The sequence below is a fragment of the Bradyrhizobium sp. CCBAU 65884 genome (assembly GCF_028128835.1).
GTDB classification, from domain to species: Bacteria; Pseudomonadota; Alphaproteobacteria; order Rhizobiales; family Xanthobacteraceae; genus Bradyrhizobium; species Bradyrhizobium ottawaense.
On sequence record NZ_LBJU01000124.1, the window covers coordinates 171,842 to 221,931 of the forward strand.

45 protein-coding genes and 1 pseudogene (1 of these 46 cut by a window edge) are annotated in these 50,090 nt (G+C 64.7%); 24 read left to right on the forward strand and 22 right to left on the reverse strand.

Annotation, left to right across the window (positions count from 1 at the left end; all coding sequences use genetic code 11):
- Window positions 1–87, forward strand: the final stretch of a protein-coding gene (infA, locus tag XI03_RS25720; protein ID WP_008131890.1) for a translation initiation factor IF-1. Its footprint begins 201 nt before the window's first position; only the last 87 of its 288 coding nucleotides appear in the window; the start codon falls outside the window, past its left edge; the stop codon is at window positions 85–87.
- A 258-nt stretch (window positions 88–345) separates the two neighbouring features.
- Window positions 346–558 (forward strand): cold-shock protein, encoded by a 213-nt coding sequence (locus tag XI03_RS25725; RefSeq protein WP_028142093.1) that lies wholly within the window; start codon window positions 346–348, stop codon window positions 556–558.
- A gap of 102 nt (window positions 559–660) precedes the next feature.
- Here XI03_RS25725 and XI03_RS25730 read toward each other — a convergent pair whose 3' ends face one another.
- The 4 genes from XI03_RS25730 to XI03_RS25745 all read right to left on the reverse strand — a co-directional run bounded on the left by XI03_RS25730 (window position 661) and on the right by XI03_RS25745 (window position 3,597).
- A complete protein-coding gene (locus tag XI03_RS25730; RefSeq protein ID WP_271593672.1) occupies window positions 661–1,287 on the reverse strand; it encodes a TadE/TadG family type IV pilus assembly protein in 627 nt (208 codons plus the stop codon).
- Between the two features lie 23 nt (window positions 1,288–1,310).
- Window positions 1,311–1,892 carry a TadE/TadG family type IV pilus assembly protein gene (locus XI03_RS25735; RefSeq protein ID WP_271593651.1) on the reverse strand — a complete coding sequence of 194 codons (582 nt, stop codon included), beginning with the start codon at window positions 1,890–1,892 and terminating at the stop codon, window positions 1,311–1,313.
- Between the two features lie 229 nt (window positions 1,893–2,121).
- On the reverse strand, window positions 2,122–2,619 hold the full coding sequence (locus XI03_RS25740; RefSeq protein WP_038950036.1) for a pilus assembly protein N-terminal domain-containing protein: 498 nt from the start codon (window positions 2,617–2,619) through the stop codon (window positions 2,122–2,124).
- 150 nt (window positions 2,620–2,769) lie between these two features.
- Window positions 2,770–3,597, reverse strand: coding sequence for a sterol desaturase family protein (locus XI03_RS25745; protein WP_028142097.1), 828 nt, complete (start codon window positions 3,595–3,597; stop codon window positions 2,770–2,772).
- Window positions 3,598–3,866: 269 nt separating this feature from the next.
- Between XI03_RS25745 and XI03_RS25750 the strand changes: the two genes are divergently transcribed.
- The 10 genes from XI03_RS25750 to XI03_RS25795 all read left to right on the forward strand — a co-directional run bounded on the left by XI03_RS25750 (window position 3,867) and on the right by XI03_RS25795 (window position 12,793).
- On the forward strand, window positions 3,867–4,031 hold the full coding sequence (locus XI03_RS25750; RefSeq protein ID WP_007599783.1) for a Flp family type IVb pilin: 165 nt from the start codon (window positions 3,867–3,869) through the stop codon (window positions 4,029–4,031).
- Between the two features lie 76 nt (window positions 4,032–4,107).
- Window positions 4,108–4,248, forward strand: coding sequence for a hypothetical protein (locus tag XI03_RS25755; RefSeq protein WP_162130992.1), 141 nt, complete (start codon window positions 4,108–4,110; stop codon window positions 4,246–4,248).
- Window positions 4,249–4,372: 124 nt separating this feature from the next.
- Window positions 4,373–4,897 (forward strand): A24 family peptidase, encoded by a 525-nt coding sequence (locus XI03_RS25760; RefSeq protein ID WP_271593652.1) that lies wholly within the window; start codon window positions 4,373–4,375, stop codon window positions 4,895–4,897.
- A gap of 128 nt (window positions 4,898–5,025) precedes the next feature.
- A complete protein-coding gene (gene cpaB, locus XI03_RS25765; RefSeq protein WP_028142099.1) occupies window positions 5,026–5,823 on the forward strand; it encodes a Flp pilus assembly protein CpaB in 798 nt (265 codons plus the stop codon).
- Window positions 5,824–5,834: 11 nt separating this feature from the next.
- Window positions 5,835–7,310 carry a type II and III secretion system protein family protein gene (locus tag XI03_RS25770; RefSeq protein WP_038950033.1) on the forward strand — a complete coding sequence of 492 codons (1,476 nt, stop codon included), beginning with the start codon at window positions 5,835–5,837 and terminating at the stop codon, window positions 7,308–7,310.
- A gap of 20 nt (window positions 7,311–7,330) precedes the next feature.
- Entirely contained in the window at window positions 7,331–8,065 is a 735-nt protein-coding gene (locus XI03_RS25775) for a CpaD family pilus assembly protein (RefSeq protein ID WP_038971338.1), read from the forward strand.
- Window positions 8,062–9,330, forward strand: coding sequence for an AAA family ATPase (locus tag XI03_RS25780; protein WP_028142102.1), 1,269 nt, complete (start codon window positions 8,062–8,064; stop codon window positions 9,328–9,330). The genes XI03_RS25775 and XI03_RS25780 overlap by 4 nt, the downstream gene beginning before the upstream one ends.
- Before the next feature lie 21 nt (window positions 9,331–9,351).
- Complete coding sequence (locus tag XI03_RS25785) at window positions 9,352–10,821, forward strand: CpaF family protein (protein WP_028142103.1); 1,470 nt, start codon at window positions 9,352–9,354, stop codon at window positions 10,819–10,821.
- A 10-nt stretch (window positions 10,822–10,831) separates the two neighbouring features.
- A complete protein-coding gene (locus tag XI03_RS25790) occupies window positions 10,832–11,809 on the forward strand; it encodes a type II secretion system F family protein (protein ID WP_028142104.1) in 978 nt (325 codons plus the stop codon).
- A 9-nt stretch (window positions 11,810–11,818) separates the two neighbouring features.
- Entirely contained in the window at window positions 11,819–12,793 is a 975-nt protein-coding gene (locus XI03_RS25795; protein ID WP_028142105.1) for a type II secretion system F family protein, read from the forward strand.
- A 75-nt stretch (window positions 12,794–12,868) separates the two neighbouring features.
- On the opposite strand, the gene XI03_RS25800 is transcribed toward XI03_RS25795, so the two are convergent.
- Both XI03_RS25800 and XI03_RS40340 read right to left on the reverse strand, forming a co-directional pair.
- Window positions 12,869–13,684: a tetratricopeptide repeat protein gene (locus XI03_RS25800; RefSeq protein ID WP_038950029.1), complete on the reverse strand. Its 816-nt coding sequence runs from the start codon at window positions 13,682–13,684 to the stop codon at window positions 12,869–12,871.
- 234 nt (window positions 13,685–13,918) lie between these two features.
- Window positions 13,919–14,121 (reverse strand): annotated as a pseudogene (locus XI03_RS40340) (hypothetical protein).
- Window positions 14,122–14,321: 200 nt separating this feature from the next.
- Between XI03_RS40340 and XI03_RS25810 the strand changes: the two are divergent.
- The 4 genes from XI03_RS25810 to XI03_RS25825 all read left to right on the forward strand — a co-directional run bounded on the left by XI03_RS25810 (window position 14,322) and on the right by XI03_RS25825 (window position 17,275).
- Entirely contained in the window at window positions 14,322–15,695 is a 1,374-nt protein-coding gene (locus XI03_RS25810; RefSeq protein WP_271593654.1) for a leucyl aminopeptidase family protein, read from the forward strand.
- The gene (locus tag XI03_RS25815; RefSeq protein ID WP_028142108.1) at window positions 15,688–16,530 is read left to right on the forward strand and encodes a C40 family peptidase; all 843 of its coding nucleotides are present in this window, start codon (window positions 15,688–15,690) and stop codon (window positions 16,528–16,530) included. Before XI03_RS25810 ends, XI03_RS25815 begins: the two co-directional genes overlap by 8 nt.
- 199 nt (window positions 16,531–16,729) lie before the next feature.
- The gene (locus tag XI03_RS25820) at window positions 16,730–17,011 is read left to right on the forward strand and encodes a hypothetical protein (protein WP_028142109.1); all 282 of its coding nucleotides are present in this window, start codon (window positions 16,730–16,732) and stop codon (window positions 17,009–17,011) included.
- Window positions 17,012–17,047: 36 nt separating this feature from the next.
- Window positions 17,048–17,275: a hypothetical protein gene (locus tag XI03_RS25825; RefSeq protein ID WP_271593655.1), complete on the forward strand. Its 228-nt coding sequence runs from the start codon at window positions 17,048–17,050 to the stop codon at window positions 17,273–17,275.
- Window positions 17,276–17,354: 79 nt separating this feature from the next.
- Here the strand turns inward: XI03_RS25825 and XI03_RS25830 are convergent, their stop codons facing one another.
- The 6 genes from XI03_RS25830 to XI03_RS25855 form a co-directional block, all read right to left on the reverse strand.
- Window positions 17,355–18,992: an ABC transporter ATP-binding protein gene (locus XI03_RS25830; RefSeq protein WP_271593656.1), complete on the reverse strand. Its 1,638-nt coding sequence runs from the start codon at window positions 18,990–18,992 to the stop codon at window positions 17,355–17,357.
- Between the two features lie 4 nt (window positions 18,993–18,996).
- Window positions 18,997–20,175, reverse strand: a complete 1,179-nt coding sequence (locus XI03_RS25835) for an ABC transporter permease (protein ID WP_028142112.1) — start codon at window positions 20,173–20,175, stop codon at window positions 18,997–18,999.
- Entirely contained in the window at window positions 20,175–21,284 is a 1,110-nt protein-coding gene (locus tag XI03_RS25840) for a microcin C ABC transporter permease YejB (protein ID WP_028142113.1), read from the reverse strand. Before XI03_RS25840 ends, XI03_RS25835 begins: the two co-directional genes overlap by 1 nt.
- Window positions 21,285–21,286: 2 nt before the next feature.
- Complete coding sequence (locus tag XI03_RS25845) at window positions 21,287–23,173, reverse strand: extracellular solute-binding protein (RefSeq protein WP_271593657.1); 1,887 nt, start codon at window positions 23,171–23,173, stop codon at window positions 21,287–21,289.
- A gap of 14 nt (window positions 23,174–23,187) precedes the next feature.
- Entirely contained in the window at window positions 23,188–25,089 is a 1,902-nt protein-coding gene (locus XI03_RS25850) for an extracellular solute-binding protein (protein ID WP_271593658.1), read from the reverse strand.
- 212 nt (window positions 25,090–25,301) lie between these two features.
- Window positions 25,302–25,856: a c-type cytochrome gene (locus XI03_RS25855; protein WP_271593659.1), complete on the reverse strand. Its 555-nt coding sequence runs from the start codon at window positions 25,854–25,856 to the stop codon at window positions 25,302–25,304.
- Window positions 25,857–26,090: 234 nt separating this feature from the next.
- On the opposite strand from XI03_RS25855, the gene XI03_RS25860 reads away from it, so the two are divergent.
- Both XI03_RS25860 and XI03_RS25865 read left to right on the forward strand, forming a co-directional pair.
- The gene (locus XI03_RS25860) at window positions 26,091–26,831 is read left to right on the forward strand and encodes a 3-deoxy-manno-octulosonate cytidylyltransferase (protein WP_028142117.1); all 741 of its coding nucleotides are present in this window, start codon (window positions 26,091–26,093) and stop codon (window positions 26,829–26,831) included.
- A gap of 39 nt (window positions 26,832–26,870) precedes the next feature.
- Window positions 26,871–27,731: a prephenate dehydratase gene (locus XI03_RS25865; RefSeq protein WP_028142118.1), complete on the forward strand. Its 861-nt coding sequence runs from the start codon at window positions 26,871–26,873 to the stop codon at window positions 27,729–27,731.
- Between the two features lie 128 nt (window positions 27,732–27,859).
- Here XI03_RS25865 and XI03_RS25870 read toward each other — a convergent pair whose 3' ends face one another.
- Window positions 27,860–28,873 carry an LLM class flavin-dependent oxidoreductase gene (locus XI03_RS25870; RefSeq protein WP_212477254.1) on the reverse strand — a complete coding sequence of 338 codons (1,014 nt, stop codon included), beginning with the start codon at window positions 28,871–28,873 and terminating at the stop codon, window positions 27,860–27,862.
- Window positions 28,874–29,271: 398 nt separating this feature from the next.
- On the opposite strand from XI03_RS25870, the gene metF reads away from it, so the two are divergent.
- On the forward strand, window positions 29,272–30,192 hold the full coding sequence (gene metF / locus XI03_RS25875) for a methylenetetrahydrofolate reductase [NAD(P)H] (protein WP_028142120.1): 921 nt from the start codon (window positions 29,272–29,274) through the stop codon (window positions 30,190–30,192).
- Window positions 30,193–30,198: 6 nt separating this feature from the next.
- Window positions 30,199–34,050, forward strand: a complete 3,852-nt coding sequence (gene metH, locus XI03_RS25880; RefSeq protein WP_271593660.1) for a methionine synthase — start codon at window positions 30,199–30,201, stop codon at window positions 34,048–34,050.
- Between the two features lie 809 nt (window positions 34,051–34,859).
- On the opposite strand, the gene XI03_RS25885 is transcribed toward metH, so the two are convergent.
- From XI03_RS25885 to XI03_RS25925, 9 genes are all read right to left on the reverse strand, one after another.
- Window positions 34,860–35,489, reverse strand: a complete 630-nt coding sequence (locus XI03_RS25885; RefSeq protein WP_271593661.1) for a glutathione S-transferase family protein — start codon at window positions 35,487–35,489, stop codon at window positions 34,860–34,862.
- A gap of 307 nt (window positions 35,490–35,796) precedes the next feature.
- A complete protein-coding gene (locus XI03_RS25890; RefSeq protein ID WP_271593662.1) occupies window positions 35,797–36,390 on the reverse strand; it encodes a GNAT family N-acetyltransferase in 594 nt (197 codons plus the stop codon).
- A 182-nt stretch (window positions 36,391–36,572) separates the two neighbouring features.
- A complete protein-coding gene (gene glpK / locus XI03_RS25895) occupies window positions 36,573–38,078 on the reverse strand; it encodes a glycerol kinase GlpK (protein WP_038971327.1) in 1,506 nt (501 codons plus the stop codon).
- 286 nt (window positions 38,079–38,364) lie between these two features.
- A complete protein-coding gene (locus tag XI03_RS25900) occupies window positions 38,365–39,138 on the reverse strand; it encodes an SDR family NAD(P)-dependent oxidoreductase (RefSeq protein ID WP_271593663.1) in 774 nt (257 codons plus the stop codon).
- Window positions 39,139–39,265: 127 nt separating this feature from the next.
- Window positions 39,266–40,408, reverse strand: a complete 1,143-nt coding sequence (gene pimD, locus XI03_RS25905) for a pimeloyl-CoA dehydrogenase small subunit (RefSeq protein ID WP_271593664.1) — start codon at window positions 40,406–40,408, stop codon at window positions 39,266–39,268.
- A gap of 130 nt (window positions 40,409–40,538) precedes the next feature.
- Window positions 40,539–41,729, reverse strand: a complete 1,191-nt coding sequence (gene pimC / locus XI03_RS25910; protein ID WP_271593665.1) for a pimeloyl-CoA dehydrogenase large subunit — start codon at window positions 41,727–41,729, stop codon at window positions 40,539–40,541.
- Window positions 41,730–41,879: 150 nt separating this feature from the next.
- Window positions 41,880–43,067 carry an acetyl-CoA C-acyltransferase gene (locus XI03_RS25915; protein WP_271593666.1) on the reverse strand — a complete coding sequence of 396 codons (1,188 nt, stop codon included), beginning with the start codon at window positions 43,065–43,067 and terminating at the stop codon, window positions 41,880–41,882.
- Window positions 43,064–44,746: a dicarboxylate--CoA ligase PimA gene (gene pimA, locus XI03_RS25920; protein WP_271593667.1), complete on the reverse strand. Its 1,683-nt coding sequence runs from the start codon at window positions 44,744–44,746 to the stop codon at window positions 43,064–43,066. Before pimA ends, XI03_RS25915 begins: the two co-directional genes overlap by 4 nt.
- Before the next feature lie 221 nt (window positions 44,747–44,967).
- Window positions 44,968–47,064, reverse strand: coding sequence for a 3-hydroxyacyl-CoA dehydrogenase NAD-binding domain-containing protein (locus XI03_RS25925; protein ID WP_091955910.1), 2,097 nt, complete (start codon window positions 47,062–47,064; stop codon window positions 44,968–44,970).
- Window positions 47,065–47,195: 131 nt separating this feature from the next.
- On the opposite strand from XI03_RS25925, the gene XI03_RS25930 reads away from it, so the two are divergent.
- From XI03_RS25930 to XI03_RS25945, 4 genes are all read left to right on the forward strand, one after another.
- Complete coding sequence (locus XI03_RS25930; protein WP_028142130.1) at window positions 47,196–48,062, forward strand: IclR family transcriptional regulator; 867 nt, start codon at window positions 47,196–47,198, stop codon at window positions 48,060–48,062.
- Window positions 48,063–48,128: 66 nt separating this feature from the next.
- A complete protein-coding gene (locus tag XI03_RS25935) occupies window positions 48,129–48,926 on the forward strand; it encodes an ABC transporter ATP-binding protein (protein ID WP_028142131.1) in 798 nt (265 codons plus the stop codon).
- A complete protein-coding gene (locus tag XI03_RS25940; protein ID WP_018318824.1) occupies window positions 48,923–49,636 on the forward strand; it encodes an ABC transporter ATP-binding protein in 714 nt (237 codons plus the stop codon). The genes XI03_RS25935 and XI03_RS25940 overlap by 4 nt, the downstream gene beginning before the upstream one ends.
- Window positions 49,637–49,649: 13 nt before the next feature.
- A partial coding sequence (locus XI03_RS25945) for a branched-chain amino acid ABC transporter permease (protein WP_271593668.1) occupies window positions 49,650–50,090 on the forward strand: 441 nt, incomplete at its 3' end.

A 50,090-nucleotide genomic window follows, 5' to 3' on the forward strand; every position in this document is an offset into this window, starting at 1 on the left:
ATTTTCCGCCACAAGGACGAGCGTCCCAGCGGGGTGGGTGGACCGCCTCGCCCGGGCCAGCGCGGCGGCCAGTTCCGCCGTCGCTAGGCGCTTGAGCGCGGAAGTAAGATTCCGACCTTTATGTGGATCCGCCGCGGACATCGCGGCGGATCAAAAAATCGTGCATGTCCGGATTGTTTTGAGGCCTCAATTCCGATAAAATGAATTTATCGATTTTCGGCCGGACGACATTAGCATCCACCGGTACAGCCGGTTCAGACACGCTGACGACCCTTCCAAAATTCGATCTAACCGGCCTGCGCAAGCAGGCTCTAACATTGTGTTATCTGAGAAGGGACTATCCCCGTGAGCATGGGAACCGTGAAGTGGTTTAACGCGACCAAGGGCTTCGGCTTCATTCAGCCCGACGACGGCGGCCAGGACGTGTTCGTCCACATCAGCGCTGTGGAGCGTGCGGGCCTCGGCACGCTGCGTGAAGGCCAGAAGCTTTCCTACGAGATCGTGGCCGACCGCCGTTCCGGCAAGTCGGCAGCGGACAACCTCCGCTCCGAAGGCTGAGCCCGCCGGGCGCTTGGCCCGACCGGCTCGCGCAAGCCAAAGAAAGCAAGAAGGCCGTGCGCAACGCACGGCCTTTTTCATTTTAGCGCCTGCTCGCCGATGTCAGCACGTCGTTTGGTTGTTGTTATCTGGGTAGGGATAGGGGACGCAGGCGACCTGACGCGGCCGGGTGTAGGACACATCGCTCAAGGGTATGCTCGACTTCAACACATAGCCTACGGAAGGCGTGTAAGTGTAGCTTGCCTCGCTGAGTATGAGGTAGGTCGACGGAATCAACAGCGACGCAGGAATCATGCTGGTGACCTTGTCGCCCGGCTTGCGGGCCGAGGTCGCCAGCGTCGCTTGCGTCGCACCGCTCGCAATGGTGCCGGCCCTGCTCCACTGGATCGTGGCGATGCTGTTGGCATCGATCTGGATCTGGGAGACCGTGCCCTTCACCAGGGTAGCGTCGTAGGGCATGATGACCGAGATGCTCGCCGTGAACGTATCCTTCATGTCGGCATCGGTGAGCTTGACCGACTGCGATGCCAAATCGGACAGAGCCCGCGCGATCAATGTGACCTTGCGATCTATCGCCACGGCCGACGAAAATTCGACGGTGCCGAAGAACATCACCAGCATCAGCGGAACGATGACCGCAAATTCGGTCGCCGCGAGCGCGCGCTTGTCGGCGACGAAGTCGCGCACGGAACAACATCCATTCCGCCAGATATTCGCAATCGCCTGCATCGGTCCGCTCGGATCCATCTGTCTCAGAAGGGTTCGTTCTTGAAGGCCGTGGTCGCCACCATCAGCCGTTTGTTGCTGCACCCGATATTGTAACCGAGGCCGGTGACGATGAGCGGCCACTGATAGAACAGCCGCACCACGACCACCTGGCCGGAGGTCCCGGCACTGTACTGCATGCCGGTCGGGTTGAAATTGCAGGAATCGCCGTAGTTCGTCAGGCTTAGTGCCCCGAAGGAGCTGGTGCTCACGACGTCGACGAAGAGTTTGCTGCAATCAAACAGTGCCGGGATCTGCGTGCACACATAGGCCTTGAACGTCGTCTGGTCGCACGCCATGACCACGTTGGGCGTGGTCTGACAGGCCGCCACCGAACCGCCCTGCGCTTGCGCCTGGCCGGTCAGAATCGCGCGCGCGGAATTTTGCGAGATGGTCTCGAGCACCTGGCTCGCGAAGAACATGAGCGCCGTTTCGATGATGGCGAACAGCAGCCCGAAGAACATCGGCGCGACCAGGGCGAACTCGACGGCCGCGGAACCGCGGCGGTTGCCGCAAAACCGGCCCAGCGCTTTCCGGAGTGTGAACCTCGTAGGTGCAGGCGATGGCATCGCGTCAAATTCCCCAGCAACGGGCGATCAACTGTCCCGTTCAATAGCGGAAACTGATTGTTTAAGTGTTTCAGGCGATCCGCAGCCGGCGGACCGCGCCGTTAAGAATGCGTTAACCAGCAGCGCCCCGAGCCCACGGAAAGCGCGGCGGGCGCGCAGAGCCCTCTGGCTCGCATCTGCAAAGCGGTCTGCCAGGATACTGTCCGGGCAAACCCGCCGATCGGTGCCGCTAGTTGGACTTGGGCGGACCGCCACCACCACCGCTGGCGCTGGCGCTCAGCGAGCCGGCCTGGCTCATCGTGTTGTTAAAGTAGGTGTCGCTGTCGCCGAGCGTCACGCGACGCTGGCAAAGCGGCACGCAGCTGTAGGACTCGCGCTCGATCCCGCGATAGACGGTGACGAGCCGGTCGCTCGGACCTTCGACCTGGATCTGGCGATCGACCAGAATCTCGCCGGCCCGGTCGAGCGCGATGAAATTGGTGGCACCATAGCCCTTGCCGGTCACGACGATCATGCCGCCGGGCTGGAGCGTGACGTCGGCGATCAGGGGATTGCCGACCACGATGGTCGCCACCTTGCCGGGCAGCCGCACCAGCTTGGCCTGGTCGACATTGACAGCGATGGTGTCGGCGGTGGGGTCGGCAAGGCCGGCAGCCGGCGATGCCAGCACCGCGGCCGCAACCAGAAGACAAACGCGCGCCCGACGGCGCAGCAATTCTTTACGCATACTCTTACCCCCGGGACGTCACAAACCGGCAGAAGCGACTCGATACAACAGAGCCAGTGCCCGACCCGGCTAACCTGCCCTTAATTCGTGAACGTTCCGCAAACTCGCCGACTATTGTTTGAACAGACTGGCGTTTTACCGCCTTCGAGGCTAGCGGCGGAATGGATAGGCGAACTGGCCCGCGATCTCCTTCGGCATGGTCGCTTCGTCCTTGCCGTAATCCTGCGGCAGTTTACCTTCGGGCATACGGAAGGTGCCGAACAGAACATCCCAGATCGGGAACGTGCCGGCAAAATTGGTGTCGCCGCCCTCCTCGAGCGAGGTGTGGTGCCAGCGGTGGAACACCGGCGTCGCCAGCAAATATCTGAACGGCCCGAAGCTCCAGTTCAGGTTGGCGTGCACGAAGGCCGAATGGAAGGTCGTGAACGGAGCGAGCCAGACCATCGCGTTGGGGGAAATGCCGGCCATCAGCAGCACGACGTCGACGCCGATGGTGCCGAGCACGAGATTGACGGGATGGAAGCGGGCCGCCGAAATCCAGCTTATCTCCTCCGAGGAGTGATGGATCGCGTGGTACTTCCAGAACCCGCCGCCGTGGAACAGCCGGTGCAGCCAGTACAGCATGAAGTCGGACAGGACCAGGAACAATACGGCCTGGACCCAGAGCGGCATCAACGACAGCGGGCCGTGGCCATTGTCGTAGAAGGCGATGAGTTCGTCTGCGTCGTGGATGTTGAAGACGAGGCTCGCGCCGACGATCAGAAGTCCGATCCGCATGGTGCGGGCGAACACCGGAACGAAGAACCAGTAGCAGATGTCGGTGACGATCTCGCGCTTGCGCCACCACGGCGCGCCGGCATTGCAGGCCCAGAAATGCTCGAGCACGGTGAAGACCGCCGCGAGTGCGAAGGTGACGGGGATCACCTTGACGATGGTCTCGCCGAGCATCAGGGCGACTTGCATGGGCAGGCTCGACATCGTCGCCTCTCTTGCGAATTCCAGCTCTGTTACGCCTACGCCGCTAAATTTAAGGGAGCGTGAAGCCGGTGCTGCGCCGACGGTACATCTGGAACCGGAACGAATTACAGGCGCCGCCTTAAGACGAAATTCACTCTGGGCCAAAGCATCGCGCAGCAAGCGGGTTTGCCCGATCGAATTAACTCTACCGAAAGAGCTCGGCTCTCATGGTCATCGGGTCAAAGACGGCGCCGAACGAGGCGATCCCCACCCCAGATGGAGTTATGTTCATGAAGAACTTGATTGCACGTTTCGCGAAGGATGAATCCGGCGCCACCGCCATCGAATACGGTCTGATCGCCGCCGGCATCGCGCTGGCCATCATCACCGTCGTCAACAACCTCGGCACCACGCTGAACGCCAAGTTCACCTCGATCAGCAGCTCGCTGAAGTAAGCGACCGACGAACGACGGCAAAAGCCCCGGATCTCCGGGGCCTTTGTTTTTCCGAAGACGGCGAGTTCCAGTGGCGTTGCGTAAGTACAGAACCGATGCCGCGATCGCGGCAAACGAGACGGCGGCGGCTCAGGCCGGCTCGCCGGTCTATTGGGTCTGCCTTGCGCTGCTGCTTGCGACGGCCGCGCTCGCCGTGCGCATTGCCAGCCTCTGGTAATGACGCGTTCCGCGGTTTCAGCCGCGTGGGTCGCTTGCTGCCGTTGTCGGTTTGTTTAGCACTGCCGGCTAGCATCGCCCGACGCCCAGTTCCCGCGGCAAACCCCAGGCATCAAGACGCAGCCATGATCCTCGACCTTGCGCGCCTTCTGCTCTTCCCGGCCCTGATGGCGTTTGCTGCCGCGAGCGATCTCTTCACGATGACGATCTCGAACCGCGTGTCGCTGGCGCTGGTCGCCGGCTTCTTCGCACTTTCCCTCGCCGGTGGCATGGCACCTTACGAGATGCTCAGTCATGTCGGCGCCGGCGCGCTTCTTTTGGTCATCGCCTTCACCTGTTTTGCGATGGGCTGGGTCGGCGGCGGCGACGCCAAGGTCGCGGCCTCCGTCGCACTCTGGTTCGGCTTCGCACAACTGATGAACTTCCTGCTCTACGCCTCGCTGTTCGGCGGGGCGCTGACGCTGCTCCTGCTCCAGTTCCGGCAATGGCCGCTGCCCTACGGGCTGGCGGGCCAGGCCTGGCTCGCCCGGCTGCATGCCAAGGAGAGCGGCATCCCCTACGGCATCGCGCTCGCACTGAGTGCGCTGATGGTCTACCCGGAGACCGAATGGGTGAAGGCGATTGATCTCGCTCACCTCGCGCTGCGCTGAACGCACCGGGTAAACCCGGCGTTAAGGCGATTTAGATACGCCTCATTAACCATGCTTTGACGAATAGCTGGTCAACTGCCGATTACGGCGGCGTCAGCGTCGCGGCGTTTTGTTGGAAAGTGAAGCGTATGAATAGGGCACGCATTGTCGTCCTGGCGGTCGCCATCTGCGCCGGCGGTGTCGCCGCGTACCTGGCGAGCGGCTCGGACAATTCTGCGCCGCCTCCGGCGCCGGTCGCGCAGCTTCCGACCGTCGACGTCCTCGTGGCCAAGAACGACATCGGCCTCGGCCAGACCGTGAAGCCGGAAGATCTGCAATGGCAGACCTGGCCGGCCGCGACCGCCAGCGCCACCTTCATCCGCCGCAACGAGCGTCCCGAGGGCGTGACCCAGGTGACCGGTTCGATCGCGCGCGCCCCCTTCATTCAGGGTGAGCCGATCCGCGACCAGAAGCTGGTCAAGGCCGAGGGCTCCGGATTCATGGCGGCCATCCTGCCCAGCGGCATGCGGGCCATCTCGACCGAAATCTCGCCGGAGACCGGCGCAGGCGGCTTCATCCTGCCCAATGACCGCGTCGACGTCCTGCTCACGCGCCGCCTCAAGAACCCGGACCAGGCCTCCGGGGGCCAGGACGTCGTCACGTCCGAGATCATCCTGGTCAATGTGCGCGTCCTCGCCATCGACCAGGCCCCGAAGGAGAAGGACGGCCAGAACGCCGTGGTCGGCAAGACCGTGACCCTGGAACTCACTTCCGCACAGACCCAGGCGCTTTCTTCGGCCCGTCAGGCCGGAACGCTCTCGCTGGCGCTGCGCAGCATTGCCGACGTCAAGATGAGCGAGATCACGCTCGACGAATCCGCCCAGAAGCGCGACGGCGTCTCGATCATTCGCTACGGCATTCCGAGCTCGACGGCGAAAGCACGATGAGGACAGGCGACATGAAATGCAGGGCAGATATAGCGACGATGCGAACCTCCATGGTCCGCGCCCTGTCGTTTTCGGCCGCCTTCGCGCTGGCATTCAACCCGGTGCTGAGCCCCGTGGTCGCCGCCGACTATCGCCCCGGCGCGCCGGTCGCTGCCGACGGTCAGATGAACGCCCGCTTCCTCTCGCTCGGCATCGGCAAGTCCGTGGTGATCGACCTTCCGCGCGACATCAAGGACGTGCTGGTCGCTGACCCCAAGATCGCCAATGCGGTGGTCCGCTCGGCGCAGCGCGCCTACATCATCGGCGCCGCGCTCGGCCAGACCAACATCGTGTTCTTCGATTCTGCAGGCCAGCAGATCGCGGCCTATGACATCGCCGTCAAGCGCGACCTCAACGGTGTGCGGGCGGCGCTGAAGCAGGTCCTGCCGCATTCAGACATCCAGATCGACGGACTCGGCGACGGCATCGTCCTGACCGGCACGGCGGCGAACCCGATGGAAGCGCAGCAGGCCAACGACCTCGCCGCGCGCCTGGCCGGCGGCGCCGACAAGGTGGTGAACTCGATCGTGGTCCGCGGCCGCGACCAGGTCATGCTCAAGGTGACGGTGGCCGAAGTCCAGCGCAACATCGTCAAGCAGCTCGGCATCGACCTGACCGCGAACCTCAACTACGGCACGTCGGTGGTGAGCTTCTCCAACTCGAATCCGTTCACCGCTCTCGGCCACAACCTCGTGGACGGCAACAATCTGACCACGAAGTTCGGCGCGGCGCCGTCGGTGCAGGCCACCCTGCGCGCGATGGAAACCGCTGGCGTGATCCGCACGCTGGCCGAGCCGAACCTGACCGCGATCTCCGGTGAATCGGCAACGTTCATCGCCGGCGGCGAATTCCCGGTGCCGGCGGGCTATGCTTGCGATCCCACCACGCATGTCTGTACCACCCAGATCAGCTTCAAGAAGTTCGGCATCTCGCTCAACTTCACCCCCGTGGTGCTGAGCGAAGGCAAGATCAGCCTGCGGGTGATGACCGAGGTCTCGGAGCTGTCGAACGAGAATGCGATCACGCTGTCGCAGGCCGTGACCTCGACGTCGGTGAACTCGGTGACGGTGCCCTCGATCAGGACCCGCCGTGCCGAGACCTCGCTGGAAATTCCCTCCGGCGGCGCGATGGCGATGGCCGGCCTGATCCAGCAGCAGACCAAGCAGGCAGTCAGCGGATTGCCGGGACTGATGCAGCTCCCGGTCCTCGGCACGCTGTTCCGCAGCCGCGACTTCGTCAACAACGCGACCGAGCTGGTCGTGATCGTGACGCCCTACGTCGTTCGCGCGGTGGCGCCAAAGGACCTGTCGCGGCCGGATGACGGCTTCGCCCCGCCTGCGGATCCACAGGCCCAGCTGCTCGGCAATATCAACCGCATCTACGGCGTGCCCGGCCGGACCGAGCCGGCCAAGAACTACCGCGGCACCTACGGCTTCATCACCGACTGAGGCGGAACGGGGACTTCACGATGATCACAAGACCACCCCAGCTTCGCAAACGCGCCATCCGTCTCGGTGGCGCGCTCATCGGCATGGCGCTCGCGCTCGGCGGGTGCCAGCATGACGAAGCCGTCACGGCCTCCATTCCCGACGACTACAAGCAGCGCCATCCGATCGCGATCGAGGAGCAAAATCGTTCGATCGTCGTCTTCGTCGGCCATGCCCGCGGCGGATTGACCGCCGCCCAGCGCGCGGACGTGATGGGTGTCGCATCGGCATGGTTGCACGAAGGCACGGGCGCCATCCGTATCGACGTGCCGTCCGGCACGCCCAATGCGCGTCCGGTCGCGGACACGATGCGTGAAATCCAGGCGATGCTGGCGGGCGCAGGCGTTCCGCCGCGCGGCGTCAACGTTCGGCCCTACCAGCCGGAAGACAAGCGCTTCCTGCCGCCGATCCGGCTCACTTATTCCAAGATCGCCGCGGTCGCGGGTCCCTGCGGCCTGTGGCCGGAAGACGTCGGCCCTTCGATAAAGAACAAGAGGTGGTTCGAGAACAAGGACTACTACAATTACGGCTGCGCCTATCAGCGCAACCTCGCGGCGATGGTCGACAATCCGTCGGACCTCGAGCAGCCGCGGCCTGAAACTCCGTCCTACACGCCGCGGCGCATCACCGCTCTCGAGAAGTATCGCAAGGGTGTCACGACGACGACCACCTATCCCGAGGCCGACAAGGCCAAACTCAGCGACACCGGCAAATGATCAGCTACGCTCGCCAGATACACGAAGAGCAGCCGGACGCAGCTCCTCCGCCAGTCGAGGAGCATATTGCGCCCGCGCCGCGCGTCTCGGTCCAGGCCTTCTGCGAGACCGTGGAGACTGCTGCTGCGGTCCAGTCGGCCGGCGAAGACCGCCGTCTCGGCAAGGCCCATCTGAAGATCCAGATGGGGGGCATGGCCGCTGCAACCGAGGCCTACCGCTCGGCCCCGACGCCGAACGTCATCGTGCTCGAAAGCGACGGACGCAACGACCTGCTGGGCGGGCTCGACCAGCTCGCCACCGTCTGCGACGCCGGCACCCGCGTGGTCGTGATCGGCCGCATCAACGACGTCACACTCTACCGTGAGCTGGTGCGACGCGGTGTCAGCGACTACGTGCTCGCGCCGGTCGGCGCGATCGATGTCGTGCGCTCGATCTGCAACCTGTTTTCCGCACCAGAAGCCAAGGCGGTCGGCCGCATCATCGCCGTGGTCGGCGCCAAGGGCGGCGTCGGGGCTTCGACCATCTCCCATAATGTCGCCTGGGCGATCGCGCGCGACCTCGCCATGGACGCCGTCGTCGCCGATCTCGACCTCGCCTTCGGCACCGCCGGGCTCGACTACAACCAGGACCCGCCGCAGGGCATTGCCGACGCCGTGTTCTCGCCCGATCGCGTCGACACCGCCTTCATCGACCGCCTGCTGTCGAAATGCACCGACCATCTCAGCCTGCTGGCGGCGCCGGCGACGCTCGACCGGGTCTATGATTTCGGCACCGACGCCTTCGACGCCGTGTTCGACACCCTGCGCTCCACCATGCCCTGCATCGTGCTCGACATACCGCATCAATGGTCGGGCTGGACCAAGCGCGCCCTGATCGGAGCGGACGACATCCTGATCGTGGCCGCGCCCGACCTCGCCAATTTGCGCAATACCAAGAACCTGTTCGATCTGTTGAAGGCCGCGCGCCCCAACGACCGGCCACCGCTCTACTGCCTGAACCAGGTCGGCGTGCCGAAACGCCCCGAAATCGCCGCCGCGGAGTTCGCCAAGGCGATCGAGAGCCAGCCGATCGTCTCGATCCCGTTCGAGCCGCAGATCTTCGGCTCGGCCGCCAACAACGGCCAGATGATCGCGGAGATCTCCGCCAACCACAAGTCGATCGAGATGTTCCTTCAGATCGCCCAGCGCCTGACCGGCCGCAGCGAGACCAAGAAACAAAAGTCGTCCCTGCTTTCACCCCTGATTGACAAGTTGCGGGGAAAATAAGCCGCCGCATGGAGTTGTTAAGTGTTCGGTAAGCGTAGCGGAACAGACACCGACCTTCGGGCGCCCAAGCCCGGCGCCGTGTCGCCCGAGCCTGCCCAGGCTCCGGCGCCGACGGTGTCGCGCGCCCCGCCTCCGCCGGCCGTCGCCTCGCCGCCGCTTGCGCCTGCCAAGGCGCCGCCGCCTCCGGCCATGGAGAGCCGGCGGTCGGACAATTATTACGAGGTCAAGGCGACCATCTTCGGCGCGCTGATCGAGGCGATCGACCTCGCCCAGCTCGCCAAGCTCGATTCGGAGTCCGCGCGCGAGGAAATCCGCGACATCGTCAACGAGATCATCGCGATCAAGAACATCGTGATGTCGATCGCCGAGCAGGAGGAACTGCTCGACGACATCTGCAACGACGTTCTCGGCTACGGCCCGCTCGAGCCGCTGCTGTCGCGCGACGACATCGCCGACATCATGGTCAACGGCGCCAACACCGTCTACATCGAAGTCGCCGGCAAGATCCAGCGCACGGGAATCCGCTTCCGCGACAACCAGCAGCTCCTCAACATCTGCCAGCGCATCGTCAGCCAGGTCGGCCGGCGCGTCGACGAATCCTCGCCGATCTGCGACGCGCGCCTCGCCGACGGCTCCCGCGTCAACGCCATCGTGCCGCCGCTGTCGATCGACGGCCCCACGCTCACCATCCGCAAATTTAAGAAGGACAAGCTGACGCTCGATCAGCTGGTCAAGTTCGGCGCGATCTCGCCGGAAGGCGCCGAAATCCTCCAGATCATCGGTCGCGTCCGCTGCAACGTGCTGATCTCCGGCGGCACCGGCTCCGGCAAGACCACGCTGCTCAACTGCCTGACCAACTATATCGAGCATGACGAGCGCGTCATCACCTGCGAGGACGCCGCCGAGCTCCAGCTCCAGCAGCCTCACGTGGTGCGGCTGGAAACCCGACCGCCCAACATCGAAGGCGAAGGCCAGATCACCATGCGCGAGCTGGTGCGCAACTGCCTGCGTATGCGCCCCGAGCGCATCATCGTCGGCGAGGTCCGCGGACCCGAGGCGTTCGACCTGCTCCAGGCCATGAACACCGGCCATGACGGATCGATGGGCACGCTGCACGCCAACAACCCGCGCGAAGCCCTGTCGCGCTGCGAATCCATGATCACGATGGGAGGCTTCTCGCTTCCCTCACGCACCATCCGCGAGATGATCTGCGCCTCCATCGACGTCATCGTCCAGGCTGCGCGCCTGCGCGACGGCTCGCGCCGCATCACCCACATCACCGAGGTGATGGGCATGGAAGGCGACACCATCATCACCCAGGACATCTTCCTCTACGACATGATCGGCGAGGACGCCAACGGCAAGATCATCGGCCGGCACCGCTCGACCGGCATCGGCCGTCCGAAATTCTGGGAACGCGCCCGCTATTACGGCGACGAGAAGCGCCTTGCCGCTGCGCTGGACGCGGCGGAAGTCGCGCCGAAGACGTGAGCAGTTCAGCATGAACATGCAGGTCCTCGCCCTCGCATTCCTTGCCACCGCAGCGGTCGGCGGCATCGCCTGGGTCTTCCTCTATCCGCTGCTGTCCGGGGAACGAAAGGCCGAAAGCCGCCGCGCTTCTATCTCCCGCGCCGAGGCGCCCACGGCCCGCCAGGCCGAGAAGACCCAGCGCTCGCGCCGCGAGCAGGTCGAGACCACGCTGAAGGATCTCGAGGCGCGACGCCTGCAGGAGAAGAGCGCTCCGCTCCCCGTCCGCCTGTCGCAGGCGGGGCTCGATTGGACGCCGCAGAAGTTCTGGATCGTCTCCGCCGCCGTGGCGGGCGCGTTCTTCGCAGCCGCTCTGTTCGCCGGCGGCGGCCTGATCGGTGCTGCCGGCCTCGCCTTTGCCGGCGGCTTCGGCCTGCCGCGCTGGGCACTGGGCTTCCTGAAAAAGCGCCGCGAGGCCAAGTTCTTGGCGGCACTGCCCGATGCGGTCGACGTGATCGTCCGCGGCATCAAGGCAGGCCTGCCCTTGTTCGAATCGATCAAGGTCGTCGCGGCCGACGCGCCCGAGCCGCTGCGCAGCGAGTTTCTGGCGATCATCGAGACCCAGGCGATCGGCATGCCTCTCGGCGAGGCCTGCTCGCGGCTCTATGATCGCATGCCGTTGCCGGAGGCGAACTTCTTCGGCATCGTCATCTCGATCCAACAGAAATCCGGCGGCAACCTCTCCGAAGCGCTCGGCAACCTTTCCAAGGTGCTGCGCGACCGCAAGAAGATGAGGGAAAAGATCCAGGCCATGTCGATGGAAGCCAAGGCCTCGGCCGGCATCATCGGCTCGCTGCCGCCGATCGTGATGTTCCTCGTCTATCTCACGACGCCACATTACATCTCGGTGCTGTGGACCCATCCCACCGGCCAGCTCATGCTGGTCGGCTGCGTCGTCTGGATGGCGGTCGGCATCATGGTGATGAAGAAGATGATCAATTTCGATTTCTGACGGTGCAGTATGGTCCAGTTTCTCGTCGCGAAACTACATGACGTCCACTTCATGACCATGATGCTGGCGGCCATTGCCGCCAGCGCCACCGTCTATACGCTGGTGATGCCCCTGTTCGCCGGCGAGGGCCTCTCCAAGCGCATGAAGGCGGTGGCGAGCGAGCGCGAGCGCATCCGGCAGCGCGAGCGTGAGCGCCTTCACAAGAATGAAAAGGTCACGCTGCGCCAGACGCCGAAGCAGCTCGTCTCCAAGGTCGTCGAGGACTTCAACCTCACCAAATGGCTCGCGCAGGAAGCTGCGCGCGACAAGCTGATCATGGCGGGTTACCGCGGTCAGGCGCCCTACATCACCTTCCTGTTTGCCCGCATGGTCGCGCCGATGGTGCTCTTCATCGGCTCGGTCGTCTACGTCTTCTTGATCGCGCATCTGCAGCAGGCCATGCCGATCAAGATCGGCATCTGCATCGGCGCCGCCTATCTCGGCCTCCAGGCGCCGATGCTGTTCCTCAGGAATGCGATTTCCAAGCGCCAGCTCTCGATCAAGCGCGCCTTTCCCGACGCGCTCGACCTGCTTCTGATCTGCATCGAATCCGGCATGTCAGTCGAGATGGCGTTCCGGAAGGTCGCCACCGAGATCGTGGGACAGTCGATCGCGCTCTCGGAGGAGTTCACGCTGACCACGGCCGAATTATCCTATCTGCAGGATCGCAAGGTCGCTTACGAGAATTTGGCGCGACGCACCGGACTCGAGGGCGTCAAGTCGGTGTGTCTCGCGCTTCAGCAGGCGGAGCGTTACGGCACCCCGCTCGGACATTCCCTGCGCGTCATGGCGCAGGAAAATCGCGACATGCGCATGAACGAGGCTGAAAAGAAGGCTGCCGCCCTGCCGCCGAAGCTGACCGTGCCGATGATCCTGTTCTTCCTGCCCGTGCTGTTCGTGGTCATTCTCGGACCGACCGGCATCAAGATCTCCGAGATGCAATGACGCGGGACCCGGGCCGCGCATGCGGCTCGCGGGCAGCTTTCAGGATGAGATGATAGAAGAGACGATCAGCTCTGATCAGTCGGGTTGGCTGAGCGAGGCCACCGGCGTCCGCTTCGGTGCGCCGCGGGGAGCGTCGCTGCGGCTGAGCATCTCCTTGAGATAGGCGACGTTGGCCGCGGCCTGATCCGGTGGCAGATCTGCCTTTACGATGGTCTCGGCTTCGGCGAAGCGGCCCTGCAGACCGACGACAAGGCCGAGATTCTGCCGCACCCGGATGCTCGCACGCGGCGAGGCGTAGGCCTGCCGCAGCGCCTCTTCGGCCTTCGGAAGGTCTCTCGACAACATGTAGGACAGGCCGAGATTGGAGAGCACACCGGGATCACCCGGTGCGATCTTGAGCGCGCTCGCGTAGTAGGAACGCGCTTCCTCGTGGCGGCCCATCTGGTCCAGTGCGGTGCCCTGCACCGAGAGCAGGCGCCAGTCCGGATTGTCAGGCGAATGCGCTTTCGACAGCACATCGTAGGCCTGCTGGAAATTGCCGTTGTCGGCGAGGGCGCGGCCATATTGGGCGAGCAGCGCCTTGTTGCCGGGATTGGCGATGGTCGCCTGCTCGAGCATAGCGGCGGCCTGGGCACGCTGACCGTTGGCGCGCAACGCCTGACCGTAAGCGAGCGCGGCATCGGCGTCCTTGGGATTGGCGCGGTAGCGCTCGCCATAGACCTCGACGGCGCGCGCCGGATCGGTGGGAGTCGCCTCTGCCCGTGGTCCGCCGATCGAGCCCGTCACGTCGGAGAGTTTCGACATGCCCGTGCAGCCGCCGAGGCCCATGGCCACCGCCGCGACCAGCGAGGTGGACGCAAGAAGCCGGGCAAGACTGAACCGTAGACGCATGACGCTTTGACTCTCGAGCCGATTGATCGAGCCGAACGCGCCAGCAATAGACTGTTAACCCTAACGGCCGGTTAACACGGCCCCCGGGCCGTGCTCTCGTCGATACTCCCGCTCGCAAGCATCGTCAGGCTTGAGCGGTTGCAATCCAGCAGCAGGTCGAGGCCGCGCTCCCGGGAACGGCAGCCCTCAACACGAGATACGAGATCCGTGCGACGACGTTTTCGTCTCGCCCGATCAATATTCGATGGCAAGCCGTTTGCGGATTTCGTCGACGCGCCTGTCGAGCGCATCGAACCGCGCGTGGACGGAGCGGTCGTGGAGATAGAAGACGTAACCGCCGGCAAGGAACGCAAGATCCAATGGTGGTGCTCGACATAGCCGAAAATCGCCTCGATGGCCTCGCCAATGAATGTGACCACGCTCCACACAAATTCCATTGCATTTCCTCCGGGCGCGCTTCGTCGTCGGTCGCCTGATCTCCAACTCTGGCGACCGTTGCCGGAACCTAGCATGGCCCCCTTTCCGCGAGTAGCGGCTCGCTGAACGGTGGCAGCAAAGCCGATTGCAGCGGCGGCGAAACTCTGCGAAGTCTCATCCATTCGCATGACCCGTTTGATCTGACGATCCGGACCCGCCAATGCCTTCTGTCTTCGAGACGTCACCCGCCGCCATCCCGATCACCTTCGTCACCAAATCGAGCTGGGATCAGGTCGCCGAGGCGCTGCCGCCGCAGCAACGCGCGTTCGCCGCGGCATGCGCCTTTGCCGCCAAGCCGGGTGCCTATCTGGCGCTGCCTGCGCCCGACGGCGCAATCGCACAGGTGCTGTTCGGCCTCGAGGACGAGGGGGCGAGATCGCGCGACCTGTTCCGGCCCGGCGCCCTGCCCGGCCTGCTGCCGCCGGGGATCTATCGCTTTGCCAATGCACCCCACGATGCACGGCTGGCGGCGCTCGCCTTTGCGATCGGGCGCTACCGCTTCGCGCGGTACCGCAAGGCTGACAGGCCCGACGTCCGGCTGGTGCCGCCCGATGGCGTCGATGCGGCCGAGATCGAGCGGATCGCTGATGCGGCGATGCTCGCGCGCGACCTCATCAACACGCCCTCCAACGACATGGGGCCGGCGGAGCTGGCTGCCGCCGCGCAAGACCTCGCCGCAGAGTTCGGCGCAAGCTTCGCCTGCACCGTCGGCGATGATCTGGAGAAGAACTTCCCGCTGATCCACGCCGTCGGCATGGCCTCGAACCGCGCGCCGCGGCTGATCGACATCGGCTGGGGCGATCCCGATCATCCCAAGGTGACACTGGTCGGCAAGGGCGTCTGCTTCGACACCGGCGGTCTCGACCTCAAGCCGTCGAGCGGCATGCTGATCATGAAGAAGGACATGGGCGGCGCGGCCAACGTCCTCGCGCTGGCGCGCATGGTGATGGATGCGAAGCTGAAGGTGCGGCTGCGCGTACTGATTCCCGCGGTGGAGAACGCGGTCGCCGGCAACGCCTTCCGCCCGCTCGACATCTTCACCTCGCGCAAGGGCATCACGGTGGAGATCGGCAATACGGATGCGGAGGGCCGGCTGGTGCTCGCCGACGCGCTGGCGCTGGCTGATGAGGAAAAGCCCGATCTGCTGATCGATCTGGGCACTCTGACCGGTGCCGCGCGTGTCGCGCTGGGACCGGATTTGCCGCCCTATTACACCAATGATGAGAGCCTTGCCGCCGACCTATCGCGCTGCGCGATGCAGGAGAACGATCCGTTGTGGCGCATGCCGTTGTGGCCGCCTTACGATTCCTGGCTGGACTCCAAGACCGCTACCATCACCAACGCACCATCAGGCGGCTTTGCCGGCTCGATCACCTGCGCGCTGTTCCTGCAGCGCTTCGTCGATCAGGCGAAGAGCTGGCTGCATGTCGACATCTACGGCTGGACGCCGTCGGCAAAGCCGGCCCGTCCCGAAGGCGGCGAGTGCCAGGCCGCACGCGCCATCTACACCTTGCTGAGCGAGCGCTATGCATGATCCGCGAATAACCCCGGCGCGGGGCGACCTCGCCGCGAAATATCTCGAAGGCAAGGTCGAGGCTGATCGCTTCGTCACCGGCGAGGAATTCGAGGTGGTCGATCCGGTCGCGCCGGTGCGCGAGCAGCCGTCGTCGGGCGCGATGCTGATGACGGAGGCGCTGCGCGGCGAACGCGTCACGGTCTACGACCGCAACGGCGAGGGCTGGGCGTGGGGCCAGCTCAATGGCGATGGCTATGTCGGCTGGCTGCCGGATGCAGCGCTCATGAAACCCTCGGCGACGCCGACCCATGTGGTCAGCGCGCTGCGGACGTTCGCCTTCCCCGGTCCCTCGATCAAGCTGCCGCCGGCCGATACGCTCGTGATGGGATCCAGGCTGGCTGTGGCGCGCGAGGACGGCAGCTTCGCCGTGACGCGCGATGGACAATATTTGCCCAAGGCCCATCTCGCCCCGCTCGATCATCGCGAGCCGGATTTCGTGACGGTCGCCGAACGCTTCGCCGGCACGCCCTATCTCTGGGGCGGCAAAAGCAGTTTCGGCATCGATTGCTCCGGCCTCGTCCAGGTGTCGCTGACATCAGCGGGCATCGGCTGCCCACGCGACAGCGACATGCAGCAGGCGGGGCTCGGCCGCGCGCTGGAGCCGCATGAGCGCAGCAGCTTGCTGCGCGGCGATCTCATTTTCTGGAAGGGCCATGTCGCCATCGTCCGCGATGGCAGCACGATGGTTCACGCCAACGCGCATCACATGGCGACGGTGATCGAGGCGATCGAGCCTGCGATTGCGCGGATCAGGCAGGCCGGCAGCGAGGTCGTCGCGATCAAGCGGCTTTAGGGCCGTGGATCGCGGGGATCATACCCGATCTTTGTTCTCGGCATCCGAACAGGTTTCGGACGCGGTTGCTGACGGAACCTGCGCATTGGCACCGGAAGTATGGTTTACCTTGCGGCGCAGCTACGGAACAACGTTACATCTGAGGAGATTTGCGGAACGAAACGCGGCGCCAGTCTTTCTCTGGCTTTAGGAGGTGCCCATGAGTTCTCAAGCCAGAGAAGGCGCGTGTGCGTTCGCTTGGCGAAACTACTTGCTGCTCCACAGCGGCATCAGCGAGAACGACGACAGGCGTTCCGCCCTCTACAGCTACATCTCCAATCTTCGCGGTACCGGCGAGGATGATTTCGATCTCCTGCAGATAGCCGCGGTCGCCTACTTGAAAAAGCTCGATGAATTGCATGACGACCAATGCGCGCGCCGCGCGGCAGATGAACTTCTGGCCGAGCGTTTGGAAGCAAGCAGTTCGCAACAGGACAGATAGCTTAGGTCATAACACCAGAGCGAAGGAGCGAACAGCATGGCAGACGACACCAATGCAAACCGTTTCGTGCCCGACCCTCAACGGCGCATCGCCGCAGCGACAGCAATCGGCATGAATGCCTTGAAGCCGATGATGCACTTCCAGGTCTCAATGCTGAGGATGTGGGCCGATAGTATCGAGAGGCTCGAGGCCAATTACGACAAGAAGCTGGAAGACACTGCGGCCACACTCGAGGAAGCGCCAGACAAGGAACGCGCCGCGTAACATCAAGGCGGGCTGCCCGTGCAGCCTGCTCCGGCGAAACGCTCAGGGCGCCGCAATGTCGCGCGTCTGGAATGACGGGCTACGTCGCCACCGACCCGTTGCCCGCCGTCTCCAGCCGGAACGCCGCCGCGAACAGCGCGCGCGTGTATTCGGTCTTCGGATTCTTGAACAGCTGGGCGGCCTGCCCCTCCTCGACGACCTTGCCGCCGCGCATCACGATCAGATGGCTCGCAAGCGAAGCGACGACGCGCAGATCGTGCGAGATGAACATGTAGGTGAGCTCGCGCTTGCGCTGGAGCTCGCGCAACAGATCGACCATCTGCGCCTGGAACAGCATGTCGAGCGCGCTGGTCGGCTCGTCCAGCACGACGAAATCCGGCTCCAGCACGACCGCCCGCGCGATACTGATGCGCTGGCGCTGGCCGCCGGAGAATTCATGGGGATAGCGATAGCGGGTGTCAGGCTTCAGCCCGACGTCCTCCAGCGCCTTGACAACGCGCGCCTCGCGCTCTTCGTGCGACAGCTTCGGCTGATGCACCGAGAGACCTTCGGCGATGATGTCGGCGACCGACATGCGCGGTGAGAGCGAGCCGAACGGGTCCTGGAACACGATCTGCATGTCGCGCCGGAACGGCCGCATCTCCTTGAAGCGCAGGCCCTGGATGTCGTTCCCCAAGAACACGATACGCCCGTTTGAGGAGATCAGCCGCAGCAGCGCCAGCCCCAGCGTGGTCTTGCCCGAGCCTGACTCGCCGACCACACCGAGCGTCTCGCCCTTGCGCACGGCGATGCTGACGCCGTCGACCGCCTTGATGTGGCCGACGGTCTTGCGCATCAGGCCGCGCTTGATCGGAAACCAGACCTTCAGGTCGTTGGCGGACATCACCAACGGTGCATCCGGCTGCGGCGGCGCCGGATCGGGCTTCGGCTCCGCCGCGAGCAGGTCGCGCGTGTAGGGATGCTTCGGGCCCTTGAAGACTTGCTCGACCGGCCCCTGCTCGACGATCTCGCCGCTCTTCATGACACAGACGGTGTCCGCGATGCGGCGCACGATGCCGAGATCGTGGGTGATGAAGAGCAGGCTCATGCCGAGCCGCGATCGGATCTCGGCGAGCAGCGCCAGGATCTGCGCCTGCACCGTGACGTCGAGCGCCGTCGTCGGCTCGTCCGCGATCAACAGATCCGGCTCGTTGGCGAGAGCCATCGCGATCATCACACGCTGGCGCTGACCGCCGGAGAGCTGATGCGGATAGCTCTTCAGCCGCGTCTCGGGTTCGGGAATGCCGACCTGCGTCAGCAATTCCAGCGTCCGCCTGCGCGCCTCGGCATTGCTGGTCGGATTGTGCAGCTGGATGATCTCGCCGATCTGCGCCTCGATCGTGTGCAACGGATTGAGCGAGGTCATCGGCTCCTGGAAGATGATGGAGATGTCGCTGCCGCGAATCTCCCGCATCTGCTGCTCGGATCGGTCGATCAGTTCCTGCCCCTTGAAGCGGATGCTGCCCGAGGGATGCGAGGCGTTCGGATAGGGCAACAGCTTGAGGATCGAGAGCGCACTGACAGACTTGCCGGAGCCGGATTCGCCGACCAGCGCCAGGCATTCGCCGCGCTTGATCTGGAACGAGACCTTGTCGACCGCGAGCGTCGTGGCGCCGCCCTGGTGGAAGGCCACCGAGAGGTCGCGAACGGCAAGCAGGGGCTGGTTGATCGCGTCCATCGGCTTACCTGAACGTCTTGCGCGGATCGAAGGCGTCGCGCACGGCTTCGCCGATGAAGATCAGGAGCGACAGCATGCTCGCGACCGAGAAGAAGCCGGAGAAGCCGAGCCAGGGGGCCTGCACATTGGCCTTGGCCTGCGATAGCAATTCGCCGAGCGAAGGCGATCCCGGCGGCAGGCCGAAGCCCAGGAAGTCGAGCGCCGTCAGCGTCATCACCGAACTCGACACGATGAAGGGCAGGAACGTCATGGTCGCGACCATCGCGTTCGGCAGCAGGTGGCGGAACATGATGACGGGGTTGGAGACGCCGAGCGCCCGCGCCGCCTGGATGTATTCGAAGTTGCGTCCGCGCAGGAACTCGGCCCGCACCAGACCGACCAGCGAGACCCAGGAGAACAGCAGGAGGATGCCGAGCAGCACGAAGAAGCCGGGCACGAGCACCGAGGACAGGATCAGGAGAAGATAGAGAGAGGGAATCGCCGTCCAGATCTCGATGAAGCGCTGGAAGATGAGATCGACCCGCCCGCCGAAATATCCCTGCACCGCTCCTGCTGCGATGCCGATGACGGACGAGACGATGGTGAGGCAAAGGCCGAACAGCACCGAGATGCGGAAGCCATAGATCAGCCGGGCGACCACGTCGCGCCCCTGATCGTCCGTCCCCAGCCAGTTGTATTCGAGGTCGCGGCAACTCTTCAGCCCCTTCTTCTCCACCACCGGCTTGCATTGCGCTTCGGTCAGCATCCAGGTCGGCTTCGACGGCGCCGGCGTCGGCAGGTCGAGATTGTGGGTGTCGTAGGAGTAGCGGATCAGCGGCCAGACGATGGTGCCGTTCTTGTCCTTGATCAGCTTCTGCAAATAGGGATCGCGATAGTCGGCCGCGGTTTCGAAGTCGCCGCCGAAGGTGGTTTCCGAATAGGTCACGAAAGCGGGCCAGTAGAGCCGGCCGTCGAACTTGATCAGGAAAGGCCGATCGTTGGCGATCAGCTCCGCAAACAGCGAGACCACGAACAGGATGATGAAGATCCAGAACGACCAGTAGCCGCGGCGGTTGGCCTTGAAGTTCTGCCAACGCCGCCTGTTGAGCGGCGAAGGCGCGAAGGGCTTGCGCGTGATCGGAACGACCTCGCCCAGCGGGGACTGGGTCGTGGTCTCGATCGGCGTCGGCGCGGTAATCGTCATCAGACCTCCCGCGCCTCGAAATCGATCCGTGGGTCGATCCACATATAGGTCAGGTCGGAGACCAGATTGATCACGAGGCCGACCAGCGAAAAGATGTAGAGCGTGCCGAACACCACGGGATAGTCGCGATTGAGCACGCTCTCGAAGCTGAGCAGCCCAAGCCCGTCCAGCGAGAAGATGGTCTCGATCAGAAGCGAGCCTGAAAAGAAGGCGTGGATGAACGTCCCTGGGAAGCCGGCGATCACGATCAGCATCGCATTGCGGAAGACATGGCCGTAAAGCACCCGGCCCTCGCCGCAGCCCTTGGCGCGCGCAGTCATGACGTATTGCTTGCGGATCTCGTCCAGGAACGAGTTCTTGGTCAGGAACGTCATGGTCGTAAAGGCACCGAGCCCCATGGCGATCAGCGGCAGCGTCAGATGCCAGAAATAATCGATGATCTTCCAGTACCAGGGAAACTGCGACCAACCGTCCGAGGTCAGTCCGCGCAGCGGAAACCAGTTGAAGAAGGAGCCGCCGGCAAACAGGATGATGAGGAGGATTGCGAACAGAAAGCCTGGAATGGCATAGCCCAGGACGAGAACGGTCGATGTCCAGGTGTCGAAGCGCGTGCCGTCCTTCACCGCCTTGCGGATGCCGAGCGGGATCGAGATCAGATAGGTGATCAGCGTCAGCCAGAGACCGAGCGAGATCGAGACCGGCAGCTTCTCCTTGATCAGTTGCAGAACGCTGACGTCGCGGAAATAGCTCTTGCCGAAATCGAAGCGGGCAAAGTTCCAAACCATCAGCGCGAAGCGTTCCGGCGCCGGCTTGTCGAAGCCGAACTGTGCCTCGAGCTTCTTGATGAAGTCGGGATCAAGGCCCTGCGCGCCGCGATATTTCGAGTTGATGGCATCGCCGCCGGCCCCGACCTGCCCGGGCGCGCGCTGCGCAAAATCGCTGCCGCCCGAAATGCGCGAGGTGCCGCCGGTGTCGGCCCCCGAGAGCTGCGCGATCACGCGCTCGACCGGGCCGCCGGGCGCGAACTGCACGACGACGAAGGAGACGAACAGGATTCCGAGCAATGTCGGGATCATCAGGAGGATGCGGCGGGCGATATAGGCACTCATGGCTATTTCGCCTGCTCGAGCTTGGCCGCCTTGGCGCGGTCGGACCACCAGATGTCGGGAGCGCCGACGCCATTGGCGTAGCGCGGCAGCTTCTGGGAATGGCTGAACTGATCCCAGTACGCGAGCCGGTGCGTCTTGTTATACCATTGCGGCACCCAATAGCGGCCGGCGCGGAACAAGCGGTCAAAGGCACGGCAGGCGACAGTCAATTCCTCGCGGCTCTCGGCTGCCATGATCTTCTCGATCATGGCGTCGATCGCCGGGCTGGCGACGCCCGCGAGATTGTACGAGCCCTTGGTTGCCGCAACTTGCGACGAGAAGAATGCCCGCATGGCATCGCCGGGCGTTGCCGACATACTGAAGCGCTGGATCGTCATGTCGAAGTCGAAATCTTCCACGCGCGCGCGATATTGCACGGCATCGACGAGGCGGAGGCTCGCCTCGATGCCGAGCGTCCCCAAATTCTTGATATACGGCGCGTGATGCGGCTGGAGCGAGGGCTCCTCCGCCAGGAATTCAATCTTGAACACCTCTCCGCTCGGCAGCATTCGCTTGCCATCCTTGATCGGAAAGCCGGCTTCGTTGAGCAGCTGCTGCGACTTGCGCAAGAGAGCTCGGTCCTGCCCCGATCCGTCGGACACCGGCGGCGCGAAGGGCGCAGCGAACACCTCCTCGGGAACCTGACCGCGGAATGGCTCGAGCAGCTTCAGCTCTTCCGGCGACGGAGGTCCGTTGCTCGCCATGAGATCGGAGTTCTGGAACGGCGACACCGTACGGGCATAGGCGCCGTACATGATGGTCTTGTTGGTCCACTCGAAGTCGAAAGCGTCGATCAGGGCCTCGCGTACGCGGGGATCCCTGAATTTCTCGCGCCGGGTGTTGATGAACCAGCCCTGCGCGCCGGACGGCGTGTCGTCGGGCACGATCTCGAGCTTGACGCGGCCGTCCTTCACGGCCGCGAAGTCGTACCGCGTCGCCCATATGCGCGAGGTAAACTCTTCCCGGTAGAGATAGTTCTTGCCGGTAAACCCTTCGAAAGCGACGTCGCGGTCGCGATAGAACTCATAGCGCACGACATCGAAATTATAGGTACCGCGGCAGGGCGGCAGATCGGCAGCCCACCAGTCCTTCACCCGCTCATACTCGATATAGCGATTGACCTCGAACTTGCCGACCTTGTACGGACCCGAGCCCAGCGGGATCTCCAGAGACGATTCATCGAACGGGCGAGACGCATAGTACGCCTTCGAGAAGATCGGCAGGCTGGCGGCATAGAGCGGCACATCGCGCGCCCGCCCCTTGGCAAAGGTGACGACGAGCGTTGCATCGTCGATCGCTTCCGCGCCGACCATGTCGCGCAGTTGGACGATGATCAGCGGATGACCCTTGGTCTTCAGCGCCGTCAGCGAAAACGCAGCATCATGCGCGGTGAGCTTCGTGCCGTCGTGGAATCTTGCTTCGGGCCGCATGGTGAAACGATAGACCAGCTTATCCGGCGATATCCGCACGGATTTGGCGGCGAGCCCGTACATCGCATCAGGCTCGTCGCTTGCGCGCACCATCAAAGGCGCAAACGTCATGTCCATGCCTTGCGCCCCGTCGCCCTTCAGGATGAAGGCGTTGAGCGAGTTGAAGGTCTGGTAGGACTGGTTATAGGCGCGCACCGACGGAATGAGCGAGAACGCGCCGCCCTTCGGCGCGTCGGGGTTGACGTAGTCGAAGTGGGCGAAGTCGGCGGGATATTTGAGATCGCCGAACGCCGAGATGCCGTGCGCCTCAACCCCGGCTTCCGATGCATGCGCACCGCGCAGCAGCTGCGCATTCAGGGACGCACCAACGGCGCCGCCGACACCCAAGGCCAGCACATGGCGGCGTGACATCTGCGTCATGCGGGGAATGTCCTTCACGACTTCTTTGCGATCCGCGCCGCCTTGTCTGCGTCGTACCACCAGATGAAGGGGAAGCCGGACTGGCCGTATTTCGGCATTTCCGTCGGCCGGCCGAAGCGGTCCCAGCGCGCGGTGCGCACCTTCGTATAGGTCCATTGCGGCACGACGTAATGATTCCACAGCAGCACGCGGTCGAGCGCCTTGGTCGCGGCGACGAGATCGTCGCGATCCCTCGCGTAGATCACCCGCTCGATCAGCTTGTCGATTGCCGGATTCTTGATGCCGCCAATGTTGCGCGAACCGGCGATGTCGGCCGTCTTGGACGACCAGAATTCGCGCTGCTCGTTGCCCGGCGACTGCGACTCCCCCCACGAGTTGGTGACGACGTCGAAATCCCACTCGCGCGTCCTGTTCTCGTATTGGGTCGGATCGACCGTCCGCACGCTCACCGCAATGCCGAGCCGCTCCAGCGACGGCTTGTAGAACAGCGTGATTCGCTCGAAGCTCGGATCCGAGTTCAGCAGCTCCAGGGTGAACTGGGCGCCGGTCTTGACGTCGGTCAGCTTGCGGTCGCGCACCTCGTAGCCGGCCTCCTTGAACAGCCGCAGCGCCTCGCGCAGATTATCGCGCACGGCTTCCGGACTGCCTCCGACCGGATTGGTGTAGGCCGTGGTGAAAACTTCGGGCGGGACCTGGGCGCGAACGGTCTCGAGGATCTCGAGCTCCTTGCCCTGCGGCAAGCCGGTCGCCATGAGCTCGTCAATGCCGTCGAAATAGCTGTTGATGCGCTTGTACTGGCCGTAGAAGATCTGCTTGTTCATCTCCTCGAAGTCGAACGCGTAGTTGAGCGCGCGCCGCACGCGCGGGTCACTGAACTTGCCGCGGCGCAGGTTCGGCACGAACGCCTGCATCACGCCCGAGCTGCGATTGGCGAACTCCTCGAGGATCACGCGCTTTTCGCTCACGGCCGGGAAGTCGTAGGCTGTCGCCCAGTTCTTCGCGCTGTTCTCGGTGCGCCAATCGACCTGGTCGGCCTTGAAGGCCTCGATCGCGACGGTGGCGTCGCGGAAATATTCGTAGCGCAGCTCGTCGAAATTGTTGCGGCCGACATTGGAGGCGAGGTCGCGGCCCCAATAGTCCTTGACGCGCTCCAGCGCGATCGACCGTCCCGCAACGAAGTCCTTGACCCTGTAGGGGCCGGAACCAAGCGGGACTTCAAGCGTGGTGGCGGACACGTCGCGCTTGCGGCCCTGCGCGTCGGTCCCTTCCCACCAATGCTTCGGCAGGACTGTGAGTTGCCCGACGATCTGCGGCAGTTCGCGGTTGCCCGGCGCGTCGAATACGAATTTCACCTCGCGCTCGCCGAGCTTCTCGGCCTTCACCACATGGCTGTAATAGGCCGAGTACATCGGGTGGTGCTTCTTGAAGGAATCGAGCGAGAAGATCACGTCATCCGCGGTAACGGGCTTGCCGTCGTGCCATTTGGCCTCCGGCCGCAAACGATAGGTGACGAAGGAAAAATCGTCCGGATGGCTGACGGCCTCGGCGAGCGCGCCGTACTCGGTCGAGACTTCGTCGAGCGAGGGCGTCGTGAGGGATTCGTAGATGAATGCGACGGCGCCGGCGACCTGCCCCTTCACGCCCGACACGACGATATTGAAATTGTCGAAGGTGCCGACCGCGATCTGGCGCGCGACGCCGCCTTTGGGCGCTTCAGGATTGACGTAATCGAAGCGCGTGAAGTCGGCGGGGTACTTGACCTTTCCGAACAGTGACAGCGCGTGGCGCCAAGGCAGCTCGCCGGCGGATTGCGCCTGCGCTGAGCCGACGGCGGAAACGCTGCCCAGGGAACCGAGGGCGGGGAGCGCTGCGGCCGCAGTGCCGGTGAGCAGGAGATCGCGTCGGGTTATGGCCAAATCAATAGTCCTGTCTTGAAGGAGGCTACTCCTTTAAGGTCCCAATATAGGCGAGGTTTCGACCGAATATGTTGCTTTTTCCTCATCTTGGAAGGCCGGGCGGCCTGTCTGATGCGGCCAAACGCCCCGATAAACTCGCCGCGAGGCCCGGATAAGCAAACGGCCAGGCTTTTCAGCCTGGCCGCATATTCCAAGATCGGGTTCTTGAGGCCTTACTTCGACGCGGTCGGCAGCGGCTGAGGATGCTCCGACAGCGAGTTCAGATAGGCAATGACGTCGGCGCGCTCGGAATCCTTGGCAATGCCGGCGAAGCCCATCGCGGTGCCCGGGATGAAGCCCTTCGGACTGGCGATGAACTTGTTGAGGTCGTCGAATGTCCAGGTACCGCCCTTGCCCTTCATGGCCGCGGAGAAGTTGAAGCCGCCACGACCCTCGCCCCTCTTCTCGCCGACGACGCCATAGAGGTTCGGACCGACGCGATTCGGGCCGCCCTTCTCGAAGGTGTGGCAGGCGCCGCACTTCTTGGCGGCGGAGGCGCCCTTTTCGACGGAGGCGGTCTGGAGCAACTTTTCGATCGGCTCGGAGGCCGCGGCGGCAGCGCCGCCTTCCTTGCCGTGGCCGGCATCTTCCTTCACGGCGATCTCGAAACCCGGCTTCTCGAGCGGCTTCGGCGTGAACAGCGCGTTGGCGGTGAAGCTCGTCACCAGCAGAAGGAGACAGGTGCCGAGCACTGCACCGAGAATTTTATTGAGTTCGAAAGAGTCCATTTCCGGCCAGGCCCCACACCGCAAGAAGAATCGAGCGGCCGGGCGGCCGCCAGGACGAGCCTCGGGAGAATCAAGCGTTCCCTATCGTTTCCCCGAGTTTTGCCATTGAGATATCGGTTTGCCCGGGGTCTGGCAACCCGTATAAGCGACCCGGCTTTCGGGCCGTCCCCACCCCATTTCCCGGCGCGGAAAACGCCCCGTTTCCAGGCTCTTGACCCCAGGCCTTTGAACCCGATGATCGATCCTCGCATCCTGGTGCTGATCCCGGCCCGCATGGCCGCCACCCGCCTGCCCGGCAAGCCACTCGCCGATATCGCGGGATTGCCGATGATCGTGCACGTGCTGCGCCGCGCCGAGGCCGCCGGGATAGGCAGGGTCGCGGTCGCGACCGATACGCCCGAGATCGCTTCGGTCGTGACGGCCCATGGCGGCGAGGCCGTGATGACCAGCCCCACACACCCCTCCGGCTCCGACCGCATCCACGAGGCCATGCAGAAGCTCGATCCGGACGGCAAGGCAGAGATCGTGGTCAATCTGCAGGGGGATTTTCCGACGATCACGATCGACAACATCCGCGAGGTGCTGCCGCCGCTGCAGGACCCGGCCGTGGACATCGCGACACTGGCCTCGCAGATCCACACCGAGGAGGAGGACCTCGCCCCGAGCGTCGTGAAGGCGATCGGAACCTCGCTCGGCGGCAAGCGCATGCGTGCACTTTATTTCACCCGCGCGACCGCGCCGACCGGCGACGGACCGCGCTACCACCATATCGGCCTCTATGCCTATCGCCGCGCCGCGCTGGAGCGTTACGTTTCGCTGCCGCCCTCGCCGCTGGAATTGCAGGAGAAGCTCGAACAGCTCCGGGCGCTCGAGGCCGGAATGCGCATCGACTTCACCATCGTCGACACCGTCCCCCGCGGGGTCGACACGCCGGCGGACCTGGAAACCGCCCGCAGCATCCTTTCCAAATCCTGAGCCGCTGTTACAAGGCCGACCCAGGAGCACTTTTAAGACATGAGCAAGATGAAGATCGCATTCCAGGGCGAGCCCGGGGCCAATTCCCACATCGCCATCGTCGAGGCCTATCCCGACGCCGAGCCGATGCCCTGCGCCACCTTCGAGGACGCGCTGTCGGCGATCTCCTCCGGCGAGGCCGATCTCGGCATGATCCCGATCGAGAATTCGGTCGCGGGCCGTGTTGCCGATATCCATCACCTCTTGCCGGCCTCCGGCCTTTTCATCATCGGTGAATGGTTTTTGCCGGTCCGGCATCAGCTGATGGCGGTGAAGGGCACCAAGCTCGACGACATCAAGAGCGTCGAGAGCCATGTGCATGCGCTCGGCCAATGCCGGCGCATCATCCGCAAGCTCGGCGTCAAGCCGATCGTGCATGCCGACACCGCCGGCAGCGCTCGCGACATCTCCGAGCGCAAGGACAAGACGGTGGCCGCGATCGCCTCGCGCCTCGCCGCCAAGATCTACGGCCTCGACATCCTCGCGGAGGACATCGAGGACGAGGCGCACAACACCACCCGCTTCGTGGTGCTGGCGCGCGAGCCGAAATGGGCCGCCCAAGGCTCCGGCCCGCTGGTCACGACTTTTGTGTTCCGGGTACGCAATTTGCCGGCCGCGCTCTACAAGGCGCTCGGCGGCTTTGCCACCAACGGCGTCAACATGACCAAGCTCGAAAGCTACATGGTCGACGGCAATTTCTTCGCCACGCAGTTTTATGCCGACGTCGACGGCCACCCCGAGGACAAGGGCCTCGCCTTCGCGATCGAGGAGCTGAAATTCTTCTCGCGCGAATTCCGCATCGTCGGCGTGTATCCCGGCCACCCCTTCCGCGCCACGTTCAGCGAAGCGCAGCAGGATTAGTCGCGTGTCCCGGACGCGCGAAGCGCGAGCCGGGACCCAGAAAGTTGCGATCTCCGGAGGCGCGATGGGCCCCGGCTCTGCAGCGCACCGCTGAAGGGCGCTGCGCTGCGTCCGGGGCACGATAGTTCTTACGCGGTCGCTTTAAGCCCGAACGCCTCGGCGAGCAGCGAATACGACTTCTTCCGCGCCTCGTGATCGTACACCGCTGTGATCGCCATCAGCTCGTCCGGCTTGCTCGCGTCGATCAGCGGCTGCAGTTTCTTCCGTACCGTCGCGGGGCTGCCGACGAACAGGCGGGAACGGTTGCGGAGGATCGAGGTGCGCTCGGAGTCGGAGTAAGGATAGGCCTGGGCCTCCTCGACGCTCGGCAGCGGCAGATATTGACCGCGGTCGCGGCGCAGCCGGTTGAGGTCGAACGAGCTGGCAAGCCGTTCGGCCTCCTCATCGGTATCGGCGGTGATGACGGCGACCGCGAGGATCGCTTGCGGGCTCGCACGCCAGGCCGAGGGCTGGAAGCGGTTGCGGTAATGCACCATCGCGTCGACCGCGTCGTGGGACGCGAAATGATGCGCGAAGGCGAAGCCCATGCCGACCTGTGCCGCCAACTCCGAGGAATAATCGCTGGAGCCGAGCAGCCAGATCGGCGGCAGTCTGGTGTCGTCGGGCATGGCGACGACGTTATGGTAGGGGTGCCCTGCGGGGAATTCACGGGTCTCCCACAGAATCAGCTCGTGCAGCCGCTCCAGGAAATCATCGCCCTCGCGGCGGTCGAGCCGGCTCCGGAGCGCATAGGCGGTGGCGCCATCGGTGCCGGGCGCCCGGCCAAGGCCTAGGTCGATGCGGCCGGGAAACAGCGCCTCCAGCATCTTGAATCGCTCGGCGACGACCAGCGGGGCGTGGTTGGGCAGCATCACCCCGCCGGAGCCGACGCGGATATGCTTCGTCACCGCCGCGATCTGGCCGATCATGACGTCAGGCGCGGGACTCGCGACCGAGGCGAGGTTGTGATGCTCGGCGAGCCAGTAGCGGACATAGCCGAGCCCATCGACATGGCGCGCCAGGTCGATGCTGTTGCGCAGCGCCGCGGCGGGCCTGGTGCCTGTGGTGACGACGGAGAGGTCGAGGACTGAGAGCGGGATCATGGCGCGCTAACCTAGTGGAGGGCCGCGCGGCGACAATGGGGCGGCTGCGCAGATCTGACGTGTGCAGACCGCGAGCCCGCGCAGTCGACCGAAGCGAGGCGGTGGGCCAATAGCAGTCCAAACAACACTTCTTTCATACTGCCCACCTACCGCGCTCGCTCCGGCCAGCCCTCAATTTTTTGTCAGCTTGTTGAATTAGCTAATTTATTTTAGGGCCACCGGCATCCCACTCAAATCAATATACGCTCAATAATTCATCTATTGTTGACAGAAGTGGGCCATTTCCCATCCCTGATGGGCTGTCGATCGGACCGCCTTTGCCCTATCTTGGGCTCTCCCAAGCTAGACCTGACCGTCGGCCGCCAGGATCTGGCGACACATCTGGAGCGAGTGGTGCCATGACCGATCTGACGATTCCTGCCCGAGCAGACGGGCAAGACGGGCACCTGAAGCGGCCTGCGATCTCCTTCGAGTTCTTTCCGCCCAAGACGGAAGATATGGAGCGCAATCTCTGGGAGACCATCAACCGGCTCGCTCCGCTCGACCCGAAATTCGTCTCGGTGACCTACGGCGCCGGCGGCTCGACCCGCGAGCGCACCCATTCGACCATCGCCCGCATCCTGAAAGAGACCGCCCTGCTGCCGGCGGCGCACCTGACCTGCGTCGGTGCCTCGCGCGGCGAGATCGACGAGATCGTCGACCGCTATCACGAGGTCGGCGTCCGCCATATCGTGGGCTTGCGCGGCGATCCCGCCGGCGGCATCGGCACGCCCTATGCCAGCCATCCCGACGGTTATCAGAGCTCGGCCGAGCTCGTCGCGGGGATCAAGAAGCGGCATGCCGACATCGAAGTGTCCGTGTCCGCCTATCCCGAGAAGCACCCCGAAGCGCGCGACTTCGATGATGATATCGACACGCTGCAGGCCAAGGTCGATGCCGGCGCGACCCGCGCGATCACCCAGGTGTTCTTCGACAACGACCTCTACTTCCGCTATCTCGACCGCGTGCGGGCGCGCGGCATCGACATCCCGATCGTGCCGGGCATCATGCCCATGCACAATTTCAAGCAGGCCCGCAATTTCGTGACGCGCGCCGGCACCACCGTGCCGGACTGGTTCGCCGCGAAATTCGAAGGCCTCGACGAGGACGCCGAGACCCGCAAGCTGGTGGCCGCAACCGTCGCGGCCGGCCAGGTGCAGAAGCTCGCCAAGCACGGCGTCGACACTTTCCATTTCTACACCATGAACCGCGCCGATCTCGTGTTCGCGATCAGCCATTTGCTCGGCATTCGCGCCAAGAGCGCCCAGAAAGCGGCCTGAGACAACATGACCGTACCTGTTTCCGCGAAACGTACTGCCCTGCTGAACGCCGCGCGCGAGCGCATTCTCGTGCTCGACGGCGCCATGGGCACGATGATCCAGAACCTGCAGTTCGACGAGGCCGCCTTCCGCGGCGATCGGTTCAAGGACTTTCATCGCGACCTGCGCGGCAACAACGATCTGTTGATCCTGACCCAGCCGCAGGCGATCGAGGACATCCACGCGGCGTATTTGCGCGCCGGCGCCGACATCGTCGCGACCAACACCTTCTCCACGACGTCGATCGCGCAGGCCGATTACGACCTCACCGACATCGTCTACGAGATGGCGCGCGAAGGCGCCCGCCTCGCCGGCAACGCCGCGCGGCGCGTCGAGGCCGAGGACGGCAAGCCGCGCTTCGTCGCCGGCGCCATCGGCCCGACCAACCGCACCGCCTCGATCTCGCCCGACGTCTCCAATCCCGGCTACCGCGCCGTCACCTTCGACGATCTGCGCAAGTCCTATGGCGAGCAGATCAACGGCATGCTCGACGGCGGCGTCGACCTCTTGCTGGTCGAGACCATCTTCGACACGCTGAACGCCAAGGCGGCGCTCTATGCGATCGCCGAGATCACCGAAGCGCGCGGCATCGACATGCCCGTGATGGTGTCGGGCACCATCACCGACAAATCCGGCCGCCTGCTCTCGGGCCAGATGCCCGAGGCGTTCTGGAATTCGGTGCGGCACGCAAAACCCGTCACCATCGGCTTCAACTGCGCGCTCGGTGCCGAAGATCTGCGCGCCCATATCGCCGATATCGGCCGCGTTGCCGACACGCTGGTCTGCGCTTACCCGAACGCCGGCCTGCCCAACGAATTCGGCCAGTATGACGAGACGCCGGAATATATGGCGCGCCTGGTCGGCGAGTTCGCTGCGTCCGGCCTCGTCAACATCGTCGGCGGCTGCTGCGGCACCACGCCGGAGCATATCGCCGCGATCGCAGCTAGCGTCGCCCCGCACAAGCCGCGCATCGTGCCGGAGATCGAACCGCGCCTGCGGCTCTCCGGCCTCGAGCCCTTCATCCTGACCGACGCGATCCCGTTCGTGAACGTCGGCGAGCGCACCAACGTCACCGGCTCGGCCCGTTTCCGCAAGCTGATCACGGCCGGCGACTACACGGCGGCGCTGCAGGTCGCGCGCGACCAGGTCGAGAACGGCGCGCAGATCATCGACGTCAACATGGACGAGGGCCTGCTCGACTCTGAAGCCGCGATGGTGACGTTCCTCAATCTCGTCGCCGCCGAGCCCGACATCGCCCGCGTCCCCGTGATGGTGGACTCCTCCAAGTTCTCGGTGATCGAAGCCGGCCTGAAATGCGTGCAGGGCAAGCCGGTCGTCAACTCGATCTCGATGAAGGAAGGCGAGGAGAAGTTCATCTTTGAGGCCAAGATCGCCCGCCGTCATGGTGCGGCTGTGGTCGTGATGGCGTTCGACGAGGTCGGCCAGGCCGACACGTTCGCGCGCAAGACCGAGATCTGCAAGCGCGCCTACGACATCCTGGTGAACAAGGTCGGCTTCCCGCCCGAGGACATCATCCTCGATCCGAACGTCTTCGCGATCGCGACCGGCATCGAGGAGCACAACAATTACGGCGTCGACTTCATCGAGGCGGCGCGCTGGATCCGCCAGAACCTGCCCGGCGCCCACATCTCGGGCGGCGTCTCCAATTTGTCGTTCTCGTTCCGCGGCAACGAGCCGGTGCGCGAGGCCATGCACTCGGTGTTCCTGTATCACGCCATCAAGGCCGGCATGGACATGGGCATCGTCAATGCCGGCCAGATGATCGTCTATGACGACATCGATGCCGAGCTGCGCCAGGTCTGCGAAGACGTCGTGCTCAACCGCGACCCGGGCGCGTCCGAGCGTCTCTTGGCACTCGCCGAAAAATTCCGCGGCAACAAGACCCAGACCAAGGAAGCCGATCTCGCCTGGCGCGAATGGCCGGTCGCGAAGCGGCTGTCGCATTCGCTGGTGCATGGGATCACCGAGTTCATCGAGCAGGACACCGAGGAGGCCCGCAAGGCGTCCTCGCGTCCGCTCGACGTGATCGAGGGCCCGCTGATGGCCGGCATGAACGTGGTCGGCGACCTCTTCGGCGACGGCAAGATGTTCCTGCCGCAGGTGGTGAAGTCCGCGCGCGTGATGAAGCAGGCGGTGGCCTGGCTGATGCCGTTCATGGAAGAAGAGAAGGCGCGCAATCTCGCCAACGGCATCGGCACCGAGGGCTCCTCGTCCGCCGGCAAGATCGTGCTCGCGACCGTCAAGGGCGACGTCCACGACATCGGCAAGAACATCGTCGGCATCGTGCTCCAGTGCAACAATTTCGAGGTCATCGACCTCGGCGTGATGGTGCCCGCCGCAAAGATCGTCGAGACCGTGAAGGCGGAGAAGGCCGACATCGTCGGTCTCTCCGGTCTGATCACGCCCTCGCTCGACGAGATGGCGTTCTTCGCCGGTGAATTGCAGCGCGAAGGCCTCAAGCTGCCGCTCCTGATCGGCGGCGCCACCACGAGCCGCGTGCATACCGCGGTCAAGATCGACCCGAGCTATCGCGCCGGCCCCGTCGTGCATGTCAACGACGCCAGCCGCGCCGTCGGCGTTGCGTCCTCGCTGCTCTCGCCCGAGAAGCGCGAGACCTATGCCGCCGAGGTGCGTGCCGAATACGCAAAAATCTCGGACGCGCATCTGCGCGCGCAGGCCGACAAGAAGCGCCTGAAGCTCGCGGCAGCGCGCGCCAACCGCGTGCCGGTCGACTTTGCCAAAAGCAAGCCGGTGAAGCCGACTTTCCTCGGCATCCGCAGCTTTGACGACTACGATCTCGCCGAACTGGTCGACTGCATCGACTGGACCCCGTTCTTCCAGACCTGGGAGCTCGCGGGGCGCTTCCCCGCCATCCTCGACGATGCCAAGGTCGGCGAGGTCGCGCGCTCGCTCTATGACGACGCGCGAAAAATGCTCGACACTATCGTCAAGGAAAAGTGGTTCCGGGCGCGCGCGACGATCGGCTTCTGGCCGGCGAACGCGGACGGCGACGATATCGCTGTTTACGCCGACGAGAGCCGGACCAAGAAGATCGCGACGCTGCACACGCTGCGCCAGCAGCTCGAGAAGCGCGAAGGTCGGTTTAATGCCGCGCTCGCCGACTTCGTCGCGCCCGCGGGCGTGCCCGACTATGTCGGTGGCTTCGTCGTCACGGCAGGCATCGGCGAGGACGCGGTTGCCGACCGCTTCAAGATGGCCAATGACGACTACTCCTCGATCCTGTGCAAGGCGCTGGCCGACCGTCTCGCCGAAGCCTTCGCCGAGCGCATGCATGCCCGCGTGCGCCGCGAATTCTGGGCCTACGCGCCGGACGAGACGCTCTCCAACGACGAGCTGATCCTCGAGAAGTATCAGGGCATCCGCCCCGCGCCGGGCTATCCCGCGCAGCCCGACCACACCGAGAAGGCGACGCTGTTCGAGCTGCTCGATGCGGAAGCAACCTGCGGGGTGAAGCTGACCGAGAGCTTTGCGATGTGGCCGGGCTCCTCTGTGTCCGGGCTCTATTTCGCCAGCCCCGAAAGCTATTATTTCGGCGTCGGCAAGATCGAGCGCGACCAGGTCGAGGACTATGCCGCACGCAAGGGCATGAGCGTCGCGGAAACCGAGCGTTGGCTCGCGCCGGTGCTGAACTACATCCCGTCGCGAGAGGACAGCGACAAGGCCTTTGCGGCAACGGCGGCGAATGACGAGACGTCGAAGGATCTCGCCTCGCATCCGCCGGGCTGCACCTGCGCGGTGCACCTCGTCTGGCAGAAGAAGCGCGCGGGCGCGGGATAGGCGCGCACGCTCTCTCCCCTTCCTGGCGAAGGCCTCCGTGTCCCGGACGGCGCTGCATCGCGCAAGCGATGCCGCACGGCACGCGGCAAGATGGGCCCCGGCTCTGCAGCGCACCACCCCGGACGATGCTGCGCATCGCCGGGCCGCTGCGCCGCGTCCGGGGCACGAGTCCTTTGTTCAATAGACACACCTTTGCATCCTCGCGGCGTTTCCGCCCGAGCTTTGCGCTCCGCTTCACGCCCTCATAGCGAAAGGGCGCAGGGAAGGCCGGGCGCCGGCTGGCACCCGCGGGTCCGTCGTGCGATGAGATGCACACGCAATGCACAACGGATCAACAGGTGAGGCCGAAACGTCCGGCCTTCCCTGCGCGATGTTTGACGGCGTATGGCGCGCTCTCCCCGGAGACGAGTTCCTGCTTGCCTCCGTCACCTCGCGGATTGGCGATGCGCTTCGCCCGGTCGGGCTTGGCGCACCTCCGCAAGGCTTGACTGTAGCAACGACAGCCAGGACCACGCGATTTGGCCGTACGCATCAGCGCCGTTCGTCCGCACGCCGCCGGGACCTCACGGGGTTCGCCCGCCCTGCTCCCGCTTCTCGTGCACGACGCTGCCGCGTCCACCGCTCCCCGATCCGCGGCTCGTGACGACGTACGACCGCCCCTCTCGCCGGATCAGGATGGGCGACACATACGCCGAAACCGAATTTCGGTAAAGTGGAATATTTCGATCGACGCTGATTGACCCAGCGCTGGCGTGTTTTGCCCGTCAGGCAACCCACGATCTGGTAGCTTGGGGCCGAGCACCGGGGCCTCACCCCTTCGGCGGGGCCAGTGGCTGCACGATCTCCTGGAACGGCGCCAATGCCTCGCAGCGCTCGCCATGTGCCGCGAGCGCCGGATAGCGCGACGCCTCGAACAGCTGCGGATGCGCCTCGCGGGTGAAGCGGACGACGCAGGCAACCGCAACGTCGGCGTGGCCGATGCGGCCGCCCAGCCAGTACGGCGTCGTCACCTTGGCGCGCTCGGCCTCGAGCACGGCGAGCACGTCCGCAATCTGCGCCTGGCAGCGCGCGACCCACAACGCGAGCTGCTCCTTCCGCAGCACGCGCTCGTAGAGCAGGCTCACCGCCTTGTCACCGAGACCGGAAGCGAGCGCGCAGATGCGCAAATGCCTGCGCCGCTCGGTGCCGCTGCGCGGCAGCATCGCCTTGTCCTCGCCGACGAGTTCGTCGAGATAGTCCAGGATCACCGTGCTTTCGATCAGCGCCTCGCCGTCGTCGAGCACCAGCGTCGGCACGCGGCGCAGCGGATTGTGCGGCGCGATCTTGTCGGCGTCGCCGAAGGTCGACCACGGCCTGTGCTCGAAAGGAAGGCCGTAAAGCCGCAGCGCGATCGCGACGCGGCGGACGAATGGGGAGTCGTATTGGCCGATCAGGAACATGGTTTTTGCTCTTCCAGCGGTTGGACGTGGCAGGGCCGTCCAGTTCACCGCCAATGCACGCTGCCTGCAACAACTATGTTGGAATCGGAGCATTGCGCGTGACGCAACAACGAGAGATCAATAGACAATGTACCAGCCGGAGCTCCTCTCATGAATCTGCGATCTCTCCTCTCGCTCGTCCTGCTCGCAAGAGCGCGCACCTCAGGATGACGGCGGAGCGTGTAGCAGCGGACGATCTTGGCCAACATGTGCTAGAGCGAGATGCGGCGACGGACCAGCCGCTCATCTGAGCTACATTGCTCACGCGCTACCCGATAACAGGCACATGCTTCGCCGCGTCCCGCGGCGCGGTGCCGTCGAGGCGCGGATCGTCGGCGATCTCGACCTGGCGGCGGAACGGGCGGAAGCCGGAGCGCTGGTAGAAGGCGACGGCGGATGGGTGGTCGAGCGTGCAGGTGTGGACCCAGAGGCGGCGGACGTCGCGCGACCAAGCGAGGTCCAGCGCGCGGTTCATCAGGAAGCGGGCCGCTCCCGTGCCGATCAGAGGCGCGGTGACGCCGAAATAGGCCAGCTCGCACTGACCGGCCTCGCGAAAATCCAGTTCGAGCAGGCCTTCATTGCGTCCGCCCACGGCGAGTGCATAGACCTCGACGCCCGCCGCGTGGATGATCGCGGCGAGCTCTGTGTCGTTCATCCGCGCCCGGGAGAACCACAGCCATTCCTCGCCGACGCGGCGGAAGAGATCGCGGTACCAGTCGAGCGCGGGCGCATCGACCTTGCGCAGGACCCACGCACCGGGAGGATCGTCACGGCGTGCGGGAGGCGCGGTCATCTCAAGGTGGGTGACGACGGCGGCGATCTTGCCGGTGGGGACGTCGGAATAGCCGTCGGGGAGGATCATTGCGGTTTCCTGTGGAGCCGAGTGCGAGCTACATATCCGATGTCGTCCCGGCGAAGGCCGGGACCCATAACCACGAACGTGGATTACTTTGCGAGGCTGGAACGACGGGTCCCGTTCACAACATCTGCTGCGGAGTATGGGTCCCGGCCTTCGCCGGGACGACTCGGAGAAAGAGAGGCGTACTACCCCTCCCCCTCGTCGCTCGCCAGCACGCCCTTCACCGCCCTCGCCCAGCCCGCCAGCTTCCGCTCCCGTGTCGCCTGGCTCATGTTCGGCTTGAAGCGGTGCTCGAGGCGCCAATTGTCGGCGAACTTTGTCGGCTCGGGATAGACGCCGGCCTGGAGGCCAGCGAGGTAGGCGGCCCCCAGCGCTGTGGTCTCCTGGATCACGGGGCGGTCGACCGGCGCGTCCAGCAAATCCGCGAGGCGCTGCATGGTCCAGTCCGATGCGGTCATGCCGCCGTCGACGCGGAGCACGACGCTGGCGGTTTCCGAGCTTGGCCAGTCGGCGCGCATCGCGGCCCAGAGGTCAAAGGTCTGGTAGCAGACGCTTTCGAGTGCGGCGTGGGCGAGTTCGGCGGGGCCGGTGTTGCGGGTGAGGCCGAACAGCGCGCCGCGGACGCGCGGATTCCAATAAGGCGCGCCCATGCCGACGAAGGCGGGGACCAGATAGACGCTCTGCATGGAGTCCGACTGATCGGCAAGCGGGCCGGTCTCGGCGGCGTGCTTGATGATGCCGAGGCCGTCGCGCAGCCATTGCACCGCACTGCCTGCGACGAAGATCGAGCCTTCGAGCGCGTAAGTGCGCTTTCCGTCGAGCTGATAGGCGACGGTGGTGAGGAGCTTGTTCTTCGACGCGACCGGCGTGGTGCCGGTGTTGAGCAAGGCAAAACAGCCGGTGCCGTAGGTCGACTTCATCATGCCGGGACGGAAGCAGGCCTGGCCGATGGTCGCCGCCTGCTGATCGCCGGCGATGCCGGAGATGGCGATCGCGCCGCCGAACAGATCCGGCGTGCTCTCGCCGAAGCGGGCCGAGGAGTCCTTCACCTCGGGCAGCATCGAGCGCGGCACGCCGATGATTTCCAGCAGCTCGTCGTCCCACTGTCCGGTGTGGATGTTGAACAGCAGCGTGCGCGAGGCGTTGGTGGCGTCGGTGGCATGCACCTTGCCGCCGGTGAGGCGCCAGAGCAGGTAGCAATCGACCGTGCCGAACATCAATTCGCCGCGCGCCGCGCGCGCCCGCGCGCCGGGGACGTGGTCGAGGATCCAGGCCACCTTTGTGCCGGAGAAATAGGGGTCGATGATCAGGCCGGTCTTCTGCGAGATCACGGGCTCGCGGCCGTCGGCCTTGAGCTTGGCGCAGATGTCGGCGGTGCGGCGGTCCTGCCAGACGATGGCGCGGTGCACGGCCTGCCCGGTGGCGCGGTCCCACACCACGGTGGTCTCGCGCTGGTTGGTGATGCCGATCGCCGCGATGTCCTTCGCGGCGATGCCGGCCTGCTCGATCGCCTCGCGGCAGACCATCACCGTCGAGGTCCAGATGTCCTCGGGCTCGTGCTCGACCCAGCCCGAGGCCGGGAAATGCTGCGGAAACTCCTGCTGCGCCTTCGCCGCGATGGATATGTCGCCGCGAAACACGATCGCGCGCGAGGAGGTGGTGCCCTGGTCGATGGCGAGGACGAAAGACATGGCGGCTTACCCTTGGCGTTTAGCTTGGCGTTCCCTGGAGGGGGGTCATTGTGTCGCGCCAAAGGGAGCGGATTGGAGGCGGAAGGTCAAGATTGGAGGCGGGGCGCCGCCGCATTCCCTTCTCCCCTTGTGGGAGAAGGTGGCGCGTAGCGCCGGATGAGGGGTTCTATCTGCGGAGAGACATGTTCACGTTGAGACAGGTGTCTCCGCGGAGGCAGACCCCTCACCCGTCTCGCCGCTACGCGGCGAGCCACCCTCTCCCACAAGGGGAGAGGGGAAGAAAGAGCTACACCGCCGCCGTGGTCACGCCGCCGTCGATGACGATGGTCTGTCCGGTCATGAAGCTCGAGGCATCGGCAGCCAGATACGCCACCGCGCCTGCGATTTCGTCGGGTTCGCCGATGCGGCGCAGCGGCGTGGTGGCGGTGCGGCGCTTGAGGTTGGCTTCGTCTTCCCACAGCGCGCGGGCGAAATCGGTCTTGACGAGGCCGGGCGCGATGCAGTTGACGCGGACGCCTTTCGGGCCCCACTCGCCGGCGAGCGAGCGGCACAGCGCGAAGTCGGCCGCTTTCGAGATACCGTAGGCGCCGATCACGGTGGAGCCGCGCAGGCCGCCGATCGAGGAGATGATGACGACGGAGCCGCTGCCGCGTTCCGCCATTTGCGGGATCGCGAGCGCGGAGAGCCAGATGTTGCTCTTGACGTTGCTCCCCATGATCTTGTCGAAGGCCTCGTCGGTGATGTCGAGCAGCGGGCCGTAATAGGGATTCACCGCGGCGTTGCAGACGAGGATGTCGATCTTGCCGTAATGCTTCGTGGCGCCCGCGATCAGCGCCTCGACCTCGGCCTTGCGCGCGATGTTACAGGGGATGACGGTGGCGTCACCGCCGGCCGCCTTGATGCCGTCGACGACCTCCTGGCAGGCGTCGGCCTTGCGCGAGGACACCACGACCTTGGCGCCGAGCTTGGCGAGGAGTTCCGCGGAGGAGCGGCCGATGCCGCGGCTGGAGCCGGTGACGACCGCGACCTTGCCGGTGAGATCGAACGGGGTGTTCTTCATTGTCGGCTCCTTCTTCCTGGTCATTCCGGGGCGCGCATAGCGCGAACCCGGAATCCATTTCACCGCGCGTATTGCCGCCCGATGGATGCCGGGTTCGCGCTACGCGCGCCCCGGGATGACAGCGAGGCTAGATCAACCCGCCACCATCAGCGACGCGGCGCTGGTGGTAGTCGGTGTCACCAAAACTGTTCTCGATCATGGTGAGGCGCTTGAAGTAGTGGCCGATCTTCGCCTCCATGGTCATGCCGATGCCGCCGTGCAGCTGGATCGCCTGCTGTCCGACGAATTTCAGCGATTTGCCGATCTGCACCTTGGCCGCGGCGATGGCGTTGGAGCGCTCCTTGGCGTTCTCGAAATCGCTCGCCATGGTCGCGAACATCGACATCGATCTCGCCTGCTCGGCCGCCACGAACATGTCGGATGCCCGGTGCTGCAGCGACTGGAACGAGCCGATCGCGACGCCGAACTGCTTTCGCGTCTTGATATACTCGACGGTGGTCTTGAGCGACTCGTCCATCAGGCCGACCGCCTCGGCGCAGAGCGCGACGCGGGCTTCGTCGACGACACGCTCGATCAGCGCGAGCGAATCCTCGGGGTTGCCGAGCGCGGCATCCGCGCCCACCTCGACACCGGTGAAGGTGATGTCGGCGGCGTGCAGGCCGTCCTGGGTCGGATAGGACTTCCTGGTCACGCCCTTGGCATTCGCGGGCACCAGGAACACGCCGATGCCGGCCTTGTCACGACGCTCGCCCTTGGTGCGCGCGGTGACGATCAAGGTGTCGGCATTCTCGCCGTTGAGCACGACGAACTTCTCGCCGTCGATGACGTAAACCTCGCCCTTCTTCTTCGCGGTGGTCGCGACGTCGAACAGATCGTAGCGCGAGTTCTTCTCGAGCTGGGCGAACGCCAGCGTCTTGCTGCCGTCGATGATGCCGGGCACGTGCGCGGCCTTCTGCGCGTCGGTGCCGGCATGGCGCAGGAAGCCGCCGCCGATCACGACCGTTGCCAGATACGGCTCGAGCACCAGCGCCTTGCCGAGCGCTTCCATCACGATCATGGTCTCGACGCCGCCGCCGCCGAAGCCGCCATCGGCCTCGCTGAAGGGCAGGCCGAGCAGGCCCTGCTCGGCGAGCTTGAGCCAGACCGCTTTGCTCCAGCCGCCCTTCTCCTTCATGTACTTCTTGCGGCTTTCGAAATCGTAGGAATCGGTCAGCAGGCCGTCGATGCTGTCCTTGAGAAGCCGCTGCTCCTCGTTCAGATCAAAATCCATGTCTTTGGTTCCTCGTACCCGGAATTTTTGCTTCGTCATCCCGGGGCGCGCGTCGCGCGAGCCCGGGATCCATACTCCCGATCGTGGTTATGGATTCCGGGCTCGCGCTGCGCGCGCCCCGGAATGACGCCTAGAGCCCCAGCACCGCCTTGGCGATGATGTTGCGCTGGATCTCATTGGAGCCGCCGTAGATCGAGACCTTGCGGTTGTTGAAGTAGCTCGGCGCGATCTGGGCGGTCCAGTCCATGGCTTCGTTCGAGCCGTCGTCGCCGTGCACGTCGTAGGGCGCGGCGAACGGGCCGATCACTTCCATCAAGAGCTCGGTGGTGGTCTGCTGGATCTCGGAGCCCTTGATCTTCAGCACCGAGGAGGCCGGATTGGGCTTGCCCTTGCCGTGCTTGCCTTCGTCGGCGACGACCCGGAGCTGGGTGAGCTCCAGCGCCTTCAGCTCGATCTCGCACGCGGCGAGCTTCTCGCGGAAGGCGGCGTCCTGGATGATCGGCTTGCCGCCGGATTCGACCTTGCCTGCGAGATCGCGGATGCGGCGCAGCCGCTCCTTGGAGACGCCGACGCGGGCGATGCCGGTACGCTCATTGCCGAGCAGGAATTTTGCGTAGTCCCAGCCCTTGTTCTCCTCGCCGATCAAATTCTCGTAGGGCACCTCGACGTCGTCGAAGAACACTTCGTTGACCTCGACGCCGCCGTCGATGGTCTGGATCGGGCGCACCGTGACGCCTTTCGACTTCATCGAGAACACGATGAAGGAGATGCCCATCTGCTTCTTGGCGCCGGGATCGGTGCGGCACAGGCAGAAGATCATGTCGGCGTGCTGGGCCAGCGTGGTCCAGGTCTTCTGGCCGTTGATGATCCACTTGTCGCCCTTGCGGTCGGCCTTGGTCTTGAGCGAGGCAAGGTCGGAGCCCGAACCCGGCTCGGAGAAGCCCTGGCACCACCAGTCGTCGACATTGGCGATGCGCGGCAGGTACTGCTTCTTTTGCTCCTCGTTCCCGAAGGTGTAGATGACCGGGCCGACCATGCTGACGCCGAAGGCGAGTGGCTGCGGCGCCGGATAGGACTGCAGTTCCTCGTTGAAGATGTAGTGCTGCACGCTGGTCCAGCCAGTGCCGCCATATTGCTTGGGCCAGTGGCTGACGCCCCAGCCCTTCTTGTTGAGGATGCGCCACCAATTCACCATCTCGTCCTTGCTGAGGTGACGGCCCTCGACCATCTTGCGCCGCGTATCCGGCGGCACGTTGTCGCGGAAGAACTGCCGCACTTCCTCGCGAAACGCCTGCTCTTCTTTCGTGAATGCGAGATCCATCGGATCCTCCTGTGAACAGTTTTGTTCTTACCAAATCCGCCGTCATTCCGGGATGCGCCGTAAGGCGCAGGCCCGGAATCCATATCCCCGATTGGTGGTTATGGATTCCGGGCTCGCCGCTTTGCGGCGCCCCGGAATGACAGAAACGTTTTACTGCAGCACCTCGAACAGCCCTGCCGCGCCCATGCCGCCGCCGACGCACATGGTGACCACCGCGTACTTGGCCTTGCGGCGGCGGCCTTCGATCAAAGCGTGGCCGGTGAGGCGCGCGCCGGACATGCCGTAGGGATGGCCGACCGCGATCGCACCGCCGTCGACGTTGATCTTCTCGGGGTCGATGCCGAGCTTGTCGCGGCAATACAGCACCTGCACCGCGAAGGCTTCGTTCAGCTCCCAGAGACCGATGTCGTCGACGGTGAGGCCGTGGCGCTTGAGCAGGCGCGGCACGGCGAAGACCGGGCCGATGCCCATCTCGTCCGGCTCGCAGCCGGCCGAGACGAAGCCGCGGAAGATGCCGAGCGGCTTGAGGCCACGCCTGGAGGCTTCCTTGTCGCTCATGATGACGGAGGCGCTGGCGCCGTCGGAGAGCTGACTGGCATTGCCGGCGGTGATCGAGAAGCCCTCGCCGCGCACGGGCTTGAGGCCGGCGAGGCCTTCGATCGTCGTCTCGGGACGCGGGCCTTCGTCCTGCGACAGCGTGACGTCCTTCATCGACACGGTGCCGGTGGCCTTGTCGGTGACCGCCATCTGCGTCGTGATCGGCGCGATCTCGTCCTTGAACTTGCCGCCCTGCTGGGCGGCCGCAGTGCGGCGCTGGCTCTCCAGCGAATATTCGTCCTGCTTCTCGCGCGAGATGCCGTAGCGCTTGGCGACGACTTCCGCCGTGTCGATCATGGGCATGTAGACCTCGCCCTTGATCTTGAGCAGCGCAGGGTCCTGGGCGTGGAAGCCGTTCATCTTGTCGTTCTGCACGAGACTGATCGACTCGCCACCGCCGCCGACCGCGATCTCGACGCCGTCAAAAATCACCGAGCGCGCGGCGAGCGCGATCGCCTGCAGGCCCGAGGCGCATTGCCGGTCGATCGTGGTGCCGGCGACGGTGACGGGAAGGCCGGCGCGCAGCAGCGCCTTGCGCGCGATGTTGCCGCCAGTCGAACCCTGCTGCAGCGCCGCGCCCATCACGACGTCCTCGATCTCCTTCGGATCGACCTTGGCGCGCGCGACGGCTTCGCCGATGGCGTGGCCGAGCAGGGTTGCGCCCTCGGTGGCGTTGAGCGCGCCGCGATAGGCCTTGCCGATCGGGGTGCGGGCGGTGGAAACGATGACGGCGTCGGTCAAGAACGAGCTCCTGATGCGGTTTTAGTGGATTGTGACGGTTTCTGCTGCTGGCGCAATTCGTGGCGCGACAATTTTCCGACAGGCGTGCGCGGCAGATCGTCGACGAATTCGACCTCGGCCGGCAATTCGTGCTTGCCGAGCTTGCCGGCGAGCTGCGCGCGCAGCTCGTCGAGCGAGAACGGCTTTGCCTCCGGCTTCAGCTTGATGAAGGCCTTGGCGGCCTCGCCGCGGTACTGGTCGGGAATGCCGAGCACGATCACCTCGTGCACGCCAGCAATGGTGTAGATCGCCTGCTCGATCATCTGCGGATAGACGTTGAAGCCGCCGGAGATGATCATGTCCTTCTTGCGGTCGACCAGGAAGAAATAGCCGTCGCTGTCGACATAGCCGATGTCGCCGGTGAGGAAGCGGCCGTCGACGAAGGCATCCGTGGACCCCTCCGGCTTGTTCCAGTAGCCCTTGGTAACGTTCGGGCCCTTGATGCGGATCTCGCCGACTTCGCCGGGCGGCAGCACGCGCTTGGGATCGTCGAGCGCGACCACGTCGAGCTCGATGCCCGGCAGCATCAGGCCGATCGAGCCGGGCTTGTCGGGGCCGGTGGGCGGATGGCCGGTGCCGGGCGAGCAGGTCTCGGTCATGCCCCAGCCGCTGCGCAGCTTCTTGCCGACCTTGCGCTCGAAGAAATTCGCGATCTCCACCGGCAGCGGCGCGCCGCCGGAGCCGATGGTGGCGAGCGAGGAGAAGTCGCGCTTGTCCAGATCCGGCAGTGCGGCGATCGCGATCCACATCGTCGGTACGCCCGGAAAATAGGTCGCGCGCTTGACCTCGATGTCGCGCATCACGGCCTCGACGTCGAAACGCTGATGCAGCGAGATCAGATTGCCGCGGCTGAGCGACGACAGCAGCACCACGGTCAGCGCGTAGATGTGGAACAGCGGCAGCACGCAGATCACGCGCTCGATCGTCTCGCCCCGCGCGGCGCGCGATGGCTTGCCCCAGACGTCGTAGATCGACACCGCCGAGGTGAGATTGCCGTGGGTCAGCATCGCGCCCTTGGGCAGGCCGGTGGTGCCGCCGGTATATTGCAGCAGGGCGACGTCGTCGGCCATGACGACGGGCCACGCCGCCGGCGCGGTCGCGCCCTCGGTGAAGGCCTTGAAGGTGACGATGCGGGGATCATCCGGGATCGCCGCCTGCGGCGTGCCGACCTTGCCCCAATGATCGTCCTCGCAGACGACGAGGCGGTCGATCAGCCCCTTTTCAAGGAACTTCAGCGCGGTCGGCAGCAGGGCGGCGAGGTTGGAGGTGACGAGCAGGCGCGAGCCGGAATCGGAGATCTTGTGGGTCAGCGCGATCTCGCCGTCGAGCGGGGAGAGATGCGCGAGGCGGGCGCCTGCCTTCAGCGCGCCGAAAAAATTGACGGGATGGTCCGGCGAGTTGCCGAGGAACAGCGCAACGGACGTGCCCTTGCCGCAGCCGGCGCGCAGGAACGCCGCCGCCGCACGCTCGGCCTGAGCTGCGAGCTCGGTGTAGGTGATCGGGCGATCGCGGAATTCCAGCGCGGTGCGCGTGCCGTATTCGGCGACGGCCTTCGACAAGAGGTCAGGCAGCGAGCCCTGGACGATGGTGTCGTCCCACCGCACGCCCTCGGGATAAAACTGTTCGCCGGGATGGGTCATTGGCGATCGATACTCTGCAAAACGGTAATCGCCGGGTCGTGTGAGGTGGACACCGGCGGACGGGCTCCCTTCCCCCTTGTGGGGAAGGGTTGTGGAAGGGGGCAGCCACGAACACTGACCTCGCCCGGGGCCACCCCCCTCCCTGCCCCTCCCCCACAAGGGGGGAGGGAACGGAGAGAGCTTTGCCCGGAGCGCGACATTCCAGCAGCTACCAAAACCGATCAAGCCGCCTTCGACGCCGCCGCCAGCGAGGCGAACGTCTTCCCTTCGGCCGCGAGCTTCTTCAGCAGCGGCGCGGGCTCGAGGCTCGGATCGTTGGTCTCCTTGGCGTAGAAGGCGAGGCGATCGGCGATGTGCTTGAGGCCGACGCTGTCGGCCCAGAACATCGGGCCGCCGCGGTAGATCGGCCAGCCATAGCCATAGAGCCAGACCACGTCGATGTCGGAAGGACGCGCCGCGATGCCCTCTTCGAGGATCTTCGCGCCCTCGTTGATCATCGGATACATCATGCGCTCGAGGATCTCGTCGTCGCTGACGACGCGCTTCTTGCGGCCGAGACGGGCAAGCGTCTCGTCGATCAGCTTCTCGACCTCCGGATCGGGCAGCGCCGAGCGGCTGCCGGCTTCGTACTTGTAGTAGCCCTTGCCGGTCTTCTGGCCGAAGCGGCCGGCTTCGCACAGCGCGTCCGCGATCTCCGACTTGATGCCGCGATCCTTGCGCGAGCGCCAGCCGATGTCGAGGCCGGCGAGGTCGCCCATCGCGAACGGTCCCATCGGCATGCCGAATTTCGTCACCACAGCGTCGACCTGCTGCGGCAGCGCGCCTTCGAACAAGAGCTTCTCCGACTGCTTGCCGCGCTGGGCCAGCATGCGGTTGCCCACAAAGCCGTCGCAGACGCCGACCACGGCCGGCACTTTCGCGATCTTGCGCGCAATGTTCACCGCGGTGACCAGCGCGTCCGGCGCGGTCTTGTCGGCGCGCACGATCTCGCACAGCTTCATCACGTTGGCCGGCGAGAAGAAGTGCATGCCGAGCACGTCCTGCGGACGCTTGGTCGACTTCGCGATCTCGTCGATGTTGAGATACGAGGTGTTGGAGGCGAGCACGGCGCCGGGCTTGACGTACTGGTCGAGCTTGCCGAACACTTCCTTTTTCACCGCCATGGTCTCGAACACCGCTTCGATGACGAGGTCGGCATCGCCGACATTCTCGATGCCGACGACGCCGTTGATCAGCGCCATGCGCTTGGCGGGCGCGTCGGCCGGGATGCCGCCGCGCGCGGCGGTCGCTTCCCAGTTCTTCTGCATGATGCCCATGCCGCGCTTGAGCTGCTCCTCGCCGGTCTCGATCAGGGTGACGGGAACGCCGGCATTTGCAAAGGACATCGCGATGCCGCCGCCCATGGTGCCGGCGCCGAGGATGGCGACCCGGTTCACGGGACGCGACTTGGTGCCGTCAGGAACGCCCGCAATCTTGGCAGCCTCGCGCTCGGCGAAGAACGCATAACGCTGCGCCTTCGACTGATCGCTGGCGACGAGCTTCAGAAAACCCTCGCGCTCCTTCTTCAGGCCTTCGTCGAAAGGTAGGTCAATGGCGTAGCCGACGGCGTCGGCGGCAGCGAACGGCGCTTCCAGGCCGCGCGATTTCTTGGTCATGGCGGCGACTGCATTGGTGAAGATCGAGCGGTCGGCCTTGGCCGCCGCGATCTTGGAATCGTCGTCGCGCAGGCGCCGCAGCGGACGCTTCTCGGCCAGCAGCTTGCGCACGAAGGCCTCGCCGCCCGATGCCGGTCCCTCGATGATTTCCTCGATCAGGCCGTTCTTGAGCGCTTCCGCAGCACCGATGGGATCACCGCCGACGATCATCTTGACAGCGAGTTCGGGACCGACCGCGCGCGGCAGGCGCTGGGTGCCGCCGGCGCCCGGCAGCAGTCCGAGCTTCACCTCGGGCAGGCCGAGCCTGGCCTCTTTCACCGCGACGCGGAAATGGCAGGCGAGCGCGACCTCGAGGCCGCCGCCGAGCGCGGTGCCGTGGATCGCGGCAACCACGGGCTTGGGCGAATTCTCGATCTCGGACAGCACGTCGTTGAGGGCCGGCGCCTTCGGCGGCTTGCCGAATTCGGTGATGTCGGCACCGGCGATGAAGGTGCGGCCGGCACAGGTCAGCACGATGCCCTTGATGGCGGGATCGGCAATTGCGGCCTTGATGCACTCGAGGATGCCGCCGCGGACCGCGGCACTCAGAGCATTGACCGGAGGGCTGTCGACCGTGACGATCCCGACCTCGTCATGACGCTCAAGCTTGACCACTTCGCTCACGGTGTTCCCTCCTTGGTGGGGATTTACTTTTGTTCGATTTCGCGGTGCGGAATTTAATTCCGCATCTTGACGGCAGGGTTATTTTGAAGCACGTGGCTTGTCAACGACTCCGCGCAAGAAGCAGATCAGGGATGAAGCGTACAGGAAAGAAGACTGCGACCGATCGGAATTTCGTCGTCGCGCTTTCCCGCGGACTGGACGTATTGCGCGCATTCCACCCCAATGACGGCCTTCTCGGCAATCAGGAGATTGCGGCTCGCACCAATCTGCCGAAGCCGACCGTGTCGCGGCTGACCTACACCTTGACCAAGCTGGGCTATCTTGCGCCGGTTCCCCGCTTCGAGAAGTACCAGCTCACACCCGCGGCGATGTCGCTCGGCTACGCCGCGCTCGCCAATCTCGGCGTTCGGCATTTGTCCGAGCCGTTCCGCGAGGACGTGATGCGCGCGACCGGCGGCGCCGTCGCCGTCGGCGGCCGCGACCGTCACAGCATGATCTATTTCGGGCAAAGCCGCGGCAGCGAGACCGTCGGGGTTCAACTTGACGTCGGCTCCCGCGTGCCGATTGCAACCAGCGCGATGGGCCGCGCCTATTTCTGGGCGCTCGACGACGCGGACCGCGCAGACCTGTCGCGCCTGTTGCGCGAACATTACGGCAGCCGCTGGCCCAAGATGCGCGACGGGCTGGAACGTTCCGGCGAAACCGTCGCGAAATACGGTTTTGCGATCTCCGTCGGCGACTGGCACGACGACATCGGCGCCGCCGGCGTCGCACTCAGGCTCAACGACGGAACCGGTCCCTACGCATTCAATTGCGGCGCGCCCGCATTCCGCTTCACGGAAGAGCGTTTGATCAACGACATTGGACCGCGTCTCTTAGCGATGGTAAGGAACATCGAAGCGGCGCTCGGGGGTCTAATGCCGCATTCCAAAAAAGACGTCAGCAAAAAGCTGAAATCAGGAGGAAAAGTTGCGCGTGTGGCCGAGGGATTCAGATAGCCTTTGTCATCATCGGGAGCGGTTCGCATCGCCCCTTCGCTCACTGAATGACGTGAGCGAGACGAGATGACGCAGGCACAGCTCGCGCAGGGGACATCGCCCCTGCTCGCGGTTCGCGACGTCAGCGTCGTGTTCGGCGGCATCATCGCGCTCAACGGCGTGTCCTTCGACATGCACAAGGGCCAGATCCTCGGCTTGATCGGCCCCAACGGCGCCGGCAAGACCACGCTCTTCAACTGCCTGTCCCGGCTCTACCAGCCGTCATCCGGCGACATCCTGATGGAGGGCGCGAGCATCCTGAGGCGGCCGCCGCACCGGATCGCCGAGATCGGCATCGGCCGCACCTTCCAGAACGTGGCACTGTTTCCGAATCTCTCGGTGATGGACAACGTCCGCGTCGGCGCGCATTCGAGGACCTCGAGCGACATCATCAGCGACTCCCTGAAGCTGGCCTGGGTTCGCCGCAGCGAAACCAGCGTCAACAAGAAGGTGCACGAGATCCTTGCCTATCTCGACCTCGAGGACGTCGCCCACACCGTGGTCTCCGGCCTGCCCTTCGGCACGCAGAAGCGCGTCGAGCTGGCGCGCGCACTGGCTGCCGATCCCAAAATCCTGCTGCTCGACGAGCCCGCCGGTGGCCTCAACCACGAAGAGGTCTACGTGCTCGGCGACCTCATTCGCCGCATTCGCGACGACCGGCACATGACCGTGCTGCTGGTCGAGCATCACATGGGCCTGGTGATGTCTATCGCCGACCATGTCGTTGCGCTGAATTTCGGCAAGAAGCTCGCGGAAGGCACGCCGGCCCAGGTGCAGGCGGACCCCGACGTCATCAAGGCCTATCTCGGGAGCAAGGACCAATGACGACATTGCTCAACGTCAAGGACCTGCGCGCCTATTACGGCCAGGTCCAGGCGCTCCATGGCCTGTCCTTCTCGCTCAACGAGGGCTCGCTGGTGACGCTGCTCGGGGCCAACGGCGCCGGCAAGACCACCACGCTGCGCGCGATCTGCAACATGGTGCGCTCCACCGGCGGCATCGAGTTCGACGGCAAGCCGCTGAACAACCGCTCCACCGAGAGCATCGTGCGGTTCGGCATCGCCCATGTGCCGCAGGGCCGCGGAACCTTCACCACCATGACGGTGGAGGAGAATCTCCAGCTCGGGGCCATCACCCGCAAGGACAGCGCCGGCATCGTCTCCGACATCGAGCGCATGTATGCGCATTTCCCGGTGCTGAAGCAGCGCCACACCCAGCAGGCCGGCACGCTCTCCGGCGGCGAGCAGCAGATGCTCGCGGTCGCCCGCGCCCTGATGCTGCGGCCGCGGCTGATGCTGCTGGACGAGCCCTCCTTCGGCCTCGCGCCGCTGGTGGTGCGCGACCTGTTCGGCATCCTTGGCAAGATCAACCGCGAGGACAAGGTGTCGATCCTGGTGGTCGAGCAGAACGCCCAGCTCGCGCTGGAGCTCGCCGACCAGGCCTATGTGATCGAGACCGGCCGCATCGTGATGTCGGGCAACGCCAAGGACATCGCGAACAACGAAGAAATCCGCAAATCCTATCTGGGTTACTGAGGGAGCCGGGACAATGGAGCTGTTCACCAACCAGGTCCTGGCCGGCATTGCCACGGGCGCGATCTACGCCTGCATGGCGCTCGCCGTGGTCATGATCTACCAGGCCATCGACCATCTCAACTTCGCGCAGGGCGAGATGGCGATGTTCTCGACCTTCATCTCCTGGCAGCTGATGCAATGGGGCGTGCCTTATTGGGCCGCCTTCGTGATCACGCTGGCCTTCTCCTTCGTCGCCGGCATCGCGATCGAGCGGATCCTGTTCAAGCCGCTGACAAAGGCACCGGTGCTGACCAACGTCGCCGGGTTCATCGCGCTGTTCGCGATCATCAACTCCTCGGCGGGCCTGATCTGGGACTTCACCATCAAGCAATATCCGACCCCGTTCGGCTCCGCGCCGTTCCTCGGCAGCCAGCTGATCTCGACCCACCAGGCCGGCATGATCGGCGTCACCATA

Coding starts and splice junctions, on each gene's coding strand:
- XI03_RS25930 (WP_028142130.1), top strand. CDS start 47,196: ATGAAGCGTACAGGAAAGAAGACTGCGACCGATCGGAATTTCGTCGTC.
- pimC (WP_271593665.1), bottom strand. CDS start 41,729: ATGGATCTCGCATTCACGAAAGAAGAGCAGGCGTTTCGCGAGGAAGTG.
- XI03_RS25860 (WP_028142117.1), top strand. CDS start 26,091: ATGATCGATCCTCGCATCCTGGTGCTGATCCCGGCCCGCATGGCCGCC.
- XI03_RS25900 (WP_271593663.1), bottom strand. CDS start 39,138: ATGAAGAACACCCCGTTCGATCTCACCGGCAAGGTCGCGGTCGTCACC.
- XI03_RS25750 (WP_007599783.1), top strand. CDS start 3,867: ATGAAGAACTTGATTGCACGTTTCGCGAAGGATGAATCCGGCGCCACC.
- XI03_RS25830 (WP_271593656.1), bottom strand. CDS start 18,992: ATGGACGCGATCAACCAGCCCCTGCTTGCCGTTCGCGACCTCTCGGTG.
- XI03_RS25740 (WP_038950036.1), bottom strand. CDS start 2,619: ATGCGTAAAGAATTGCTGCGCCGTCGGGCGCGCGTTTGTCTTCTGGTT.
- XI03_RS25885 (WP_271593661.1), bottom strand. CDS start 35,489: ATGTTCCTGATCGGCCAATACGACTCCCCATTCGTCCGCCGCGTCGCG.
- XI03_RS25820 (WP_028142109.1), top strand. CDS start 16,730: ATGAGTTCTCAAGCCAGAGAAGGCGCGTGTGCGTTCGCTTGGCGAAAC.
- XI03_RS25790 (WP_028142104.1), top strand. CDS start 10,832: ATGAACATGCAGGTCCTCGCCCTCGCATTCCTTGCCACCGCAGCGGTC.
- XI03_RS25865 (WP_028142118.1), top strand. CDS start 26,871: ATGAGCAAGATGAAGATCGCATTCCAGGGCGAGCCCGGGGCCAATTCC.
- pimD (WP_271593664.1), bottom strand. CDS start 40,408: ATGGATTTTGATCTGAACGAGGAGCAGCGGCTTCTCAAGGACAGCATC.
- XI03_RS25935 (WP_028142131.1), top strand. CDS start 48,129: ATGACGCAGGCACAGCTCGCGCAGGGGACATCGCCCCTGCTCGCGGTT.
- XI03_RS25730 (WP_271593672.1), bottom strand. CDS start 1,287: ATGCAGGCGATTGCGAATATCTGGCGGAATGGATGTTGTTCCGTGCGC.
- metF (WP_028142120.1), top strand. CDS start 29,272: ATGACCGATCTGACGATTCCTGCCCGAGCAGACGGGCAAGACGGGCAC.
- XI03_RS25815 (WP_028142108.1), top strand. CDS start 15,688: ATGCATGATCCGCGAATAACCCCGGCGCGGGGCGACCTCGCCGCGAAA.
- XI03_RS25810 (WP_271593654.1), top strand. CDS start 14,322: ATGCCTTCTGTCTTCGAGACGTCACCCGCCGCCATCCCGATCACCTTC.
- metH (WP_271593660.1), top strand. CDS start 30,199: ATGACCGTACCTGTTTCCGCGAAACGTACTGCCCTGCTGAACGCCGCG.
- cpaB (WP_028142099.1), top strand. CDS start 5,026: ATGAATAGGGCACGCATTGTCGTCCTGGCGGTCGCCATCTGCGCCGGC.
- XI03_RS25825 (WP_271593655.1), top strand. CDS start 17,048: ATGGCAGACGACACCAATGCAAACCGTTTCGTGCCCGACCCTCAACGG.
- XI03_RS25735 (WP_271593651.1), bottom strand. CDS start 1,892: ATGCCATCGCCTGCACCTACGAGGTTCACACTCCGGAAAGCGCTGGGC.
- XI03_RS25745 (WP_028142097.1), bottom strand. CDS start 3,597: ATGTCGAGCCTGCCCATGCAAGTCGCCCTGATGCTCGGCGAGACCATC.
- XI03_RS25890 (WP_271593662.1), bottom strand. CDS start 36,390: ATGATCCTCCCCGACGGCTATTCCGACGTCCCCACCGGCAAGATCGCC.
- XI03_RS25870 (WP_212477254.1), bottom strand. CDS start 28,873: ATGATCCCGCTCTCAGTCCTCGACCTCTCCGTCGTCACCACAGGCACC.
- XI03_RS25835 (WP_028142112.1), bottom strand. CDS start 20,175: ATGACGATTACCGCGCCGACGCCGATCGAGACCACGACCCAGTCCCCG.
- XI03_RS25760 (WP_271593652.1), top strand. CDS start 4,373: ATGATCCTCGACCTTGCGCGCCTTCTGCTCTTCCCGGCCCTGATGGCG.
- pimA (WP_271593667.1), bottom strand. CDS start 44,746: ATGACCCATCCCGGCGAACAGTTTTATCCCGAGGGCGTGCGGTGGGAC.
- XI03_RS25840 (WP_028142113.1), bottom strand. CDS start 21,284: ATGAGTGCCTATATCGCCCGCCGCATCCTCCTGATGATCCCGACATTG.
- XI03_RS25855 (WP_271593659.1), bottom strand. CDS start 25,856: ATGGACTCTTTCGAACTCAATAAAATTCTCGGTGCAGTGCTCGGCACC.
- XI03_RS25795 (WP_028142105.1), top strand. CDS start 11,819: ATGGTCCAGTTTCTCGTCGCGAAACTACATGACGTCCACTTCATGACC.
- XI03_RS25775 (WP_038971338.1), top strand. CDS start 7,331: ATGATCACAAGACCACCCCAGCTTCGCAAACGCGCCATCCGTCTCGGT.
- XI03_RS25770 (WP_038950033.1), top strand. CDS start 5,835: ATGAAATGCAGGGCAGATATAGCGACGATGCGAACCTCCATGGTCCGC.
- XI03_RS25800 (WP_038950029.1), bottom strand. CDS start 13,684: ATGCGTCTACGGTTCAGTCTTGCCCGGCTTCTTGCGTCCACCTCGCTG.
- XI03_RS25780 (WP_028142102.1), top strand. CDS start 8,062: ATGATCAGCTACGCTCGCCAGATACACGAAGAGCAGCCGGACGCAGCT.
- glpK (WP_038971327.1), bottom strand. CDS start 38,078: ATGTCTTTCGTCCTCGCCATCGACCAGGGCACCACCTCCTCGCGCGCG.
- XI03_RS25940 (WP_018318824.1), top strand. CDS start 48,923: ATGACGACATTGCTCAACGTCAAGGACCTGCGCGCCTATTACGGCCAG.
- XI03_RS25845 (WP_271593657.1), bottom strand. CDS start 23,173: ATGACGCAGATGTCACGCCGCCATGTGCTGGCCTTGGGTGTCGGCGGC.